The sequence below is a fragment of the Streptococcus sp. 3109 genome, assembly GCF_013276905.1.
In the GTDB taxonomy this organism is placed as follows: domain Bacteria; phylum Bacillota; class Bacilli; order Lactobacillales; family Streptococcaceae; genus Streptococcus.
In genome coordinates this window covers 1-57,671 of the sequence record NZ_VMLY01000003.1, presented here as the reverse complement: position 1 = coordinate 57,671, position 57,671 = coordinate 1, and the positions used below count along the sequence as shown (strand labels likewise).

Here is a 57,671-nt window from a genome sequence, read left to right as displayed (position 1 = left end):
CGCCTTGCAAGTTTTACCCCTAGCACAGGGGATTGATCGGATTGCTGTTATCGATCAAGTCATTGCTTATCTACAAGCTCAAGAAGTGACCATAGTGGTGACACCATTTGAAACGGTCTTGGAAGGGGAGTTTGATGAGCTCATGCGCATTCTCAAAGAAGCGCTGGAAGTGGCAGGGCAGGAGGCAGATAATGTCTTTGCCAATGTCAAAATAAATGTAGGAGAGATTTTAAGTATTGATGAGAAACTTGAAAAGTATACTGAGACGACACATTAGTCTATTGGGCTTTCTGGGGGTCTTGTCAATCTGGCAGTTAGCAGGTTTTCTTAAACTTCTCCCCAAGTTTATCCTGCCGACACCTTTTGAAATTCTTCAGGCCTTTGTTCGTGATAGAGAATTTCTCTGGTACCATAGCTGGGCGACCTTGAGAGTGGCTTTGCTAGGTCTAATTTTGGGAGTCTTGATTGCCTGTCTCATGGCTGTGCTCATGGACAGTTTGACTTGGCTCAATGACTTGATTTACCCTATGATGGTGGTCGTTCAGACCATTCCGACCATTGCTATAGCTCCTATCTTGGTCTTGTGGCTAGGTTATGGGATTCTGCCCAAGATTGTCTTGATTATTTTGACGACAACTTTTCCTATCATCGTTAGTATTTTGGACGGTTTTAGGCATTGTGACAAGGATATGTTGACCTTGTTTAGTCTGATGCGGGCCAAGCCTTGGCAAATCCTGTGGCATTTTAAAATTCCAGTCAGTCTGCCTTACTTTTATGCAGGTCTGAGGGTCAGTGTCTCCTATGCCTTTATCACAACCGTGGTATCTGAGTGGTTGGGAGGATTTGAAGGACTAGGTGTCTACATGATTCAGTCCAAGAAACTGTTTCAGTATGATACCATGTTTGCTATTATTATTCTGGTATCGATTATCAGTCTTCTGGGTATGAAGTTGGTCGATATTAGTGAAAAATATGTTATTAAATGGAAACGTTCGTAGAATAAGAATGTTTCTGAAAAAGAAAAGAGGAAATCAAAATGAAGAAAACATGGAAAGTGTTTTTAACGCTTGTAACAGCTCTTGTAGCTGTTGTGCTTGTGGCCTGTGGTCAAGGAACTGCTTCTAAGGACAACAAAGAAGCAGAACTTAAGAAGGTTGACTTTATCCTAGACTGGACACCAAATACCAACCACACAGGGCTTTATGTTGCCAAGGAAAAAGGTTATTTCAAAGAAGCTGGAGTGGATGTTGATTTGAAATTGCCACCAGAAGAAAGTTCTTCTGACTTGGTTATCAACGGAAAGGCACCATTTGCAGTTTATTTCCAAGACTACATGGCTAAAAAATTGGAAAAAGGGGCAGGAATTACTGCCGTTGCAGCTATCGTAGAACACAATACATCTGGAATTATCTCTCGAAAATCTGATAATGTAGCTAGTCCAAAGGACTTGGTTGGTAAGAAATACGGAACTTGGAATGACCCAACTGAACTTGCTATGTTGAAAACCTTGGTAGAATCACAAGGCGGAGATTTTGAGAAGGTCGAAAAAGTACCAAACAACGACTCAAACTCGATCACACCGATTGCCAATGGCGTCTTTGATGCTGCTTGGATCTACTATGGATGGGATGGTATCCTTGCCAAATCTCAAGGTGTAGATGCTAATTTCATGTACTTGAAAGACTACGTTAAAGAATTTGACTACTACTCACCAGTTATCATCGCAAACAACGACTATCTGAAAGATAATAAAGAAGAAGCTCGTAAAGTCATCCAAGCCATCAAAAAAGGCTACCAATACGCTATGGAGCATCCAGAAGAAGCTGCAGATATTCTCATCAAGAATGCTCCTGAGCTCAAAGAAAAACGTGACTTTGTCATCGAATCTCAAAAATACTTGTCAAAAGAATACGCAAGCGACAAGGAAAAATGGGGTCAATTTGATGCAGCTCGCTGGAATGCCTTCTACAAATGGGATAAAGAAAATGGTATCCTCAAAGAAGACTTGACAGACAAAGGCTTCACCAACGAATTTGTGAAATAATGACAGAAATAAGACTAGAACACGTCAGTTATGCCTATGGTCAGGAGAGGATTTTAGAGGATATCAACCTACAGGTAACTTCAGGTGAAGTGGTTTCCATTCTAGGTCCAAGTGGTGTAGGGAAGACCACCCTCTTTAACCTAATCGCTGGGATTTTAGAAGTTCAGTCAGGGAGAATTGTCCTTGATGGTGAAGAAAATCCCAAGGGGCGCGTGAGTTATATGTTGCAAAAGGATTTGCTCTTGGAGCATAAGACGGTGCTTGGTAATATTATTCTGCCCCTCTTGATTCAAAAGGTGGATAAGGCGGAAGCCATTGCCCGCGCAGATGAAATTCTTGCGACCTTCCAGTTGACAGCTGTAAGAGATAAATACCCTCATGAACTTAGTGGTGGGATGCGCCAGCGTGTAGCCTTACTCCGAACCTACCTTTTCGGGCACAAGCTCTTTCTCTTAGATGAGGCCTTTAGCGCCTTGGATGAGATGACCAAGATGGAACTCCACGCTTGGTACCTTGAGATTCACAAGCAGTTGCAGCTGACGACCCTGATTATCACGCATAGTATCGAGGAGGCCCTCAGTCTCAGCGACCGCATCTATATCTTGAAAAATCGCCCTGGGCAGATTGTTTCAGAAATTAAACTAGATTGGTCTGAAGATGAGGACAAGGAAGTCCAAAAGATTGCCTACAAACGTCAAATCTTGGCAGAATTAGGCTTAGATAAGTAGAAAAATAGGGAGTTGGTGAAGATTATCCTTTACCAACGCCCTTTTTCTTTTAAAAATAAGAAAATTTCGGTATAATAGTCAAAGATAGTCAAGGTTTAAAGAGAGAGGTGGGTTTGTAATGAGATTTAAAAATACATCGGATCATATTGAGGCCTACATCAAGGCGATTTTAGATCAATCTGGTATTGTGGAGTTGCAACGGAGTCAGTTGGCTGATACCTTTCAGGTTGTCCCTAGTCAGATTAACTATGTGATCAAGACACGCTTTACCGAAAGTAGAGGCTACTTGGTTGAAAGTAAGCGTGGTGGCGGAGGCTATATTCGTATAGGACGGATTGAGTTTTCTAGTCATCATGAAATGCTCAGGGAGCTGCTTTACTCAATTGGTGAGCAGGTCAGTCAAGAAATTTATGAGGATATTCTACAGCTTTTGGTTGAGCAGGAATTGATGACCAAGCAGGAGATGAATTTGCTAGTATCAGTAGCTTTGGATCGTGTTCTAGGAGAAGAAGCTCCAGTTGTTCGAGCAAACATGCTACGACAGGTCATACAAGAGGTAGATAGAAAAGGGAAGTAAGATGAACTATTCAAAAGCATTGAATGAATGTATCGAAAGTGCCTACATGGTTGCTGGCCATTTTGGAGCTCATTATCTAGAGTCTTGGCACTTGTTGATTGCCATGTCCAATCACAGTTATAGTGTGGCAGGGGCGACTTTAAATGATTATCCATATGAGATGGACCGTTTAGAAGAGGTCGCTTTGGAACTGACTGAAACGGACTATAGCCAGGATGAAACCTTTACGGAATTGCCGTTCTCCCATCGCTTGCAGGTCCTTTTTGATGAAGCAGAGTATGTAGCGTCAGTGGTCCATGCTAAGGTGCTAGGGACAGAGCACGTCCTCTATGCGATTTTGCATGATGGCAATGCCTTGGCGACTCGTATCTTGGAGAGGGCTGGTTTTTCTTATGAAGACAAGAAAGATCAGGTCAAGATTGCTGCCCTTCGTCGAAATTTAGAAGAACGTGCAGGCTGGACTCGTGAAGACCTCAAGGCTCTACGCCAACGCCATCGTACAGTAGCTGACAAGCAAAATTCTATGGCCAATATGATGGGCATGCCGCAGACTCCGAGTGGTGGTCTCGAGGACTATACGCATGATTTGACAGAGCAAGCGCGTTCTGGCAAGTTAGAACCAGTCATCGGTCGGGATAAGGAAATCTCGCGTATGATTCAAATCTTGAGTCGAAAGACCAAGAATAATCCTGTCTTGGTTGGGGATGCTGGTGTCGGGAAGACAGCTCTAGCGCTTGGTCTTGCCCAGCGTATTGCTAGTGGGGATGTGCCTGTGGAAATGGCTAAGATGAGCGTGTTAGAGCTGGATTTGATGAATGTCGTTGCAGGGACACGTTTCCGTGGTGACTTTGAAGAGCGCATGAACAATATCATCAAGGATATTGAAGAAGATGGGCAAGTAATCCTCTTTATCGACGAACTCCACACCATCATGGGTTCTGGGAGCGGGATTGATTCGACCCTGGATGCGGCTAATATCTTGAAGCCAGCCTTGGCGCGTGGAACTTTGAGAACTGTTGGTGCGACTACTCAGGAAGAATATCAAAAACATATCGAAAAAGATGCGGCCCTTTCTCGTCGTTTCGCTAAAGTAACGATTGAAGAGCCAAGTGTAGCAGACAGCATGACCATTTTGCAAGGCTTGAAGGCGACTTATGAGAAACATCACCGTGTGCAAATCACAGATGAAGCGGTTGAAACAGCGGTTAAGATGGCTCATCGTTACTTGACTAGTCGTCACTTGCCAGACTCTGCTATCGATCTCTTGGATGAGGCAGCAGCAACAGTGCAAAATAAGGCAAAGCATGTAAAAGCAGACGATTCAGGTTTGAGTCCAGCTGACAAGGCCTTGATGGATGGTAAGTGGAAACAGGCAGCTCAGCTAATTGCAAAAGAAGAGGAAGTGCTTGTTTACAAAGACTTGGTGACAGAGTCTGATATTTTGACCACCTTGAGTCGCTTGTCAGGTATTCCAGTCCAAAAACTGACTCAGACTGATGCTAAGAAATACCTGAATCTGGAAGCTGAACTACACAAACGTGTCATTGGTCAAGATCAAGCTGTTTCAAGCATTAGCCGTGCCATTCGCCGCAACCAGTCAGGGATTCGCAGTCACAAGCGTCCGATTGGCTCCTTTATGTTCCTAGGGCCTACGGGTGTCGGAAAAACTGAATTAGCCAAGGCTTTGGCAGAAGTTCTTTTTGACGACGAATCAGCCCTTATTCGATTTGATATGAGTGAATATATGGAGAAATTCGCAGCCAGCCGTCTCAACGGAGCTCCTCCGGGTTATGTGGGTTATGAAGAAGGTGGGGAGTTGACCGAGAAGGTTCGCAACAAACCCTATTCCGTTCTCCTTTTTGACGAGGTAGAGAAGGCCCACCCAGATATCTTTAATGTTCTCTTGCAGGTCTTGGATGACGGTGTCTTGACCGATAGCAAGGGCCGCAAGGTTGACTTTTCAAATACCATTATTATCATGACGTCAAACCTTGGTGCGACAGCCCTTCGTGATGACAAGACTGTCGGATTTGGGGCTAAGGACATTCGTTTTGACCAGGAGAATATGGAGAAACGCATGTTCGAAGAGCTGAAAAAGGCTTATAGACCGGAATTCATCAACCGCATTGATGAAAAGGTGGTCTTCCATAGCCTGTCTAGCGACCATATGCAGGAAGTGGTGAAGATTATGGTTAAACCTTTAGTGGCAAGTTTGGCTGAAAAAGGCATTGATTTGAAATTACAAGCTTCAGCACTGAAATTGTTGGCAAATCAAGGATATGACCCAGAGATGGGAGCTCGTCCACTTCGCAGAATCCTGCAAACAGAAGTGGAGGACAAGTTGGCAGAACTTCTTCTCAAGGGAGAATTAGAGGCAGGTAGCACACTTAAGATTGGTGTTAAAGCAGGCCGGTTAAAATTTGATATTGCATAAAAGAATAAAAGTATCAGCGACCATAACTCATAGTGGAGTGATACTTAATGAAAATCAAAGAGCAAATTAGGAAGCTAGCCGCAGGTTGCTCAAAACACTGTTTTGAGGTTGCAGATAGAGCTGACGTGGTTTGAAGAGATTTTCGAAGAGTATGAAACTAAAACCTATAGCTTCTAAAGGATCCGTGGTTTTCACTATTCAACCCAAAATTCATATGTTTATTACCCTCCATCGTATTTGTCTTAGAGCGTGTGTAGTAGAAAAAGAGCAGTCTTATCTGAAATTTTTATCCTTTCAAAAGAGACCTGTTTCTTTTTTGCCTGTCAAATCCGTTCTAGCTGGTATTTGAAAAATCAAACTAAGCTGCAAGATGAATGATTTTCTTGTATTGACGTTGTTGTTGACAACAAGTAGCGGATAAATGAAATCCATTCCATTATCATAGATGATAGGCTGGTAGGAAATTTTCAAATAACATACAGGGAATAGATGTGTGAAGTTCCGGTAGTAGAAAGGGAGAAAGATGAACATTTTAGTTGCAGATGACGAGGAAATGATTAGAGAAGGAATTGCAGCATTTCTGACAGAAGAGGGTTATCACGTCATTATGGCTAAGGATGGACAAGAGGCCTTGGAAAAATTTCAGGATCTCCCTATCCATCTCATGGTACTGGATTTAATGATGCCTAGGAAGAGTGGTTTTGAAGTGTTAAAAGAAATCAATCAAGAGCACGATATTCCTGTCATCGTCTTGAGTGCTCTAGGAGATGAAACTACTCAGTCACAGGTATTTGATCTCTATGCTGATGATCATGTGACAAAGCCTTTTTCTTTGGTACTGCTTGCCAAGCGTATTAAAGCGCTTATCAGACGTTACTACGTCATAGAGGATCTTTGGCAATATCAGGATGCAACAGTGGATTTTACCTCTTACAAAGCACATTATAAAAATGAAGAAATTGATCTCAAACCAAAGGAATTATTGGTACTAAAGTGTTTGATTCAACATAAAAATCAAGTTTTAAGTAGAGAGCAGATATTGGAAGAAATTTCAAAAGATGTAGCTGATTTACCTTGTGATAGGGTCGTTGATGTCTATATTCGTACTCTTCGCAAAAAATTAGCTTTAGATTGCATTGTGACTGTGAAAAATGTTGGGTATAAGATTAGCTTATGATAAAAAATCCTAAATTATTAACCAAGTCTTTTTTAAGAAGTTTTGCAATTCTAGGTGGTGTTGGTCTAGTCATTCATATAGCTATTTATTTGACCTTTCCTTTTTATTATATTCAATTGGAGGGGGAAAAGTTTAATGAGAGTGCAAGAGTGTTTACGGAGTATTTAAAGACTAAGACAGCTGATGAAATTCCAAGCTTACTCCAGTCTTATTCAAAGTCCTTGACTATATCTGCTCACCTTAAAAGAGATATCTTAGATAAGCGGCTCCCTCTTGTGCATGACTTAGATATTAAAGATGGAGAGCTATCAAATTATATCGTAATGTTAGATAAGCCTGTTAGTACAGCAGATGGTAAACAGGTAACGGTGCAGTTTGTGCAGGGAGTGGATATCTACAAAGAAGCAAAGAATATTTTGCTTTTGTATCTCCCCTATACATTTTTGGTTACAATTGCTTTTTCCTTTGTTTTTTCTTATTTTTATACGAAACGCTTGCTCAATCCTCTTTTTTACATTTCAGAAGTGACTAGTAAGATGCAAGATTTGGATGACAATATTCGTTTTGATGAAAGCAGAAAAGATGAAGTTGGTGAAGTTGGAAAACAGATTAATGGTGTGTATGAGCACTTGTTGAAGGTTATTCATGAGTTGGAAAATCGCAATGAGCAAATTGTAAAATTGCAAAATCAAAAGGTTTCCTTTGTCCGTGGAGCATCGCATGAATTAAAGACACCTCTAGCTACTCTCAGGATTATCTTAGAAAATATGCAATACAATGTGGGGGATTATAAGGATCATCCTAAGTATCTTGAAAAGAGTATTGATAAAATAGATCAGATGAGTTTCTTGCTAGAGGAAGTGTTGGAATCTTCTAAATTTCAAGAATGGACAGAGTGCAGTGAGATTTTAATGGTAAATACCGTTTTGACAGATGTTTTGTCTCGATACCAGGAATTGGCATTTTCTAAAAATCTTGTGATTGATAATCAGTTGACTACTGATACAAAAGTAAGGATGAGCTTGAAGGCTTTGGATAAAGTCTTGACAAATCTTATCAGTAATGCTATTAAGTACTCAGATCAATCTGGCATTGTGACTATTTCTGAGCAAGATGGTTATCTTTCTATTAGGAATACATGTGCTCCTTTGAATCAGGAAGAGTTAGAACATTTATTTGATATTTTTTACCATTCACAAATTGTAACAGACAGAGAAACAGGATCAGGATTGGGTCTTTATATTGTTAAGAATATCTTAGAAAGTCATCGTATGTCCTATAGTTTCTTGCCTTATGAACAAGGGATGGAATTTAAAATCTGCTTGTTACCAGATAGTTAGCTTTAGTAAGACTCTTTTCTTACTTGAGGATGATTTGAAGAAGTATAGTTTGAATGGTAGTGATAGAGTAAATCAAAGAACGGAATCAGTTTTCGTTCTTTTTCTTTTTCAATTCATATTGGGTTAACATAGAGATGTTACAGTAGTGGTAAAGAAAGGGGATTGTGATGATAGCAATAATCATTATCTGTGTATTTTTAATTCGCTTGTTGTTCCTAAAGAAATCAATTGAAAATGAAAAACGGCTTCGTAGGGATGGCGGGCGAGAATTTGGCATTAAAAATACCAAACGTCTTACCTTGTTTCATATTGTTTTTTATCTGGCTTGTTTTATGGAAGCCCTAGTCTATCGACCGTCTTTCAATATGATGAGTGTTGTGGGTTTGGTGCTCCTGATATTTTCTATGTTGATGTTGCTACTTGTTATTCATCTGCTTGGGGATATTTGGACAGTCAAGTTGATGTTAGCACCGAATCATAAGTTTGTGGATCATGTCTTATTTAGGACAGTAAAACATCCCAATTACTTTTTAAATATCCTTCCTGAGTTGATTGGCTTGACCTTGCTGAGTCATGCCTATATGACTTTTGTTTTAGTTTTTCCAGTTTATGCAGTTATTTTGTATCGACGAATAGCTGAAGAGGAAAAGTTATTACATGAAGTTATAATCCCAAATGGAAGTATAAAGAGATAAATACAAGATTCAATTCATATACAGTTCATATTGAAATGATATAGTAGTGTTAAGAAAAATATTGGAGGAAATAATTATGTTTGCATCAAAAAGTGAAAGAAAAGTACGTTATTCAATTCGTAAATTTAGTATTGGAGTAGCTAGTGTAGTGGTTGCTAGTCTGTTCTTAGGAGGAGTAGTCCATGCAGAAGGGGTTGGTGGTGGGAATACCCCCACGGTTACATCTAGTGGGCAAGATAGGTTGAAGGAATATAGACAGCAGTTGATAAAAGAGTTGGGAGAGACAGCTTTACCTGAAGATAAAAAAGCTGAGTACAGAAAGCGGATTGAACAGGAGATGGACTATTCAGTACTAGATGAGATAGCGAATAACTTTCATCAAGAAAGTTTGGAAATACGTAATAAAGAACATGATGAAGTAGTTGAAAAAGCTAAAACTGAGTTTCCTAAGTATTTAGATCAGATTTTAATAGGACTTGAAAAATTGGTTGATGAAAAAGATCCTCAGTTTGACAAGCTTATTCAAGAAGCTAAGGATATTGTAGAAGAATATAAACGAAGATTTGATGAAGGTATTGATAGCCAAGCTATAAAAAGGTTAGAACAAGAGGGTAAAAATAAGCTAGATAAGTTGGTAGAGGACTTTAAGAATAGTTTATCAAATCAACAAAGTAAACCATCAGGAAATTCTAATTCTTCTAATGGTAGAGGTGATACGACTAAGCCTGCGAATCAAGGATTAGATTCTGATTCACCTTCTGGAAAAGAACATAATAATCCAACTCCACCAAAAGTAGAAAATCAAGGAGGAAATATAGTTTCTACTGAAAAAACTACGGAGACAAATCTTAAAGAAGCTAAAGAAACAGCTAAAACAACTTTGGATAATTATAGAAAAAGTCGTTTAACAAAATTAAATCCAGCTGCTTTTTGGTTTGGAGACCTCTTGTTGGCGTCTCAAAAGACTTTATCCGAATATAGTACGCAATTTGAGAGTGCTTCGAGTAAAGAAGAATTGAAAGCTCTGATAGAAAAATCTAAACAGGCAATTGATGAACTGATAGCTACTCATCAAAATAGAGAAATCAGCTTAGAGCGAAATAAGGCAAAGGAAGCGGTCACTAAACATCTAACAGGTTTATTGGATGATATCAAGAAAAATTTAGAAAAAGAGCAACATATCAATACTGTAGAGCTAATTAAAAAGCTAAAAGATATTGAAAAAACGTATTTGCATAAATTAGATGAATCAACCCAAAAAGCCCAACTACAGAATCTGGTTACAGAAAGTCAATCAAAACTAGATGAAGCTTTGTCTAACTTTAAAAAGGGCTTATCTTCTTCGTCAAATTCAGGATCCTCCACTAAACCAGAAACTCCAGAAAAACCAGAAGAACCTGCTCCAAGCAAACCTGCTGAAAAAGAGCAGACCCCGTCAGGAAGCACTGCAGGAAGTCACTCCGGTTCCACCAGCTCTTCAGGAAGTTCTAGTGCTTCCACTAAACCAAAATCTCCAGAAAAACCAGAGGAACCTACTCCAAGCAAACCTGCGGAAAAGGAGCAGAATCCATCAGGAAGCACTGCAGGAAGTCACTCCGGTTCCACCAGCTCTTCAGGAAGTTCTAGTGCTTCCACTAAACCAAAATCTCCAGAAAAACCAGAGCGACCTGCTCCAAGCAAACCTGCTGAAAAAGAGCAGAACCCATCAGGTTCAACCACAGGAAGTCACTCCGGTTCCACTAGCTCTTCAGGAAGTTCTAGTGCTTCCACTAAACCAAAATCTCCAGAAAAAGAGCAAGAAGTAGAACCATCTACCCCAAGTAAACCATCAGGAAACGAGACAAATTCTTCATCTCCTACAAGATCTAACAGTCTTTCTCCTACTCTCTCATCTCAACCGACATCTACTGTTCAAAAGGTATTTACAACTCAAAATGGAAATACCAAGATTACTGTTATGTTTGAAACTGCTACAGAAGCAGACTCTGTCAATCTTAAAGAGGTAACAACAAAAGAAATGATTGATAATGTTATCCGTCAAACAGGGCAAGGAGCAGTGCGCATATTTGATATTTCCCTTTTAAAAGATGGAAAAGAAACCCATGTCAATGGAGAGAGAGTAGTTCGTCTTGCAATTGGTAATATTGAGTCTGAGATTCAAGTTTACCATGTGAAAGAAAATGGAGAGTTGGAGTTGCTCCCATCAACAGTTGAAAATGGGCAAGTCGTTTTCAAAACGAGTCATTTCAGCTTGTTTGCGATTAAAACACTTCCTAAAAAACAAATGGCTACTGAGCCAGAGGAAAATAGGGAAGGAAAAACTCAATCTGATGATAAGGAAATGGTTCTTCTTGCTGATAAAGCAAATCAAATGAGTGAAAATCGTTCAAATTCAGATAAAAAAGATAAGCAAGCACTCCCATCAACTGGAACAATGTCAACGTTGCTTATGGAATTCTTAGGTCTAATATCTCTAGTAGGTGTTTATCTATTAAAAGGAAAAAAGACGGAGAATGACTAATTTCATATAGACATTGATTGCTTATATAAATCCAAGAAAAACCCGTAAACTTTAAGAGAGTTACGGGTTTTGGTCTATTAAGCTTTATCCAATTGCAAAAGAGCCTCAATCTCTGCTAGAGTGCTAGCTTGTGAAATGGCTCCACGGAGTTTGGCAGCACCAGATGTTCCACGGAGGTAGTGAGGAGCGAGGCCGCGGAATTCACGAACTGCGACGTTTTCTCCTTTGAGGTTAATTAAGCGTTTCAAATGTTCGTAGGCGATTTTCATCTTGTCTTCAAAGGTCAAATCAGGGAGGATCTCTCCTGTTTCAAAGTAGTGGTTGATTTGGTTGAAGAGGTAAGGATTTCCCATAGCAGCTCGGCCAATCATGACTGCGTCAGCACCGACTTCTTCGATGCGTTGTTTGGCTTCTTGGACCGTACGAATGTCACCGTTGGCGATGAATGGAATCTTGGTCAAAGCTTGAGCAACTTTATGGAGAGTCTCAAGGTCTGCGTGACCTGTATACATTTGCTCACGGGTACGGCCATGCATAGCAAGGGCAGAAACACCTGCTGCTTCAGCAGCGAGGGCATTTTCTACTGCGAGAGATGGGTCAGCCCAGCCGGTACGCATTTTGACAGTAAGTGGAATATCAAGGACAGATTGGACCTTGTTGATGATAGAGTAAATCTTATCTGGATCCTTGAGCCACATAGCGCCAGCTTCGTTCTTCACGATTTTATTAACTGGGCAGCCCATGTTGATATCGACGATATCGGTTTTGGTGTTTTCTTGGATGAATTCTGCTGCGCGTGCTAGGCTGTCTTCATCACTACCAAAAAGTTGGATAGAAACAGGGTTTTCGCCTTCATCGATATGAAGCATGTGCAGGGTTTTTTCGTTGTTGTATTGGATTCCCTTGTCAGAGACCATTTCCATGACAACGAGTCCAGCTCCGAGCTCTTTTGCAATAGTACGAAAGGCTGAGTTTGTCACGCCAGCCATGGGTGCTAAAACGGTACGATTGGGAATCTCAACATTACCAATCATAAAAGGTGTATTAAGATTTGTCACGAATGAGTTCCTCCAGGTCGTTTTCATCAAAGTTGTAAGTAGTTTGGCAGAATTGACAAGTGATTTCTGCTCCGTGGTCTTCCTCTTTCATTTCCTGTAAGTCTGAGCTTGGAAGGCTAGCAAGAGCGTTCATAAAGCGTTCATGGCTACAGTCACATTGGAAACGAATTTCTTCTTCAGAAAGACGCTTGTAGGCCTCGTCACCGTAGATAGCCTTGAGGAGGGCTTCGATATGGTCTTCACTTTCGAGAAGGGTCGAGATAGCTGGCATTTCTTGGATGCGTTTTTCAAAGCGAGCAATCTCTTCTTCCTTGGCTCCCGGCAAGACTTGAACTAGGAAACCACCTGCAACCTTGACCTCATCTTCCTCGTCCAAAAGGACATTGAGACCGACTGCTGAAGGGGTTTGTTGGCTTTCAGTCAGGTAGAAAGCAAGGTCTTCTCCAATCTCTCCAGAGATGAGTGGGGTCAAGGAAGTATAAGGATTTCCAATGCCGTAGTCTGTGATAACGAGAAATTGACCATTTCCAACAAAAGGTCCGACTAGGACTTCACCAGTTGCAGTCTTTTTGATGTCAACACCAGGATTTTGAACGTAACCTTTGACGTTCCCCTTGGTATCAGCGACGGTGATAATAGCCCCTAGAGAGCTAGAACCCAGCACCTTAACTGTTAGTTTGGTATTTCCTTTTTCATTGGCTGCGAGAATCTGGCTAGCGATAAGAGTTCGACCAAGCGCTACAGTTGAGCTAGCTTGGGTTTTGTGTTTTTCTTGAGCAGTGCGGACGGTTTCTGTGCTATCAAGGACAAAAGCACGAAAGGCTCCGCTTTCTGATATAGTTTTAATAATTTTATCCATAGCTACTATTTTAGCATAAAAATGCCCAAAGGGGGAGCCGTGTGTTTACTGATTTTCAGGATAATGGACCAAGAAATCAGCATGAAAATAAAAAGAGAAACAGATTATTTCAGCATTTGTAAGATTTATGCTATGCTTAAGATAGAAAATGAAAGGGGTAACAAATGTATTTAGGAGATTTGATGGAAAAGGCCGAATCTGGCCAATTTTCAATCCTTTCCTTTCTATTACAAGAGTCTCAGACGACCGTCAAGGCTGTAATGGAGGAAACAGGATTTTCAAAAGCAACCCTAACCAAATATGTCACCCTGCTCAATGACAAGGCTTTGGACAGTGATTTAGAGCTGACAATCCACTTACAAGATGAAAATCTGCGTTTGTCGATTGGTGCAGCTACCAAGGGGAGAGATATTCGGAGTTTGTTTTTGGAGAATGCGGTTAAATACCAGATTCTTGTTTATCTTCTCTACCACCAACAGTTTTTAGCCCATCAGCTGGCTCAAGAATTGATGATTAGTGAGGCTACGCTTGGTCGCCACTTAGCTAGTCTAAATCAGATTTTGTCAGAATTTGACTTATCCATCCAAAATGGACGGTGGCGAGGTCCAGAACATCAAATTCGCTATTTCTATTTCTGTCTTTTCCGCAAGGTTTGGTCCAGTCAGGAGTGGGAAGGTCACATGCAGAAACCAGAGAGAAAGCAGGAGATTGCCACTTTAGAAGAAATCTGCGGTGCAAGTTTGTCTTCAGGGCAGAAATTGGACTTGGTTCTCTGGGCTCATATCAGTCAACAACGTCTTCGGGTTAATGCCTGTCAGTTTCAAGTGATAGAAGAGAAAATGCGAGGGTATTTTGACAATATTTTCTACCTTCGTTTGCTGAGAAAGACCTCGTCTTTTTTTGCTGGGCAACATATTCCTCTAGGGACTGAAGATGGTGAGATGATGATTTTCTTCTCTTTCCTCCTATCTCATCGCATTCTTCCTCTTCATACTATGGAGTATATCCTTGGTTTTGGAGGGCAGTTGGTAGATTTGCTGACGCAATTGATTCAAGAAATGAAGAAGGAGGAGTTGCTGGGCGGTTATACAGAGGACCATGTCACCTATGAACTCAGTCAGCTTTGTGCTCAAGTCTATCTATACAAGGGCTATATTTTACAGGATCGCTACAAGTACCAGTTAGAGAATCGTCATCCATATTTGCTGATGGAACATGATTTTAGGGGAACGGCAGAGGAGATTTTTCATGCTCTACCTGCTTTTCATCAGGGGACAGACTTAGATAAGAAGATTCTCTGGGAATGGCTCCAGTTAATCGAATATATGGCTGAAAATGGTGGCCAGCATATGCGGATTGGTCTTGATTTGACATCTGGTTTTCTTGTCTTTTCAAGGATGGCTGCTATTTTAAAACGGTATTTGGAATACAATCGTTTTATTACCATTGAAGCCTATGACCGAACTCGGCATTATGATTTGCTGGTTACCAATAACCCGATTCATAAGAAGGAACAAACACCAGTCTATTATTTAAAAAATGATTTGGATATGGAAGATTTGGCAGGGATTCGTCAGTTATTATTTACCTAAAAGGCTTGGTTAACCCAGGCCTTTTTTGTGAAATTCACACAATCTCCTCACATTTTTTAAAAAATTAAAAAAAGTTGATAAACAAGAAAGCGCTTTATTTTGTATACTAGTAAGTGTAAAGAGGAAACACCTCAAGATCTTTATGAGGAGGACAGCACATGTCACAAGAAAAATACATTATGGCTATTGACCAGGGAACTACAAGTTCTCGTGCCATCATTTTTAATAAAAAAGGAGAAAAGGTCAGCTCTAGCCAAAAAGAGTTTACTCAGATTTTCCCTCAGGCAGGTTGGGTTGAGCACAATGCCAATGAAATTTGGAACTCAGTCCAGTCAGTTATTGCGGGTGCTTTCATCGAAAGCGGTGTCAAGCCAAATCAAATCGAAGCAATCGGGATTACCAACCAACGTGAAACAACTGTCGTCTGGGATAAGAAAACAGGACTTCCTATCTACAATGCTATCGTTTGGCAGTCACGCCAGACAGCACCTTTGGCTGAACAACTAAAAAGCCAAGGTTATGTGGAAAAATTCCATGAAAAAACTGGTTTGATTATCGATGCTTACTTCTCAGCGACCAAGGTTCGTTGGATTTTGGACCATGTAGAAGGCGCTCAAGAGCGAGCAGAAAAAGGGGAATTGCTCTTTGGTACCATCGATACGTGGTTGGTTTGGAAATTGACTGACGGTGCGGCTCACGTGACGGACTACTCAAACGCAGCTCGTACCATGCTTTATAACATTAAAGAACTTAAATGGGATGATGAGATTTTGGAAATTCTCAACATTCCTAAGGCTATGCTTCCGGAAGTTCGTTCTAACTCTGAAATCTACGGTAAGACAGCCCCATTCCATTTCTACGGTGGAGAAGTCCCAATCTCAGGTATGGCTGGTGACCAACAGGCAGCCCTCTTTGGACAGTTGGCCTTTGAGCCTGGTATGGTCAAGAATACTTATGGAACAGGTTCTTTCATCATCATGAATACTGGTGAAGAGATGCAGTTGTCTGAGAACAACCTCTTGACAACCATTGGTTACGGTATCAATGGCAAGGTTTACTATGCCTTGGAAGGTTCTATCTTCATCGCAGGAAGTGCCATTCAGTGGCTTCGTGACGGTCTTCGCATGGTAGAGAACTCACCAGAATCTGAAAAATACGCTCGTGATTCTCACAATGATGATGAAGTTTATGTAGTTCCAGCCTTTACAGGACTAGGAGCACCATACTGGAACCAAAATGCTCGCGGCTCTGTCTTTGGTTTGACTCGTGGAACAAGTAAGGAAGACTTTATCAAGGCAACTCTTCAATCTATCGCTTATCAAGTGCGTGACATCATCGACACCATGCAAGTGGATGCTCAGACAGCTATCCAAGTCTTGAAGGTGGATGGTGGTGCAGCTATGAACAACTTCCTCATGCAGTTCCAAGCTGACATTTTGGGAATCGATATCGCACGTGCCAAAAACTTGGAAACAACAGCTCTAGGTGCGGCCTTCCTAGCAGGTTTGTCAGTAGGTTACTGGAAAGACTTGGATGAGTTGAAACTCTTGAACGAGACAGGAGAACTTTTTGAGCCATCGATGAACGAATCGCGCAAGGAACAACTCTACAAGGGCTGGAAGAAGGCTGTGAAAGCAACGCAAGTCTTTGCGGAAGTAGACGACTAATACTGGCAGAATAAAGCGACTCAGTTAGAAAGTGTGTAAATATGGAATTTTCAAAGAAAACACGTGAATTATCAATTAAAAAAATGCAGGAACGCACCCTGGACCTCTTGATTATTGGGGGAGGAATCACAGGGGCTGGTGTAGCCTTGCAGGCGGCAGCCAGTGGTCTTGAGACTGGTTTGATTGAAATGCAGGACTTCGCAGAAGGGACATCTAGCCGTTCAACTAAATTGGTTCACGGAGGACTTCGTTACCTTAAGCAATTTGACGTAGAAGTGGTCTCAGATACAGTTTCTGAACGTGCAGTGGTTCAACAAATTGCCCCACACATTCCAAAACCGGACCCAATGCTCTTACCAGTTTACGATGAAGATGGAGCAACCTTCAGCCTCTTCCGTCTTAAAGTAGCCATGGACTTGTACGACCTCTTGGCAGGAGTTAACAACACGCCAGCTGCAAACAAGGTTTTGAGCAAGGATCAAGTCTTGGAACGCCAGCCAAACTTGAAGAAAGAAGGCTTGGTAGGAGGTGGAGTTTATCTTGACTTCCGTAACAACGATGCGCGTCTCGTGATTGAAAATATCAAACGTGCTAACCAAGACGGTGCCCTCATTGCTAACCACGTGAAGGCAGAAGGTTTCCTCTTTGACGAAAGTGGCAAGATTACAGGTGTTGTAGCTCGTGATCTCTTGACAGACCAAGTCTTTGAAATCAAGGCGCGTCTGGTGATTAACACAACAGGTCCTTGGAGCGACAAGGTGCGTAATTTGTCTAATAAGGGAACACAATTCTCACAAATGCGCCCAACTAAGGGGGTTCACCTAGTCGTGGATTCAAGCAAGATCAAGGTTTCACAGCCAGTTTACTTTGACACAGGTTTGGGTGATGGTCGTATGGTCTTTGTTCTCCCACGTGAAAACAAGACTTACTTTGGTACAACGGATACAGATTACACAGGTGATTTGGAACATCCAAAAGTGACTCAGGAAGATGTAGATTATCTACTTGGTATTGTCAACAACCGCTTCCCAGAAGCTAACATTACCATTGATGATATCGAAAGTAGCTGGGCAGGTCTTCGCCCATTGATCGCAGGCAATAGCGCTTCTGACTACAATGGAGGAAATAACGGAACCATCAGTGATGAAAGCTTTAACAACTTGATTGCGACTGTTGAATCTTATCTCTCTAAAGAAAAAACGCGTGAAGATGTTGAATCTGCTGTCAGCAAGCTTGAAAGCAGCACATCTGAGAAACATTTGGACCCATCTGCAGTTTCTCGTGGTTCTAGCTTGGACCGAGATGATAATGGTCTCTTGACCCTTGCTGGTGGTAAAATCACAGACTACCGTAAGATGGCTGAAGGAGCTATGGAGCGCGTGGTTGACATCCTCAAAGCAGAATTTGATCGTAGCTTTAAACTGATCAACTCTAAGACTTACCCTGTTTCAGGTGGAGAATTGAACCCAGCAAATGTGGACTCAGAAATCGAAGCCTTTGCGCAACTTGGAGTGTCACGTGGTTTGGATAGCAAGGAAGCTCACTATCTCGCAAATCTCTACGGTTCAAATGCACCGAAAGTCTTTGCTCTTGCTCATAGTTTAGAACAAGCACCAGGACTCAGCTTGGCAGATACCTTGTCCCTTCACTATGCAATGCGCAATGAGTTGACTCTGAGCCCAGTTGATTTCCTTCTTCGTCGTACCAACCATATGCTTTTTATGCGTGATAGCTTGGATAGCATCGTTGAACCAGTTTTGGATGAAATGGGACGATTCTATGATTGGTCAGAAGAAGAAAAAGCAGGATACCGTGCGGATGTCGAAGCGGCTCTCGCTCAAAATGACTTAGCAGAATTAAAAAATTAAGAAAAAATAAAAGAGGTGGAGGGTAGGACTCCTTGTCGCCCGCCCCTTCTTTTTAATGGAGACAGAAAAATGATGAGTGAATTATTTGGAGAATTTTTAGGGACTTTAATCCTGATTCTTCTAGGAAATGGTGTTGTTGCAGGTGTGGTTCTTCCAAAAACCAAGAGCAACAGCTCAGGTTGGATTGTGATTACTATGGGTTGGGGGATTGCAGTTGCCGTTGCGGTCTTTGTATCTGGCAAGCTCAGTCCAGCTCATTTAAACCCAGCTGTGACCATCGGTGTGGCCTTGAAAGGTGGTTTGCCTTGGGCTTCCGTTTTCCCTTACATCCTAGCTCAGTTCGCAGGAGCTATGCTCGGTCAGATTTTGGTTTGGTTGCAATTCAAACCGCATTATGAGGCAGAAGAAAATGCAGGAAACATTTTGGCTACTTTCAGCACAGGACCAGCTATCAAAGATACTGTATCAAACTTGATTAGTGAAATCCTAGGAACTTTTGTATTGGTATTAACAATCTTTGCTTTGGGACTTTATGACCTTCAAGCAGGAATCGGAACCTTCGCAGTGGGGACTTTGATTGTTGGTATCGGTCTATCACTAGGTGGGACAACAGGTTATGCCTTGAACCCTGCACGTGACCTTGGACCTCGTATCATGCATAGCATCTTGCCAATTTCAAACAAGGGAGACGGAGACTGGTCTTACGCTTGGATTCCTGTTGTGGGACCTGTTATCGGTGCAGCATTGGCTGTTCTTGTATTTTCCCTTTTCTAGTTTAGAAAATAACTATTATTGCTAGAGCTTGGGCGAAAACTCAATTTCAGGAAAAAATGAAGTAAATCTTCTCACAATAAAACGCATAGTATCAAGTTTTCAATACCTGATATTATGCGTTTTTCTGATTTTTAAGACTTTTTCTCCAGTCTCTTTTTTCGATTGAAGATGTAAGTATTTTAGTAACTAATTTCTTAGTACTAGCCAACAACGATAATAATAATTCCTTCAAAAAGTAGGAAGAATAAAGACAATAGTTTTTGCTTTTTCATGTGAAATACCTCACTTTTATTTTCTTCTATTTTATGCTAAAATATTAAAAATCAAAAACTGTTCCCATATATGCTTGTTGGAGAGATATTATGAAAAAATTTGGAGAAATTTTTAAAAAGTTTCGAGAATCTAGAGGGTTTCGCTTAAAAGATGTCGAAAAAGCTGGTATATCAACATCACAGCTCTCACGTTTTGAAAAGGGAGAGACTGATTTAACCATTTCAAAATTTATGGCTATTTTGGATGAAATTAACATGCCTATTGATGAATTTATGTATGCTGTTCATGATTTTCATCGTGATGAACTGAATGAACTCTTATCAAAGATTAGGCATTTTGTATCAAATCATGATGTTGATGGGTTGAAAAAACTACTTTATTCTCAGATGGAGTCAGATTCTAAACAAGAGAAATTTCATAAGCTTAACATTATTTTATTAAAAATTCGTTTACAAGATTTATCTGGAGAAGCTTATTATTCTGGTGATGATTTATCTTATCTAACTGACTATCTCTTTAGTGTTGAATACTGGGGATACTATGAATTATTGATTTTTTCAAATACTTTAGATGTCCTAAAACACGATGTCTTTATGGTTTTGGCTAGAGAGATGTCCAGACGTTCTGATTTTTATAAAGAAATTCCTAATAATAGACGATTGATTTCATCTATGCTATTGAACGGATATATCACATGTATTGAAAGAGGAAAATTTCTTGATGCTTTGTATTTTGAAAAACGACTAAACCAATGCTTTTTCACTGAAACTGAAATTTATGAACGGTTGGTATTCCAGTATGCCCAATATCTATATCGCTATAAAAAAGAGACGGATTGTAAAGCAATTATTGAAATGAGGAAGTGTATTGGAGCAATGAAATTAGCGGGAAGTAACCATTTGGCAAAGAATTATGAGGGACATTTAGAAAAAATTTTAGCAGATAAAGGGTAGTGTGCAGATATGGGAAAGGAAGTATCTCGAAATAATATTTTGGTAGAATTGTCTTTAGAAATTTCAATTACGGTTGTTTTATCAGTTCATTGTATTTGAGCGATAGGATTTTTCGAAGTTGTCACCATAATTATGAATTTTGAGGTATTTAATATGCAAGTTCTATCTCCATATATTTTAAGAAAGAAAAGTGAAACAGGAGAATTATTTTTCAATAGTAAAAATAATCACTCTTAATAAACAGCATCATATATAGGTTAATTAAATTATTGTATAGTCTCAGTTGGAGTTAATTTGTTTATAACTTTTAGACTGAGGCTTTTATATCTATTCGCTTTCTTTTAGATAGGCTTATTTATGAAATTTCTAAAATACATTAAAACTAATATTTTTATCTATTTTTTAATAGGAGTGCTTTTGAATAGCGGAATGGCTCTAATAAAGCCATTGTTATTGGATAAGCTATTGAATATTCGTGAAGAGCAACTTACAATTGGTACAATTTCATACTTTGTTTTATATGGCCTGTGTTTACACCTGTTTTTTTATAGCACGATGTTGCTAGCAAATTTTGTCAGTAATAATCTGCAGCGTCATCTGCAAATTCGTTTAAAAGATCAGCTTATCAAGAAACTATTTTTGAAAGAAAATGTTGTAGATGATGAAAAAGTTTCAATTGTTACACAAGATATGGAACTGCTCTATAATCGCTTCTTTTTACCCCTGGATATGATAGTTGGAAGAGTTTTTATACTTTGTACAACGATTGTTTTTATTTTGGTGCAAAATTTTTGGCTTGGTCTTGTTTTTATCGTGTTCTCTTTTCTTCGACCATTACCTCAATGGGTAATGAATAATCGTTTAATGAAAAGTGGTGCAAATTTTTCGGAAATGCAAAAAGCTTTTCATCTATCTGTAGGAGATTTTTTTAAGGGAGCAGATACGATATATTTTTATGGCGCTAGTAAAGAAAACTTTGCTAAGATGAGAAAAAACAACGAGTGTTACGAGAATGCTCGTTGGAAAAATGAATGGACTAGCAATGTCGTTTATTTTTTCAATGGTCCTTTAGAATTCCTTAGTCAGGTACTACCTCTTGCACTTGGTCTTTTATTACAAAAGAGTGGTATAGAGTTAACAACAGCTAGTTTGGTCTCTATGTATATAGCTACAATGAATCTTAGCGGACCTATTCAAAGAATTATGTATAGCATATCTGATATACAGCGATCGCAAACAGTGAAAGAAAAAATATTTTCATTATTGGAAGAATCTTGTTTAGAAACATCATATCTGACAGTCGAATCTTTAGCTGAGCTAGTTTTGGAGGGCGTTTCAAAACAGGTTGGAGAGCAAGTGCTCTTTTATGATTTGTCACTTAGATTAACTAAGCCGAGTAAAGTTTTAATAAAGGGAGCTAGTGGTACCGGAAAGTCAACTCTCCTACAGTTGGTAGCAGGAAAGATAAGTCCGAATAGTGGTAGAATTATCGTCCGTGATAAATCAGGTCGAGAATTTACTCATTATCAAGGGAATGTCGCTTATATCTCTCAGAATCCATTTTTCAGACATGGGACAATCCGAGAAAATTTAACATTAGGACAGGAGATTTCAGATAAAGAATTACTCTGTTGCCTAGAACAAGTTGGCTTAACGAATGAAATCACCAATATCTTGGATTATCAACTGATAAACAATGGAGAAAACATTTCAGGTGGACAACGTTTACGACTTGAATTAGTTCGCTGTCTGCTTCGACAAAAAGACATTGTGTTGGCGGATGAGGTTACATCATCCTTAGACAAGGACAATGCATATCAAGTGCGCCAGTTACTTTTGCAGTTGCCTATCATTTTGATTGAAGTTGCTCATCATATTGATTCAGAAACGGTTTATAATCAAGTAATTGATTTGGGAAAATATAGAATAAAATAAATAGACTTGTTTGGCATCTTGCCAGATATAATATATATGCTATATTATGGATTGTTTTAGCTGATTTAAAGATGTGAAACCTAAAAACGATGGCTAAGTTGGAATGTTAAAAATTCAATTTCTGACCACCTAATCTTGTGTCAAATAGTTATCAAACAAAGTCTACTATACCATTTATCAGTTAAATATTTTTATGTTATAGGAGAGCTACATGTCTAATTCATTTGTCAAGTTGTTAGTCTCTCAATTGTTTGCAAATTTAGCAGATATTTTCTTTAGAGTAACAATCATTGCTAACATATACATTATTTCAAAATCAGTAATTGCCACATCACTAGTTCCCATTTTAATAGGGATATCCTCTTTTGTTGCGAGTCTTTTAGTTCCTTTGGTTACTAAAAGGTTAGCGCTAAATAGGGTTTTATCTTTATCCCAATTTGGAAAGACTATATTATTATCAATACTGGTAGGGATGTTTATACTAATGCAATCAGTAGCGCCTTTGGTGACCTATCTGTTTGTTGTTGTAATTTCCATATTAGATGGTTTTGCAGCACCTGTTTCCTATGCTATTGTGGCCACGCTATGCGACCGATTTGGGTAAGGCTAATTCAGCCTTATCAATGAGTGGTGAAGCTGTTCAATTGGTGGGTTGGGGATTAGGTGGACTCTTATTTGCAACAATTGGTCTCTTACCTACCACGTTTATCATTTTAATCTTGTATATCATTTCTAGCTTTCTGATGTTATTTCTTCCTAAGGCTGAAGTGGAGGTGTTAGAGTCAGAAACTAATCTTGAAATTTTGTTCAAAGGTTGGAATTTAGTTACTAGAGATCCTAGATTAAGACTTTTTGTATCAGCAAATTTATTGGAAATTTTTTCAAATACGATTTGGGTTTCTTCCATTATGCTTGTTTTTGTAACTGAGTTATTAAATAAAACGGAAAGTTACTGGGGATATTCTAATACAGCATACTCTATTGGTATTATAATTAGTGGCTTAATTGCTTTTAGGCTATCTGAAAAGTTCCTTGCTGCTAAATGGGAAAGTATTCTTTTTCCTCTTGTAGCTATGGCAATAGTGACACTGACTATTCTATATTTTCCAAACGCACAGATGTTTTTATTATTGTCAGCTTTAGTTGGTATGTTATCGCAACTAAAAGAAGTTCCTGAAACTGTATTTCTTCAGGAAACAGTAGAGGAAAATCATTTGGTTAATGTCTATTCCGTTCTTGAAGTGATTTCGACACTAGCATTTTCAGTGTTTGTTTTGCTAATGAGCTATATTACTGAGAGTTTTGGTATTAGCATCAGTTTTTGGCTATCAGCCATTTGTCTGATGATAGAAGCTATTTTAATTTATATCAGACGAGATTATTTTAAATAAGAGACTGGTTAAAAAGTCTTGAAAAATTAGAAAAGCGCATAGTATCAGGTGTTGAAAAACTTGATATTGTGCGTTTTATTATGGAAAGATTCCCTTCATTGTCTCCTGAAATGGAGTTTTTGCCCAGGATCACTCTATTTGAAATATACATAGAAAAACCGCATAATTCTTAAAATAAACTGAAATCTAGTGAAAATGTACGGTAAACAATTGAAAAACTAGTCTATAAAGTGGTACAATAGTAGAAAAATACTATAGTAAGAGTCTATCTTATTTAGCAAAAATTACAGAAATGAATGGTTTTTCTTGATGAAACAGAGAAAAGAATTGTACCTCTTTCTTGGTCGGACAGCCTTGTATTTTCTTATCTTTCTAGGGCTGCTTTACTTCTTTAGCTATCTTGGTCAGGGTCAAGGAAGCTTTATCTATAATGAATTTTAACTTGAAGGAGAATCCCTATTGTGTCAAATAAACCAATAGCAGATATGATTGAAACCATTGAGCATTTTGCTCAGACCCAGCCTAGCTATCCTGTTTATAATGTTTTGGGGCAGGAACACACTTATGGCGATTTAAAGGCTGATTCGGATAGTTTGGCTGCAGTTATTGACCAGTTGAATTTGCCAGAGAAGTCTCCTGTGGTCGTTTTTGGTGGTCAAGAATATGAAATGTTGGCAACTTTTGTAGCCTTGACTAAGTCAGGTCACGCCTACATTCCAATTGATAGCCATTCGGCCTTGGAGCGAGTTTCAGCTATTTTAGAAGTAGCGGAGCCAAGTTTGATTATTGCCATTTCAGACTTTCCATTAGAGCAGGTTTCTACACCGATGATGAATCTAGCTCAGGTTCAAGAAGCCTTTGCTCAAGGGAATAACTATGAAATCACGCATCCAGTCAAGGGCGATGATAATTACTATATCATCTTTACTTCTGGTACGACTGGTAAGCCAAAGGGAGTGCAGATTTCCCATGATAACCTCCTCAGCTTTACCAACTGGATGATTACGGATAAGGAATTTGCGACGCCAAGTCGTCCGCAAATGCTGGCTCAGCCACCTTATTCTTTTGACCTGTCTGTCATGTACTGGGCGCCGACCTTGGCACTGGGTGGTACGCTCTTCGCTCTTCCTTCAGCTATTACTCAGGACTTTAAGCAACTCTTTGCTACCATCTTTTCATTGCCAATCGCTATCTGGACATCAACCCCTTCTTTTGCGGATATGGCCATGCTGTCAGAAGACTTCAATAGTGAGAAAATGCCTGGCATCACGCATTTCTACTTTGATGGTGAAGAATTGACGGTTAAAACGGCTCAAAAACTACGTGAGCGTTTCCCAAATGCCCGTATCATCAATGCCTACGGTCCAACAGAAGCTACAGTGGCTCTGTCAGCCGTTGCTGTGACAGGCGAGATGTTAGCGACTCTCAAACGTCTACCAATCGGCTATACCAAGGCTGATTCTCCAACCTTTATCATTGACGAGGAAGGAAATAAATTGCCAAATGGTGAACAGGGAGAAATCATTGTTTCTGGACCAGCTGTTTCAAAAGGTTATATGAACAATCCTGAAAAAACAGCAGAAGCCTTCTTTGAGTTTGAAGGTCTGCCAGCCTATCATACAGGCGATGTGGGAACTATGACAGATGAAGGCTTGCTTCTCTACGGCGGACGCATGGACTTCCAGATTAAGTTTAACGGTTACCGCATTGAGTTAGAAGATGTCTCTCAAAACCTCAATAAGTCTCGCTTTATCGAGTCTGCTGTCGCAGTACCGCGCTATAATAAGGACCACAAGGTGCAAAATCTATTGGCTTATGTCATCTTGAAAGACGGTGTTCGTGAGCAGTTTGAGCGAGATATTGATATTACCAAGGCTATCAAGGAAGATTTAACAGACATCATGATGTCCTACATGATGCCGTCTAAATTCCTTTATCGAGACAGTTTGCCACTGACTCCAAATGGAAAAATTGACATCAAAGGATTGATTAACGAGGTGAATAAGAGATGATGGAGTTCTTTCAACAGCTTCCTCATTTAGAGCCATACGGCAATCCTCAGTATTTTGTCTATGTGATTGCTGCAACCTTGCCCATCTTTATCGGTCTCTTTTTCAAGAAACGCTTTGCCTGGTATGAAGTGCTGGTTAGTCTCTTCTTTATCGTCACCATGTTGGTGGGTGGAAAGACCAATCAACTAGCTGCCTTGGGTATTTACCTTTGCTGGGAAATATTGCTCCTGCTTTTCTACAAGCATTATCGAAAAAGCAAGGATGGCAAGTGGGTCTTCTACCTAGTTAGCTTTCTATCCCTACTTCCGATTATCTTTGTCAAGGTGCAGCCGGCTATCAATGGAACGCAGTCTTTGCTTGGATTTTTGGGAATTTCTTATCTGACCTTTCGTTCGGTTGGGATTATCATCGAGCTGAGAGATGGAGTGATTAAGGATTTTACCCTCTGGGAATTCCTCCGTTTCCTTCTCTTCATGCCGACCTTTTCAAGTGGTCCAATTGATCGCTTTAAACGTTTCAATGAAAATTATCAGACCATTCCTGAGCGAGATGAGTTGATGGATATGCTGGATGAATCTGTTCGCTATATCATGTGGGGCTTTTTGTATAAGTTTATCCTGGCTCATGTTTTAGGAGAGACCTTACTCCCTCCTCTGAAGAATCTAGCCCTACAGTCAGGTGGCTTCTTTAACCTCTATGCCTTGGCAGTTATGTATACCTTTGGTCTGGAGCTCTTCTTTGACTTTGCAGGTTATTCTATGTTTGCTTTAGCCATTTCAAATTTGATGGGAATTCGTAGCCCTATCAACTTTAACAAACCTTTTTTATCAAGGGATTTAAAGGAGTTTTGGAATCGTTGGCACATGAGTCTATCTTTCTGGTTCCGTGACTTTGTCTTTATGCGGATGGTGATGGTATTGACCAGAAAGAAGGTCTTTAAAAATCGCAATGTAACCTCAAGTGTGGCCTACATTGTAAATATGCTGATTATGGGATTTTGGCATGGAGTGACTTGGTACTATATCGCCTATGGACTCTTTCATGGATTAGGCTTGGTCATCAATGACGCTTGGGTTCGCAAGAAAAAAACGCTCAATAAGGAGCGGAAAAAAGCAGGGAAGCCTGCTCTACCTGAGAATCGCTGGATTCAGTTGCTTGGCATGGTTGTCACCTTCCATGTCGTCATGCTGTCATTCTTAATCTTTTCTGGATTCTTGAATGATTTATGGTTTAAAAAATAAAAGGAAATAAAATATGGATATCAAATCAGAAGTTATCGAAATTATTGATGAGTTGTTTATGGAAGATGTTTCTGACATGATGGATGAAGATCTTTTTGATGCAGGTGTCTTGGATAGTATGGGAACGGTTGAGTTGATTGTAGAGATTGAAAACCGTTTTGACATTCGAGTCCCTGTAACAGAGTTTGGTCGCGACGACTGGAATACAGCTAATAAAATCATAGCTGGTATTGTGGAGCTACAAAATGCTTAAACGCTTATGGATGATCTTCGGACCGGTCTTGATAGCTGGTTTGTTGGTTTTTCTGCTCATTTTCTTTTATCCTACTGAGATGCGTCATAATCTAGGAGCTGAAAAGCGTTCAGCGGTGGCTACTACTATCGATAGTTTTAAGGAGCGAAGTCAAAAAGTCAGAGCACTATCTGATCCAAATATGCGTTTTGTTCCCTTCTTTGGCTCTAGTGAATGGCTTCGTTTTGACGGTGCTCATCCTGCGGTATTAGCTGAGAAATACAATCGCTCCTACCGTCCTTATCTTTTAGGACAGAGGGGAGCTGCATCGCTTAACCAGTATTTTGGAATGCAACAGATGTTGCCACAGCTAGAGAATAAACAAGTTGTGTATGTTATCTCACCTCAGTGGTTCAGTAAAAATGGCTATGAGCCAGCAGCCTTCCAGCAGTATTTTAATGGAGACCAGTTGACCAGTTTTCTGGAACATCAATCTGGAGATCAGGCTAGCCAATATGCGGCGACTCGCTTACTACAGCAGTTTCCCAACGTAGCTATGAAGGATTTGGTTCAGAAGTTGGCAAGTAAAGAAGAATTGTCGACAGCAGACAATGAAATGATTGAATTATTGGCTCGGTTTAATGAACGCCAAGCTTCCTTTTTTGGTCAGTTTTCAGTTAGAGGCTATGTCAATTATGATAAGCATGTAGTTAAGTATTTAAAGACCTTGCCAGACCAGTTTTCTTATCAAGTCATAGGAGATATTGTTAAAGCAGATGCTGAAAAGAATACTTCTAATAATGATCTGGGAATGGAAAATTATTTCTATAATACGCAGATCAAGAAGGATTTGAAGAAATTAAAGGATTCTCAGAAAAACTTTACCTACCTCAAATCGCCAGAGTATAATGACTTGCAGTTGGTGTTAACACAGTTTTCTAAATCCAAGGTAAACCCGATTTTTATCATTCCACCTGTTAACAAAAAATGGATGGATTATGCTGGTCTACGAGAGGATATGTACCAACAAACGGTGCAGAAGATTCGCTACCAGTTAGAGAGTCAAGGGTTTACCAATATAGCAGATTTTTCTAATGACGGCGGGGAGCCTTTCTTTATGAAGGATACCATTCACCTTGGTTGGTTGGGTTGGTTGGCTTTTGACAAGGCAGTTGATCCTTTCCTATCTAATCCCACACCAGCTCCGACTTACCACTTGAATGAGCGCTTTTTCAGCAAAGATTGGGCGACATACGATGGAGATATCAAGGACTTTCAATAGATCATAATATAGAAGAGTTCAAGAATGAAGCCTATTTTCACGTTTTTTCTTGACTCTTTTTTTGCTTGTGATATAATTAACTGGTAAATAAAATGTCAAAGAATAGTATTTTTCTCTTAAAAAAGAGAAGTCTAAAAGGAAAGGAGTCAGATATGAGACAGCTAGCGAAGGATATCGATGGCTTTTTGAATGAGGTGATTTTACAGGCGGAAAACCAACATGAAATCCTAATAGGTCATTGCACTAGTGAGGTGGCCCTGACCAATACCCAGGAGCACATTCTCATGCTTTTGTCGGAGGAATCTTTAACCAATTCAGAATTGGCTCGTCGTCTCAATGTCAGTCAGGCGGCAGTTACCAAGGCCATTAAATCTTTGGTCAAGGAAGGAATGTTGGAAACGTCTAAAGATCCTAAGGATGCGCGTGTGATTTTTTATCAGTTGACTGATTTGGCTCGTCCAATTGCTGAGGAGCACCATCATCACCATGAGCATACACTTTTAACCTATGAAGAAGTGGCGACTCAGTTTACTCCAAATGAACAAAAAGTGATCCAGCGGTTTTTGACTGCTTTAGTAGGAGAAATCAAATAATGAGATATATTACGGTAGAGGATTTATCCTTCTATTATGATAAGGAGCCCGTTCTTGAACATATCAATTATAGTGTTGATAGTGGGGAATTTGTTACCTTGACAGGGGAAAATGGGGCAGCTAAGACGACACTAATCAAGGCAAGTCTTGGAATCCTTCAGCCACGCATTGGCAAGGTGACCATTTCAAAGACAAATACGCAGGGTAAGAAATTGAGAATAGCTTACCTTCCTCAACAGATTGCCAGTTTTAATGCAGGTTTTCCAAGTACGGTTTATGAATTTGTCAAATCAGGTCGCTATCCGCGAAAAGGCTGGTTCCGTCGCTTGAATGCTCATGATGAGGAGCATATCAAGGCTAGTCTGGACTCAGTTGGCATGTGGGAACACAGAGACAAACGCTTGGGTTCTCTATCTGGAGGACAAAAGCAGCGAGCGGTAATCGCGCGTATGTTTGCTTCTGATCCAGATGTGTTTATCCTAGATGAGCCGACAACGGGGATGGATGCAGGAAGTAAAAACGAATTTTACGAACTCATGCATCACAGCGCCCATCATCATGGCAAGGCTGTTTTGATGATTACTCATGATCCTGAAGAAGTTAAGGACTATGCGGATCGCAATATTCATCTAGTTCGTAACCAAGACTCGCCATGGCGTTGTTTCAACGTTCATGAGAATGATCAGGAGGTGGGCCATGCTTAGTTTGTTATCTTATGACTTTATGCAACGTGCCTTTCTGGCGGTTATTGCCATGAGTCTTTTCTCGCCAGTTCTTGGAACCTTCCTCATCTTGCGCCGTCAGAGTTTGATGAGTGATACTCTTAGCCACGTCTCGCTTTCAGGTGTAGCCTTTGGTCTGGTACTAGGGATTTCTCCGACTATTTCAACTATTGCTATTGTCTTGATTGCGGCGGTTTTTTTGGAGTATCTCCGTACGGTTTACAAGAGCTTTATGGAAATCGGGACAGCTATTCTCATGTCAACAGGTCTGGCTGTTTCTCTGATTGTCATGAGCAAGGGAAAAAGCTCTAGTTCTATGAGTTTGGACCAGTATCTTTTTGGTTCAATCGTGACTATCAGCGAAGAACAGGTTATTTCCCTCTTTGTCATTGCGGCGGTTGTTTTGATTTTGACCTTCCTCTTCCTTCGTCCAATGTATATCTTGACCTTTGATGAGGATACGGCCTTTGTGGATGGCTTGCCAGTTCGTACCATGTCTATTCTTTTTAACATGGTAACAGGGGTGGCCATTGCCCTTATGATTCCTGCTGCAGGAGCTCTTTTGGTATCGACCATCATGGTCTTGCCAGCTAGTATTGCCCTGCGTCTGGGGAAAAACTTTAAATCGGTTATGCTGCTTGCCAGTGCTATTGGATTTTTGGGAATGGTAGCAGGACTTTACATTTCCTACTATGCAGAAACACCTGCCAGTGCAAGTATTACCATTATTTTTGTAACTGTTTTCTTGCTCATTAGTTTAGTAAGACGTTTTATCAAATAGGAGACTAAGATGAAAAAAATTAGCTTATTACTAGCCAGTCTATGTGCCTTGTTTTTAGTGGCTTGTTCCCATCAAAAACAGGCAGATGGCAAACTCAATATCGTGACAACCTTTTACCCTGTCTATGAATTTACCAAGCAAGTCGCAGGAGATACTGCTAATGTGGAACTCCTCATCGGTGCTGGGACAGAACCCCATGAATATGAACCCTCTGCCAAGGCAGTTGCCAAAATCCAAGACGCAGATACCTTCGTTTATGAAAATGAAAATATGGAAACATGGGTTCCTAAATTGCTAGATACTTTGGATAAGAAAAAAGTGAAAACCATCAAGGCGACAGGCGATATGTTGCTCTTGCCAGGTGGTGAGGAAGAAGAGGGAGACCATGACCATGGAGAAGAAGGCCATCACCATGAGTTTGACCCCCATGTTTGGTTATCACCAGTCCGTGCCATTAAACTTGTAGAGCACATCCGTGATAGCTTGTCAGCAGATTATCCTGATAAAAAAGAGACCTTTGAAAAGAACGCAGCTGCCTATATCGAAAAATTGCAAGCCTTGGATAAGGCTTATGCAGAAGGCTTGTCTCAAGCCAAACAAAAGAGCTTTGTGACTCAGCACGCTGCCTTTAACTATCTTGCTTTGGACTATGGACTCAAACAAGTCGCAATCTCAGGTCTTTCTCCAGATGCAGAACCATCAGCTGCTCGTTTGGCAGAGTTGACAGAGTACGTCAAGAAAAATAAAATTGCCTATATCTACTTTGAAGAAAATGCTTCACAAGCTCTTGCTAACACACTTTCAAAAGAAGCAGGTGTCAAAACAGATGTCCTCAATCCTTTAGAAAGTCTGACAGAAGAGGACACCAAGGCGGGAGAAAATTATATCTCTATCATGGAGAAAAACCTCAAAGCTTTGAAACAAACAACAGACCAAGAAGGCCCAGCAATCGAGCCTGAAAAGGCAGAGGATACCAAAACAGTTCAAAATGGTTACTTCGAGGATGCAGCTGTCAAGGATCGCACCTTGAGTGACTATGCAGGTAACTGGCAATCAGTTTATCCTTTCCTTGAAGATGGTACGTTTGACCAAGTCTTTGACTACAAGGCTAAGTTGACTGGTAAGATGACTCAGGCTGAATACAAGGCTTACTATACAAAAGGCTATCAGACAGATGTCACTAAGATCAACATTACTGATAATACTATGGAATTTGTTCAAGGTGGACAAAGTAAGAAATACACTTACAAGTATGTCGGCAAGAAAATCTTGACTTATAAGAAAGGCAATCGTGGTGTGCGCTTCCTCTTTGAAGCCACGGATGCGGATGCTGGACAGTTCAAGTATGTTCAGTTTAGTGACCACAATATCGCCCCAGTTAAGGCAGAACATTTCCATATTTTCTTTGGAGGCACAAGCCAAGAAGCCCTCTTTGAAGAAATGGATAACTGGCCAACCTATTACCCAGATAACCTATCTGGACAAGAAATCGCCCAAGAAATGTTGGCGCATTGATGAGAAACCGATTAGTTCATAGGAGCTAGTCGGTTTTTTGATACTAGATGGCTAACTTCATTATAGACCTTTCAGAATTTTAAACAATAAATAAAGCTCTTGAAATATCTGGGCTTATATGTTAGAATGATTTTATCGGATAAGGTTCATTAGAATACTACCCCCTAACTACTGCCATAGTTAAGGGGTGTTTTGGTATATTCTACAGGAATAGAAAAAGACCCTCTAAACTTTGTAGAGAGCCTTAAAAAATCAAAATAAAAAGATAACCCCAGGCACATAGGAATGCTCAACCTTTCAGTCTACCCCATTCTGGGACCCAGCGTTTATCCTTCACAAGTTATCTTATTGAGTCCATTATATCACACTTATGGAAAATGTAAAGAAATTTGTATAGTATTTTTAAATGAATTGATGAAAAATCAAATACCTTTCAGAACTAAGGAACTTTAAATAATAAATAAAACTCTTGAAATATCTGGGCTTATATGCTAGAATGTAGTTAGTGTATAAGGTTCATTAGAACACCAAAGCCCCTAACTACTGCCATAGTTAAGGGCTTTTTTGACGTATCTTAGCGATTTAACGGGTGTTGATAGGCTAGTCAGTCGGTCTACTTCTTACCATCTAGCCATTTGCAGACGAAATACAAGATAATTCCAGCTATAACATCCGCTATAATAGTAAGAGCAAGCTCAGGCATAAGGCTCATTAGTTTCACCTCCTCTCACGACCCCATAGGAACGTAATCGGTAACCGATGACCAAAATAGTATACCACACTAAATTTAGATCATCAAGGTCACTTAATGCTTGAACTATTGTAGATTATATGCTAGAATATAGTTAATTGATAAGGTTCATTAGAACACCAAAGCCCCTAACTAGTGCGATAGTTAAGGGCTTTTTTGACGTATCTTAGCGATTTAACGGGTGTTTATAGGCTAGTCACTCGGTTTACTCTTTACTATCTAGCCATCTGCAGACGAAATACAAGATAATTCCAGCTATAACATCCGCTATAATAGTAAGAGCGAGCTCTATGATAAGGCTCATTAGTTTCACCTCCTCTCACGAACCCATAGGAACGTAATCGGTAACCGATGACAAAAGTATTATACCACACTAAATTTAGATCATCAACCTCACTTAATGCTTGAACTATTGTAGATTATATGCTAGAATATAGTTAATTGATAAGGTTCATTAGAACACCAAAGCCCTTAACTATTGCCGTAGTTAAGGGCTTTTTTGACGTATCTTAGCGATTTAACGGGTGTTGATAGGCTAGTCAGTCGGTCTACTCCTTACTATCTAGCCATCTGCAGACGAAATACAAGATAATTCCAGCTATAACATCCGCTATAATAGTAAGAGCGAGCTCTATGATAAGGCTCATTAGTTTCACCTCCTCTCACGAACCCATAGGAACGTAATCGGTAACCGATGACAAAAATAGTATACCACAATAAATTTAGATCATCAACATTGCTTAATGCTTGAACTATTGGAGTGCGGTTCACTGTAATGATGTTTTTGTTATCCTATTAAAGGGTTAGCTGTTATTTGTTTTGTTTAGTTAGCCATAGCTTGAAAAGTTCAGATAGTACTTGGATAAATAACGGAGCTAGAAATATTCTGAGCAAGGTTTCTAATATATGTAACTTAAATTGATAGAAATTAGACGACAATAGGACAATTCATCTCTAATTATTGACATTTCAGGAAAAATCGCAGTAAAAACGGTACAGCCTTCTTTAAATGTGCTATAATACTAGAAAAATACTTGTGGAGGTTCCATTATGGCAATATTTTTCATGATTTTTCTGATTGTTTGTGTGCTCCTATTGGTGATAGTCACACTGAGTACGGTTTATGTGGTTCGTCAGCAGTCGGTGGCGATTATTGAACGCTTTGGGAAATACCAAAAGGTTGCCAATAGCGGTATTCATATTCGCTTGCCTTTTGGGATTGACTCGATTGCAGCGCGGATTCAGTTGCGTTTGCTGCAAAGTGATATTGTGGTTGAGACCAAGACCAAGGACAATGTGTTCGTTATGATGAATGTAGCGACTCAGTACCGTGTCAATGAACAGAGCGTGACAGATGCCTACTATAAACTTATGCGTCCAGAATCTCAGATTAAATCTTATATCGAAGACGCTCTTCGCTCTTCTGTTCCAAAATTAACCTTGGATGAATTGTTTGAGAAAAAAGATGAGATTGCCCTTGAAGTCCAACACCAAGTAGCAGAAGAAATGACTACTTACGGTTATATTATTGTGAAAACCTTGATTACCAAGGTCGAACCAGATGCAGAAGTCAAGCAATCTATGAATGAAATCAATGCGGCGCAACGTAAGCGGGTCGCAGCGCAAGAATTGGCGGAAGCTGATAAGATTAAAATCGTCACTGCAGCTGAAGCCGAAGCAGAAAAAGACCGTCTTCATGGTGTGGGGATTGCCCAACAACGTAAGGCGATTGTGGATGGATTGGCAGAGTCTATCACTGAACTCAAGGAAGCCAATGTTGGCATGACAGAAGAACAAATCATGTCCATCCTCTTGACTAACCAGTACTTGGATACCTTGAATACCTTTGCCTCTAAAGGAAATCAAACCATCTTTCTACCAAATACGCCAAATGGTGTGGATGATATCCGTACACAAATCTTGTCAGCCCTCCGTGCTGAGAAGAAATAATAGATTAAAGAGCTTGGCAACAGGCTCTTTTTGTATTGCGTTTGTTAAGAAAAGCAAAGAACATTGATATACATTTAACTAAAAATTATTGTATGTTGTTGCCCTTAACTTGGAATGATAAGGGAATAACTAGAAAGATTTGTGAATACAAACGATTTCTGATATACTAAATATACAGTAATAATGAATGATGGGAGATGGGATGAAAGAATTTCAATTTGAGAGAAAGCAGCGTTTTTCTTTGAGGAAATATGCAATAGGAGCTTGTTCAGTCTTGCTAGGAACGAGTTTATTTTTTGCTGGTATGGGTGCTCAACCTGTACAGGCTACAGAAACGAATTCAACACTAATTTCAAGTCATTATTTGGATGAGCAGGATTTATCTGAAAAGCTGAAATCTGAGTTGCAATGGTTTGAAGAAAATAAGATTGAGGTAAAAGAGGGAAAAGAATACTACTTTATCTATCGAAAATTAGCTACAAGATTACCAGAAACAGGTCTTTTTTCTAATGATGGGATGTTTATCTTGGGAGCAGGATTATTATTGCTTTCCTTCACTTTAATCAAGAGAAAAAAGGGAGCGTCTTACTTCCTTGTGACAGTCTTTGCTGTTGGTGGTTGGGGAGCATCCATCTCTGCTTTAGAAAATCTGGTAGAATTGCAACCAGCCCTTGTTAAGAGAGTAGAAGGTCAGTTTTTACCAAGTCCTGAAACAGTCCAAGGATATGAATTTACGGGATATTATTTGGTAAGAGATAGTGGTAGCAAGGAACTTTCTGTTGATAAAGTAGAGTCGCCAGCATTATCTCAAAAGGAGGACAGTTCAGAACCTCAATCTAAGAAGATTGTACCACAGACTGCATCTCATTTTAGCTCGACTGAAGATCTTGTGCAATCTCCTCAACCATCCTACGCAGTTGAGAAAATTGTTGAAGCTCCTGCAAGCAAACAAGCTCCTGCTGAAATTGGATCTATAGGTACTAAGGAAGAAGTTGCAGGAAATCCCCAAGTAGAACAACCGAAAGCAGAAGATAATAGTGATTATAAAACAAGTCCTGAGGAAGGTGTGTTAAATGCCACAGTAGAGAAACCAGAATTGCTAGTCACTACAGAGGAGGTTGCTTTCCAAACGATAGAACAAGAAGATGCAACCTTAGCTAAAGGGCAAACTAAAGTTGTTCAAGAAGGTGTTGTTGGTGAACGCACCATCTATACGGAAGTCACTATCGTTAATGGGGAAAAATCTAGTAAAGTTATAGAAAATATAATTACAAAAGAGCCGGTGGACAAGGTGATTGCAGTTGGGACTAAGGAAGAAGTTGCACCAAAATCTGAGGAAGGTAGACCAGTTCAACCTGAAAAAACTCCAATAGTAGAGAATGAAACAGAGACAAAACCAGCTGATGGAATAGGACAACCAAGACCAGGAGCAGAAGAAACGCCGGGTACAGAAGCAACACCAGGCGAGAAACAAACACCTGACAAACCCGAAGCCGAGCCGAAGCAACCAGATCCAGCAACCCCAGCCGTGGAATCAGGGGGTGAGGAAAATCAAACTCTTGCCCAACAAGGTACTGAGTCTAAGCAACCCTCTAAAGAAACTGCTGAGACCAAAGATTCTGATCCAGCAAGCCCAGTCGTGGAATCAGGACGCGAAGAAGATCAATCTCCTGCGGAACAAAAGGGTGAGGAGAACCAGCTGGAGAATTCAGTTGAGGGGGTAAAAGATGTTGGTGAGTCTGCCCCACAAGAACCCCAAAAACAACCAGAACAAACGCCTCCATCTCCAGAGGTCAACCCAAGTCAAGGAAACGAACCAGGACCAACTGCTCAGCCTGACCCCTTAGCTCCTCAAGATCAGTCAGATTCTCAGAAGAAACCAACTGTCCCAAGTCCAGTAACTAAAGAAAAAGTATTGGAATATAAAACAACATATAAAGCTTCACCAGCCTTAAATTACAAAGAGCAACGAGTAGAAGTAGTAGGCGAAAATGGTAAGGAAGTGACAACTACTTCTTACAGTTTTGATGAAAGTACTGGGAAAATAGTAGAAAACACTTCAACAAAGATAGAAAAACATCCAGTAGATAGAGTTGTTAAGGTTGGGAATGTAGAAGAAACAAGATCAACAGTCAAAAGAGGTGAACAGTTTGTTGCGGATGAGTCACTTGATAAAGGTGTCAAAGAAGTCAGAAATCAGGGTCAGGACGAAGAAACGACAACAATAAAAGTTTACAAAGTAAATGAACAAACAGGAGACTTAACTGAGCCGACTGTAACGACAAAAGTCGCTAAGTCAATGCAGGCGAAAATAACGGCAGTAGGAACTAAGTCTAAGGTTGAAATAAAGGATACTCCGTTTGAAACACGATATGTAGCAGATGAGACGCTAAGTTATAAGGAAAAAGTAGAAACACCGGGTGAAAAAGGGCGTACAGTATCAACTACAAAATACACAGTAAATCAAGAAACAGGAGCTATTTCAGAAGAAACTACAACAGAAAACACTCCAGCTAAAGACAAAATAGTAAAAGTTGGAAATGTAGAAAAGATAGTATCACCTATAGAAATTACAGAGGTGAAAAAAGACGTTCCTGAACTTCCGAAAGGAAAAGAAGTAGTTGAAGATGCAGGTGAGCAAGGGGAAACAACCGTCACTAAAACTTATGAAGTTAATCCGGAGACAGGAGAGTTATCAAATCCAGTAGAGAAGACTGAAACAACTAAAGCTATGCGACAAAAAGTAATCTTGGTTGGTACTAAAGAAGACAAACCACATCTATTGCCAGAAAATAGCGAGTTAGAAAATGCAGTGGATGTGACGGAAGCTAGTAGAGAAATGAAGTCTGTAGACTTCTTAACAGATGAAAACTTTAAAGCACAACTAACTCCGCCGGCTTTAGAAATAGACCGCGATTTTTATAAAAAACGCAGTGAGTTGAAAAAAACGCAGCCGCAGATAAGGGATGATGAAGTAAGAGAAATTCTACGAAAAGAATATCTTGAAAAATTATCGATTAAAGAAATACTCGATGCGACTAAAACCGATTTAGAAGCTAGTTTGAAAAAAGTTGCGGCGCATACCTTGAGTATTTTAGGTGACAATCAACAAAATAGAGAAAAAGTAAAAGGTGATATTGAAGCTAATAAAGAGAAAATATTACTAGGATTATCCTATATCAATCGTTTTTATAATATTGATTTTGGAGATACCAATATCCGTGATATTCTAGCTTATAATCCAAGCTCATTTGGTAAGAAAGAGGTTACTGCTTTAGATTGGTTAACACACCTTGGGTCTATGAGTTATGATGAATTAAGATTAACCAATAGTCCAAAAACATTTGAGAAATACTTTGGTAAAATTACAGATAAACCAACATTATTAGATTTCCTAGATTACAACAGAACTACATTCACTAATATGGATGGTGATACGTGGTTGAAGAAAGCGACTAAAGCTATCGTAGTTGAAAAAGCTTCGAAAGAAAAAACTGATGAAAAAGTAGACTTATATACAAAATTAACTACTCCTCCTGAGAAATATGGAGCTGAAAATCTTCAAATTGAAAGTAGAAGACAACAAAATGTAGCTACATTATTAGGTTTGGTAAATATTAAAGAACCAAGCGTGTATGCTATAACTAACATAGCGACGGTAACCTACGGAAACATCGGAACGTATATGGATACTTCTTTAAAGAAAACAAATAAAGCTAAGTATACCGAAGAGCTTAATAAGGTTAAAGAATTGATAGAATTAACTGCGACAAGACAGGCTAATTATGTTGACACTTTATACAGAATAACAAAAGAAGAAAATCGTTCTAAATTAGTTACAAGTAGAGTGATTGTAGATACGATGAAAAAATATACGCCTAATGAGTTTGCTGGAATAGCGACAACATGGTCTAAAGAGTCAGGTCCTACAGCAGATAAAGGGGTTAAGGACTTTATGACGCCATTAGGGCTATATTCACCATCGCAAAATGTAGGTGCAGAAGCGAATGGAGTGGGTGTCCGTTACTTCATAGATAGAGTTCTGGATGATAGAGGTTCAGCGACTTACTCTCACGAAATGACGCATTTATTAGACAGAACAGTACTGTTTAATAATCATGGTCGTCGAGATGGTACAGCGGCAGAGTTTTATGCTAGAGGAATCTTCGAGAATTCATACACACCAGAGACAGATACATATTTCAACTTAAACTTCGTTTACGATGAAAGTAAGAAAAATGGCTTTTACAACAAAACACCAGATAGATTCAAAACAGCTGCAGATTTGAAATCTTATATGCATGGAAGTTTTGATGTGTTATATAGTTTAGATTATTTAGAAGCGGAAGCAACAAAACAACTTACAGCAGAAGATAAAACTAAATATTTCAAAAAAATAACACCAATTGCGTCGACAGGAACTAGAGCGACAGTAACATATAAAAATCCAGCGGTTAAAGCTACGCATAACAGTGAAAAAATCTCAGAAATTACACTAGATGAAGCGAGAGATCTATCGGATATCAATAGTCTGATTGACAATAATATTTTAGTTAATCGTTATATCATAAATGGATTTTATGCAACAGGTGATGTAAAAGCTAATGGGTATTATTTAGTGGATATGTTTGATACCATTTATGGTGTTAGTCAAAATGACTCTGGTATGAGTGGGGATATCACCTTTAGAAAACAAGCTTTTGAACTTATGGGAGCTTTGGGCTATTATGAAGGATTTGTTCCTTATGTGTCAAATCAATACAAAAACCAAGCTGAAGAAGAAGGCAAACCGCTATCTGATAAATATATTTTCGATAACATTTTAGGAAAATCTTACGCAGCTTTCAAAAAAGAGCAAATAACTGAGCGTGTTGAGAAATTAGGTAAGTTAAAACCAATTACTATAAATTACAACGGAAAAGAAGAAGTGATTGATAGTAAAGAAAAATTACAAGAGCTTATGAATAAAGCTGTTTTAGCTGAACTAGCCCAGATAAAAGCAGGAAACACAACGGCTAAAAAGTTTAAATTTATCGAAACACCCGTTCAAAAACTGAAAAAAGCGATTTATAAAGCTTATCTCAAAGATTCAGATGACTTTAGACAATCGATTTACAATAGTTAAGACAAAAGGGACATCTCTCTGGAATGAACATTCAGAGAGGTGTTTTTTTGCGCTCTTGTAAGGTTTGACTTTATTAGTTTGCTTGAATATGGAGTGATTTTCAGACTTTTCCACAAATTATAGAATCTTTTCTGAGTATTTAGGGAGTGATAGAGGAAGTCTTGAAAGCGCTTTTGTTTTGTGCTATAGTCAAGTAAATCGAGTCGTTTAAAGAGGAATGCTTGTATGAGAAGAGAAGAAGTTTTACGAAATCACTGGTTTTTTAGCCAAGAGATGGGGAAGGAAGAGGCCTTGGCACCGGATTTTCAGAGGGGAAATTGGCAGGCCATTCAAGTGCCACATGACTGGAGTATTTACAATGATTTTGACCATTATTCGCCAGCGCAAAATGAGGGTGGTCAGTTAAATGGGGGTCAGGCTTGGTACCGGACGCAGTTTTACTTGGAAGAAGATGCCAGTCTTGTATCGGTGCGTTTGTTGTTTGACGGGGTTTACATGAATGCCCAAGTCTATATTAACGGGCAAGTGCTGGGCTATTATCCCAATGGCTATACACCCTTTTCTTATGATATCACCTCTTATCTAAGAAACGATGGGACAGCCAACCAGCTTGCGGTTTTTGTGGAAAATAAGCAACCTAGCAGTCGTTGGTATTCGGGCAGTGGTGTTTACCGAGAAGTAAAATTATTGATTAGAGATTTGGTGCATCTGGATTTATATGGGATTAAGATAGAAAGTCCCAAGCTCAAGGAGCAAAGAGATGGATGGGTGGAAACTCAGCTTGAAAGTAAAGTTTCAAATGATGGGCCTCAGTCTGTGTCGGTATATTTAGAACAGAGTATCTGGTATGATGGACAACAGCTGTCAGACTGGCAGGCGACAGACTCTCTAGTGATTGAGTCTGGGGACAAATATTCTTTCCAACAAGCCATATCAATTTTCCAACCTTTGCTTTGGGATATTGACCATCCTCATCTCTATCAGTTGAAGACTCGCCTTTATAAAAATGGCATTTTGGTTGATGAAGAAGAGGAGAGCTTTGGTTACCGCTATATAGATTGGCAAGCGGATAAGGGCTTCTTTCTAAATGGTCGCTGGTTGAAGATTCATGGAGTTTGTCTGCACCATGACTATGGATCTCTGGGAGCTGTGGAAAACAGGTCAGCTGCCGAGAGACGATTGCGCCAGATGAAGGAAATGGGCGTCAATGCGATTCGAATCACCCATAATCCAGCTAGTAGTATCTTGCTAGATGTGGCTGCTAAAATGGGGCTACTTATTCAAGAAGAAGCATTTGATACCTGGTATGGAGGCAAGAAAGAATATGACTATGGTCGCTTTTTTGAGGAAGAAGCGACTCATCCAGAAGCGAAAGCAGGCGATTTCTGGTCAGATTACGACTTGCGCACTATGATTGAGCGTGGCAAGAACAATCCAGCGATTTTTATGTGGTCCTTGGGAAATGAAGTCAGCGAAGCAAATGGCGATGCCCATTCATTGAAAACTATTAAACGCTTGCTGGAAAGGGTCAATGAGATTGATGATAGCCGTTTTGTGACCATGGGAATGGACCAGTTCCGCTTTGGAGATGGTTCTGGAGGTCATGAAAAGATTGCTGATTTGCTGGATGTGGTAGGCTTGAATTACTCGGAAGATAATATTGATAGGATTCGTAAAAGACATCCCAAGTGGCGACTTTACGGGTCTGAAACCTCATCGGCTACCCGAACGCGTGATAGCTATTTTCGCCCAGCTAAGGAATGGGTTGGGGATAATCGCCACGTGCGGAATTTTGAACAGTCAGACTATGGCAATGATCGGGTTCCTTGGGGGAAGACGGCGACGGCTTCTTGGATAGCAGATAGAAATCGGCTAGACTATGCGGGTCAGTTTATCTGGACAGGAGTGGACTATATAGGTGAGCCGACTCCTTGGCACAATCAAAATGACACGCCTGTAAAGAGTTCCTATTTTGGGATCGTGGATACGGCAGGGATTCCTAAAAATGACTATTATCTTTACCAAAGTCAGTGGGTGGACCTAGATCAGCAGCCTATGGTTCATATCTTACCTCACTGGAATTGGGAAATCCACAAGAGTTATCAACAAGTTGTGGGTAAGTATGGGGATATCCCTGTTCGAGTCTATTCAAATGCTGGTTCAGTAGAGCTATTTCTCAATGGGAAATCCCAAGGCAGAAAGACTTTTCAGGAAAAATGGACTTCAGGCGGTAGAAAATACCAAGAGGGAGAAGGTTCTGGCCAACTCTATCTTGAATGGCGTTTGGCTTATCAACCGGGAGAATTGCGTGCTGTAGCTTATGACCGTCAAGGTCAGCTTGTGGCAGAAGATAGGGTGGTGACTGCAGGTAAGCCTGCTAAGATTGGGTTACATGCCGAGAAATCACAACTGGAGCCAGATGGGCAAGACCTCCTCTATCTCTATTTTGATGTATTGGACAAGAATGGAAATTGGGTTCCGACTGCTTCCAATCAGCTTCATTTTGAAATTGAAGGCCCTGCTCGCATTGTAGGTGTGGATAATGGCAGGCAGGCCAGTCATGAACGTTACAAGGCTCAGAAAAATGGTCGGTTTAAGCGGAAAGCCTTTCATGGCAGAGGTGTCCTCTTAGTTCAGAGCTTGGAGCAGGCAGGTCTAGTCAGAGTAAAGGCCAGTGCCAGAGGGCTAGAGCCAGCAAGTTTTGATCTCTTAGTGGGAGAGGCTTTGGCTACCCAACCAGTGAAAAATAAGCGCTTGTTTGAGATTCGAGTGAACAAGCAGGCAGAATTACAAGAAGGGGATTCCCCAGCCATTGGACTTTATCCACAAACTGTGGATAACCCTGTGAACAAGGTGGGGAATAGTGAAGTGATTTGGGAGATGAGTGGCAGTGCCCACGCCATTATCAAGCAGGGAGTGCTTCATTGCTTGTCTGCAGGGGACTTGGCTATTCGCGCCATTTATCAAGGAAAGACCTATCAAACTCATTTGCAGGTCTCAGAAAATAGCTCACTAGGGCAGGCAGTTTCTGTACGACCACTTCGCTTGTATACAGCTAAGGGGACTTATCCACAGCTTCCGTCCTCGGTCTTGGTGGACTATGAGTCAGGCGATGCAAAACGAGTCAAGGTTGTCTGGGAGGAAATTCCTAAAGAAGATTTGGAAAAATTTCATGAATTTATGGTATCTGGTCAGCTAGAGGGTTTGGATTTAAAGGCTTCTGCTCAGGTTTGTGTTCAAGGGATTTGTGCTATTGAGCCTGAAAGGGTCTGGACGCTTGTCAAGGAAGCTCCACACTTACCAGACCGAGTTAAACTAGTCTTATCAGATGGCAGAAGAGATACGGCCAAGGTGACTTGGGATGAACTCAATCCTCAAATCTATGATCAGGTAGGAGAATGTGTGCTCACAGGACAAGTAGCGGGCTGTGAGTGGCCGGCAACAGTCACTATTCATGTGACAGATGCCAGTGTAGATGGGGAAGTCATTTCCAATCAATGGACAGGGTCCAATCTGCCTCTGGTCTTTGCTTCCCACTCAGAGCTGAATCACCCAGTCTCTTACCTCAATGACAAGGTCATTTCTCGGAAGAAATCGACAGCCAATACTTGGATTGCTAAGTCAGATCAAGCTAGCGTGGGCATTCTTTTTGGAGATGCAGGGATTTTAAAACCGCGATTTGTGGATAATGTGACCTTGTATTATGTTGAGAATCAAGAATACGTGGCGATGGAGCCTACTTTTATTGATTATTATGTAGGGAATGAGCCTAGCTTGCCTCGGACTCCCAATCATTTGGATAAGGATTCCCTGCTCAAACAAGAGGAGAATTGGCGACCTGTATCAGCTATCCGAAAAGTTTCAAGCGACAAGGCTGAAGAGCTTCGTTTTGAATTTGACAAGGTAGAAACCTATGCCCTTCGTCTTCGATTTGAAAACTTGGTAAATCCACTAGCGTTAACAGAATTGCAAGTGCATGCCAAAAAAGTTAAGAAAAATGTAGATAGGAAGTAGTATGGTAAGAGAAATAAAACCGCATGGGCCCTTGCCTAGTTCGACCCAGCTAGCTTATTTAGAGGATGAACTAGCAGCCTTTATCCATTTTGGTCCCAATACCTTTTATGACCAGGAATGGGGGACAGGTCAGGAGAATCCTGCACGCTTTAACCCGACAAGGTTAGACGCACGTGAGTGGGTTCGCGTGCTCAAGGAAACGGGCTTCAAAAAGTTGATTTTGGTGGTCAAGCACCATGATGGCTTTGTCCTTTATCCGACAGCTCACACAGATTATTCGGTCAAGGCCAGCCCTTGGAGGAATGGAGAGGGGGACTTGCTCCTTGAAGTATCCCAAGCTGCCACAGAGTTTGATATGGATATGGGGGTCTACCTATCGCCGTGGGATGCTCATAGTCCCCTCTATCATGTGGACCGAGAAGCAGACTATAATGCCTATTATCTGGCTCAGCTGCAGGAAATCTTATCAAATCCTGCTTATGGTAATGCAGGAAAATTTGCTGAGGTCTGGATGGATGGAGCTAGAGGAGAGGGCGCTCAAAAGGTCAATTATGAATTTGAAAAATGGTTTGAAACCATTCGTGAACTGCAGGGAGATTGCTTAATTTTTTCAACAGAAGATACCAGTATACGCTGGATTGGCAATGAACGAGGGTATGCAGGTGATCCCCTGTGGCAAAAGGTGAATCCTAATAAACTAGGAACAGAAGCAGAGCTGGACTATCTTCAGCACGGAGATCCCTCGGGCACGATTTTTTCAATTGGTGAGGCAGATGTTTCCATTCGACCGGGCTGGTTTTACCATGAAGAGCAGGATCCTAAGTCACTTGAGGAGTTGGTCGAAATCTACTTTCACTCGGTGGGTCGGGGAACTCCACTCTTGCTTAATATTCCGCCGAATCAAGATGGGCTCTTTGATGCAAAGGATATTGAACGTCTCTATGAATTTGCGGCCTATCGCAATGAGCTCTATAAAGAAGATTTGGCTCTGGGATCTGAGGTATCTGGTCCAGCTCTTTCCACAGACTTTGCCTGTCACCATTTGACAGATGGCCTTAGGACCAGCTCTTGGGCAAGCGACGTAGGCTTGCCAATCCAGTTAGAACTTGAGTTAGGGTCACCTAAAACTTTTGATGTAATTGAGTTAAGAGAAGATTTGAAGTTAGGGCAACGAATCGCTGCTTTTCATGTGCAAGTAGAGGTGGACGGCGTCTGGCAAGAGTTTGCCAGGGGCTTCACAGTTGGTCATAAGCGCCTCTTGCGAGGTCCACTAGTAGAGGCACAGAAGGTGCGCGTGATGATTACAGAGTCACAGGATTTACCTGTATTGACCAAGATTTCCCTCTATAAAACTCCTGGATTATCAAAAAAAGAAGTTGTTCAGGAACTAGCATTTGCAGAAAAAAGTTTAACTGTGACAAAGGGAGAGGCTCTTCATTTTAGGATTGAACGTAGCGAAAGTGGCTCCTCTTTAGAGGCTAAGATTTCGATTCAACCGGGGACAGGTGTGCATGGTGTCGCCTATCAGGATGAGATTCAAGTCCTTCAATTCCAAGCAGGGGAAAGAAAAAAAGATTTGTGCCTACCAACCCTGTATTTTGCTGCCGATAAGACTTTAGATTTCTATCTAAATCTGACTGTTGATGGACAACTGATTGATCAAGCTCATATTTTAGTTGAAACGAGATAAAATATCTTCACAATTCATTTCCTTTTCGAATAAATAGATAGAACCATCGAATCTAGCAAAATTAGATTTAAAAATATGGTATAATAGAAGGAGGAAATGGATGACTTTAAGACATCCGGGCATTAGCCCGACCAATGATTTGGTTGCTAAGAAAATCTTTAGCAACCCAGAAATCACTTGTCAGTTTATCCGCGATATGTTGGACTTGCCTGCCAAAAATGTAACCATTTTGGAGGGGAGCAATATTCATGTACTACCTTCCCTGCCTTATTCAGCCCAAGATTTCTACACTAGCATAGATGTCTTGGCGGAGTTGGATAATGGTACGCAAGTTATTATTGAGATTCAGGTTCATCATCAGAATTTTTTCATCAATCGCCTATGGGCTTACCTATGTAGTCAGGTTAATCAAAACCTAGAAAAAATTCGCCAACGAGAAGATGATACCCACCAGAGTTACAAACATATCGCACCAGTATACGCTATCGCAATCGTGGACAGCAATTACTTTTCAGATGATTTGGCCTTCCACAGTTTCAGCATGCGAGAGGACACGACAGGTGAGGTCTTAACCATCACAAACAATGGACAAGAAAACCATCTAGTCAAGATGGCATTCTTGGAACTAAAAAAATACAGAGAAACCAGCAAAGACAAGGTTCGTAAACCATGGTTGGAGTTTTTCGGGAATAAGCCCTTTACCCAGCAACCCGAGCGAGCCATCAGCCAAGCAGACCAACTGCTAGACTACAAGAGCTGGTCCGAGGAGGACAGGAAGATGTTTAGCCAACTACGTATGCGAGAAGAACAGGCCTTGTTAGCGCAGGACTATGCCTTGGAAACAGCTAGAGCGGAAGGCATTGAAGAGGGATTAAAAGTAGGTCTAGTAAATCTCGTTCGCCAAGGTCTGCTGCTATCTGAGGTTGCCAGTCAGCAGTTGGGTATGACTGTGGCTGAGTTTGAGGCGCTATTGAAAGACCATCACAAATAAGGACTAAAAAAACTCTAAGCAGGCAGAGCCTGCTAACTCATGACAGAAAAAGAAGTTTAGCTTATAATGAAGATAAACAATACAAATCCGTGGTGTCTAATAGGGCTTTTCCTAGCCTGTTAAAAAAACTGGATGAACAAGAGTCATGAGATAACTCGAATATGCCTTGAGCATAAAAATATCTTACTAGTAGCCTCTTGTTCTATTGTTCAAATAGTTAACAGGAGGTTTTTATAATGGAAGTCATGATTGAAACGTGTTGTGGTATTGATGTCCACCAAAAATCCATTGTTTGTTGTATTCTAGATGATCCACTAGATACTAATAAGCCAAAGAAAATTCAGAAGAAATTTGGGACAACTACTGTAGCTCTTCACAATGCCTTAGATTGGTTGGTGGAAAACCATGTCACACATGTCTTTTTTGAAAGTACTGGGCAATATTGGCTCCCTCTCTTTAATATCTTTTCAGATTCTAATCTCGTCTTGGTACTTGCTAATCCTCAACATATCAAGAATGTGCCTGGTCGAAAAACAGACATGAAAGATGCCGAATGGATTGCTCAACTCGGCCGTTGCGGACTAATTGAACCTTCCTATATCCCTGCTCCTGAAGTAGTACAGCTTCGTTTACTGACACGTCGCATGCGTTCTTACAAGCAGCGTCAAACTCAAGTCAAAAATGAAATTCACAATCTCTTACAACGGGCTAATATCAAGCTAACAAGTTATCTTTCTGATATTTTTTCTAAGACAGGGCGATCACTTTTAAAATTATTTATTAACGGAGAAAGCATTACTGTAGAATCTGTTATCCCTTGTATCCAAAAGCGAGTGAAAGCAAGTCCAGAAGAACTTGTTGAAGCGATGGAAGGAAAGTTGTCACTAGAAGATCGCTTCCTCTTAGACCAGAGCTTAGAGGAATATCAGATGTATCAGGAACTCATTGAAAAATTGACCGATGAGATTCAACACTACATCGAAAAGGAGTTTCCCTGAGGAAAATAGGATACTTCAAACCATTCCTGGTGTGAATGAAAACTGTGCTGCCACTATTCTAGCTGAGATTGGACTAACTGTTACAGCCTTTCCATCCGATGCACACTTAGCATCCTGGGCTGGACTATGCCCAGGATCTTATGAGAGTGCTGGCATTAAAAAATCCTCACACATTACGCAAGGAAATCGATATATCAAACAGGCTCTGACCATGTCGGGATTAATTGTAGCACATTCTAAGGATCCAGCTTTTTCTTCTTTTTACAATCGAATTTCCCAAAGAGGAAGCAAGATGAAGGCGATTATTGCTTGTGCTCATAAGATTCTCAGAATCATTTACAAACTACTCTCCACCAAACAGACTTATCAAAAAGAAAAGGCGATAGGACTGAGGAAACAGTTCTAACGCTAAAACTAAAAAAATTCAATTACAGTATAGCACAGGAAGTGATTTTTTACTGTCTTTTTTCAAATAAAAATTTAGCGTTTTGCTGTTCAAATTTGCGAAAATAGTATATAATAATACTGTCTCAAAACTTGTCTTTTGACAAGCCTGGGAACAAAAAGAAAAAAACATATCCTTTCCTTAAATACTAAAATATTTAAGGGGGGGGGGGTATTTTTTAGTACCTCCAGAAAGGAAAAAACGAGAGGTAATTCAATCATGAAAAAATCATATCGTGATGATAACGGGGAAAAGGTCTTCCGTTATTCCATTCGTAAGTACCACTTTGGTGCTGCCAGTGTTGCGGTAGCGGCTCTGATGTTTTTTGCCAACGGAGCTGTGGCAGCGAGTGAGACAATTACTCCAGTTACGGCAAGTGATGTCGTTACGGCAGGTTCTGATGGCAATGCAGATGGGGTTCCAGGAACCTCGGATGAGGAAGACTCCAAGCAAGCTCTGACTGACCAGCCAGCTGAACTTAAACCAGCTGATGAGCTAAAAGCACAAGAGGCGCCGGCTGAAGAAGCTGAACAAGGGAAAGCTGTGTCTAAGCCTGCTGAGGTAGACTCTAACTCTAGCCAGCCAGAGTCTGCTCAAGAGAAGCCTCAAGCAGAGGGAGAAAAAGAGCAAGAACAGCCAGCTGCTGTTGCTAATACAGAGGCAGCCAAATCGACTCAAGGGAATCTGCAAGCTTTGTTGGCAAACCTAACCCTAGACTCTATGAAGGCTCTCCACGATGAAGTGGAAGCGGGTCTAGCAGCAGCTAATGCAGTTTTGAGCGACCCTAAAGCGACACAAGCGCAAGTTGACGAGCAAACAAGGGCTATGGAAGCCCTAATCAGCCGTGTCAACCAAGCCTTGACGCCTGCCCTAGAAAATCCAACAATCTTGGAAAAAGCAGGTCTAGCATCTACAGACCTCACATCTACAGGTATAACTTCTACCGGACTCGCTACTCCAGACGGAGCTGTGACCGAGCAACCAACCGGAGGGAAGCGTCGTAGAGGAGGAGGCTTGAGCGCGACAGCACCAGCTGCAACCCAAGACGCTTCATCTGCTGGAGGGAACGCAACTACTCCTGGAGCTAGCTCTAGCTCTCAAGCTACTCCACAGGCACTCCCAACCTACACCAACACAGAAGGTAAAAATGGTGTTTATGACCTAAAAAAAGAGTTAGAGTTTATCACTAATCAACTCCGAGCTAACAATGCGTCGGAAGATAAAATCCAAGCAGCCAAGGCAGCCGTTGATAAGTTCAATGAAGCCTTCTCTAAAGGAGACACTATCAGTCAATCAGATTTTGATGCGGCCTTAGCAGATCTGAAAAAATCACGTGAACTTATCGAAGGAGTTCTTGCTGAAAAAGAGGCTAATGGAGCGGTTGTTTCAAATCCCCTTGAACCACGGGTTTCTAAGAGGAATGAGTCTGGTTATTCACTTGATGATGATGAAGATGACATCGAACATGAGCAATCTTCAGATACAGAACCAACAACCATCCAACCGCGTTCGAACAGGACACCTCGCTCAGTTGATAGTGTTGGAATATATAATAATAAAAATAGGTACTACTTTGATAGAGGACAAGACCCCGCTAGTCCATATAGCCGATACACTTATGCGTTTTTTAATGAGCGTGCTGTCAGAGGTTCTGGAAATCCAGATAGAATTAGTAGACTACAAGGATATTTGAAAGAAACAGTAACCCCAACAACAGAAGGTTTTAGATGGAATATTGAGATTAACCCTGGAAGAAATGATTTAGATGGTATTAGCTTCATGTTTACGGTGCCTAACGGCCAAAATATTAAACAAGATACAGTAACAGTAACTAAAACCGATAACGCTGGAACAACTTCGAATTCAACCCAGGGTAGAGGTAATAATCAAGATATGGTTACTGGATCATTGAGTGCGGCTGGAGCAAACAGTGTAGTGAAGGGAACTCCCGAGAATACGAATGCTGCTGGAGTAGGAACTCCAGGAAGCCCTAATTACTATTTAGTAGGAAATGTAGATGAGTTTTATAGAAGCGGATTAGCAATCCGAAATACACAACCAGATGCATTCCACAGTAGAGGGGATAGCGAAACTGTACCAGCTAACTCAGAATTACAATCAAGAGCAGAAAGAGAGTTAGGAAATCAGAAACTACAGAGAATTAAAGATTCTAGAGGAGTAACTTATTACGGTAGAATAGCAGGGAATACGAGTTATACAATTACTTTCAAAACGCAAGGTAATAACGATTTAAATAAATTAGATTATTTATCTGTATTAAAAGGTATTAAAAATGGAGAAAAAACTTATTTAGGAAGTATAGTGCACGTTAGAACAGATAGTGAGAAGGGATTTGCTGATAAAAACATATATCGTCTTCAAGGTAATGGCTATTATGAAGTTGAACAAAATACGGCATATTATACGTCTAGATACCTAGGAGAAGGAATAAAAGTTAAAGAGAAAAATGGTAGCGCTGCTTATGCTTATGAAAGATATGAAGATAAGCCGTTAGATCCAAACGTTAAAGGAGTTTTAACGAACGGTGGTAACGCAGGTACTGACAATGCTTTCGATATAGATGCTCAGTCTTATGGAGACTATTATAACGAAGGTGATCAAAAGATAGATAAAGAGACTGCTAAAAATGATGCATTGAATAATGGACAAACCATCAGATGGTATAAAGGAGATAGTGAACTTACTAAAGAACAAGTAACTTTAGATGCTATATCTAGAGCAGGGGTTCACACTTATAAGTATAAAGTTTCGTATAATGATGGTTCCTCTAATGAAGGAGAAATCCATTTTGTAACAAAACCTAAAAAACCTGAAATAACAACAGATATAGAAACAAAACTAGGGCAAACACATGATGTTACAGTGAGAAATATCGAACCAAATAGCGTAGTGAGCTTATATAGAAAAGGTGTAAATAATCAAGCTGATTCACTTATAGGTACAGTTGCAGCTAACGGTCAAGGAAATCAAGTTACGTTTTCAAGAGTCAATCTTCAAGCTGGGACTTACTATGTGAAACAAAAAGTGGGAGGAAGTTGGTTAAATCGCCAAAATAGGATGACTGAAGGAGTTTATTCTGATCCTTCTTCTGATAAAAAAGTAGATGGACTAAGGCTAGGGACTACTGGTTTCTTTAGTGGCAGTGATAGAATCGATAGAAAACCAATAGGAGAACGTTTAGTAAAAGACAACCCAAGAGATGCGGAGTTACTCCACGCCTTTATAGCTGAGTCTCCAGATGGAATTAAAAATGTAGACGTGAAAAATCCAGACAACTTACCTGGATTCACTAAAAATCAACCGTCTAATGCATCTAGTACCACAAGAAAAGGGATAAATGTACGTGTGCCGGCAGGAAATATTCAGGGTTCTTATAGACTTATATTTGAAGCAACTTCTAATAGTGGTGTAACGAAAACATTTACCACGGTTATTAACTATCCGCCAGCAGCCCCATCTTTTGAAACAACATCAGAAAACTTGAAAGGGAAAGCTCAAGAGAATCTAAAAACAACCCAGTCGCCTATCATTATAAATGCAAAAGGTGTGAGTGTTAGTAATGGTAAGGTGCAAGATGGTAAAAAATGGAGAGTCTTTTTGGTTAGAGGTGGAAACAATAGTAATGATTATCCTTCTAAAGCACAAGGTTATGAAATTATCGCTGAAACAAATCCAAGAGATGGAGATAAAAGAGCCGTATTCACACCTGATAAATTTAGGGTGGATAAATTAGGAACTCAACCACTTCGACTTATAACTGCATTGACAGATGAAAAAACAGGAAAAATAGATGAAAACTTAGTTTCTACCTTGAGTACCGATAGTATACAAGCAACTGACCCAATAACAAAACACCAAATAAAGCCGGAAGTAAGTCAAGATCCAGATACTTTAGAGGTTACTGCCAAAGTTGGACAAGGTGGGGCTAATAAGGCGAAGATTACTTTTTTCCCTCCGGGAGTCTTTGGTGCTAATGAAACATTCACTAAAGTAGGAAATTCATGGGTCAAAGAATCACAAAACTATGACTATATAACTATTTCGAATAATCCAGATGGAACAGGGACAATCCATATTCCATACGGGAGGACTGCAAAGAACTATCCAGTTGGAGCTAGTCAATATGAAGAAGGACAAAGTCTAGAATCAGATAATAATAGGGTATTCGTAAAAGGAGATGAAACGGCACCGAAGGTGAGTTTAGGTGATCATGTTCTTCCGACTACTGAAAATACTGCTACAACTCCAATATACAAAGTTGTCCAAGGAAGTGCATTTGCACCGAAACTTAAGGTTTGGGATAATATAGGTAGTGTCAAGGAGTTGGATATAACAGATACCCCTGCTGGAATTACTAAACAGAATTTTGGAGATCAGTTCCAAAGTCAAACAAACGCCAAAGAAAATAGTAAATATAGTGATTCAACATTTAGTGGGAATGTTGCAGATACGCAAGAGGTAGGACAACATACAGCTCAAATTACCGTAAAAGATGCATCAAATAATACAGCTACTTACTACTTGCGTTATGAGGTTCTTCCAAAAGTAGAAGCTAAGCAAACTAAGTTTCCACAAGTTAAAGATAAAGCGTTGCAAGAGGGAAACAATCCTGAAACGTATGTTCAATTCAAAAATGGTACTCAAAATGTTACTAAGCCAGCAGCGGATGTAGCTTGGGAAAGCCGACCAAATACAGCAGTTGAAGGTCTGGATAAAACAGGAGTAGTAAAAGTTACCTACCATGTAACAGATGAGAACGGTCAACCTAGAGATGAAGTTAAAAATGTAACAATCAATACGCCAGTCTATCACGCAACTGTGAATGGTAACGGTATTTATGAAACAACAGTAGGAACTAACTTCTCAGCTTCTACTAGTGCAACAGGGAAGTATTTAACTTCTAACTTTAACACTAATGTTAAATATTATTGGCAATCAAACAGAGAGAATGGATATTCTGAATATGGAGGAGATACACGTAGCCAAACTGCAGATTATCTAGGAAAACGTACGGATACAATTCGAGTTTTCTATCCAAACTCTCAAAATACCCAGGATTTTCGAGATAATCGTTCTGAAGACCATGTGATTACGTTTGTGTCTAAACCTAAAGTACCATCTGTTGATGTTGCCTCACTAGCTGGAAAAGCGAATAAGACAAATCAAACAGTAACAGTTAATAACGTTACACCAGGAACAACAGTTAAATTATACAATGGCGATACTGAGATTGGTTCAGTAAATGTACCGAAAGGTGATAATGAATCTTATACAACTGTCAAAAATAATGTTACGGTAACGGTAAATGGTACATTACCACTTTCTGACAATATTCGTGCAAAAACGATATACACACCTGATAATGTAGACTCGGGATATAGCACGAGTGTAAACAGTACGACGCAGGCACCATCGAAACCAAGTATCTCTCAAAGTCCAGAAGATTTAGTAGTGAAAGCGAAAGTAGGGCAAGATGGAGCTACAAAAGTGACGCTTACCTATGTTAATGCAAATGGAGCTACTAAAACAGTAGGATTTACGAAAAACAATGGAAACTGGGATAAAGATAATGCGAATGCTGATGCTACAGTATCGATTACAAATGAGACTGATGGTCTAGGTGAAATTCAACTTCAACGAGATACAGCACTAGCAGGTTCTGAAGTGACTGTTAAACAAAAAACGAAAACATCAGATTACAGTGCTTCAACAACAATAAAAGCTCTAAGTAGATTAGATGGTCTAACAAATGTTGCTCAAGCAGATGGGGCTGTGGATATCCATGTTCCGGAAGATGCGACTCGTATGAGTTTAACTTATACACCGACAGGGCAAACTACGTCAACAACATTAGAATACACGAAAAACGGTAGAACATGGACATCTCATAATGGAATAAATACTTATTCTGATGCACGAAAAATTTCTATTCCAAAAGGTGCTGTAGAGGATGGTACTACTGTTTCGGTTATTGCATCAAACGATAGTAAAACAACTGCTAATGAAAAAAGTAAAGCGAAGTTTGAACAACCTAGTGAAATAGCTGATGCTATTATACATCAAAACGGAGATGTAGAAGTTGCATTACCAACAAACGCTGAAGAAGTTACATTAAGCTATAAAAATAAAAATAATGTAATGTCGACAGTAACTGTATCTAAGCGCCAAGGTAATACTTGGACAGCAGGAAGCTTACCAGATGGAGTAAGCTTCAGGGATGGTAAGGTTACATTTGATTATAGAAAAGTAAATAGAGACACTCCTATTACAACATCCGCTACTAGAGGAACAGGAGAGGAGAAATCACAACAGCGTACGAAGACAATCTCTATACCAGAGCATGTAGCTCCTAAAGCGACGAATGTTGTTATTTCAGCTAACGGAACACCAACTAATGAACAATTATCTGCAGGTGTGGAAGCTAATAATAAACGAACAGTTGTTGCTAAGGAACAACAAACCGCTGTTGCGGCTGGAACTAAAAAGGTGGTTAAAACTACATTAACTTATCAAGACAATTCAACAGAAGAAGTTGATGTAACGGTAATTTCACGACCACTAGCTCCGAGTGTTGATAATTTAGAAACTCGTTCTTCAGTTTCTGGACTTCTATCAACTGCTCGTACTATTTCAGGTCAAGCTATGGCAGGAGCCGAAAAAGTAAAATTAACTTTACAAGATGGTAACGAGAAAGAAATTAATGTTTCTAGAGATGGTAGCTGGAATTACACATTAACATCAACTGAATTACTTACACAAACAGCCTCTAGATTTAATGCGAAATACAGTGATAGAGAAATTAGTGTTGTACAAGTTAAAAATGGTGTAGATTCAGAACCAACTAGAGTTGGTGTTCTAATGGGTAGAGCTACTGTAGATACTCCACTTCAAGCTGGTCGTACTATAACTGTACACATACCACATGATGCAACTGGTGGATATATCCGCATAGGAGGTTCAGTAAGCAATAGTGGAGTAGACATCGGCTTGAAGAAAGTGGGAGATAATTGGACTTTAGCAACAGACACAGCTACGACTAATAAACTTGAATTAACAGCAGAAGTAGATCCAGATAATCAAGCTATGACTAAAGTTACACTAAAAGTTAAAGATAATAGTGTATATAATTCACCGTTTACAATCGGTTCAGAGCGAGGGGCTGTAAAATTCAGAGCACACTTATATAATGGAGGAGCGATTAATCAACCAATTGATGTCAATCGTCAGGCTGAATTAAATTGGATTCTTTCAGAAACTCCTACAAATACAAGACCGACAGTCGAACTAACTAAAGAAGTTGGAACGGATACACCTAAACTTAAGGATAATCATGTATTTGCCGCACCAACTGTTGATGAACTTAAAGGATATTTTGAGGGAAGCGACGTTGAGGATGATAATGGTTTAACAGTAGGTTATGCTGCTTCAAACGTAGGAAAATTACGAGTTCGTGTATTTAGAGATAGAGATATGTCTGCTGATAGGCCAGGTACATCAGTATCTGCTGTGAACAACAGAATACCAGCTGGAAATTATACACTTGTATTATCTACAATTGATGCTGCAGGTGAAGAGTCTAATGTTATTGAGAAGAACATTGTTGTTAAAACTATGGCAGACTTCTACAAAGATTCGCTAAAATATCCAACAGAAGCAGAAAAAGCGATTTTTGGTAATGATGATCTTGAAGGTGATAATTTCAAACAAGAAGCAAAAACACGTTTTGCAGACAAAGTTCGAGAAGTAAACCAAGGAAATGCTAAACTTCCTGCAAATGTGACTTACACAGCAGGAACTGATACTGAAAAAACCAGAACAGTTGTTGCTAACTTCCCGGATGGTTCTACTATTGATATTTCTCATGCATTAGTAGCAAAACCAACGAAACCTACAATTAACCCAACAGAAGGTCAAGGAGAAAGTGCTAAATTAAGTGATACGGATCGTACAATTTCTGGTACAGCGCTTCTAAGTGCAACGAAAGTAACTATTCATTTCCAAGATGGTCGTGGTGCTAAAGGAAGTCAAGACGTAATTCCGACTAATGGAAGATGGAGCTATAATTTACCATCAGATCGTTATCTTCGCCAGACTGATGACACAACAGTTATAGGTTCGTCGTCAGTTCCATTATCAGTAACACAGACAGTCTTTGATGCTGTTAGTGATAAAGAAAATATCTATGTAGCAAAAAATAGAAACTTCGAAGGTAGAACAATTACGCAACCAAAAGGAAGTGAAGAATTAAAAGCTTTAAAAAATGATGCTAAAAAAGGGATTAAGTATACTGAGAAAAGTATGGAAAAAGACTTCCCAAGTGATTTTGATGCAACATGGCTACAAACACCGGATATTGATACAGTAGGAAAAAGAACATATACAGTAAAAGTAACAGAAAAAGAACAATCTGATACAAGTAGACCTGGCGAGTACGAGGTAACAATTACAGTAACAAATCCAAAACCTGCAGAGTTAACTTATGAGAATAAGGACAACGGTACAACTCGTATTAAGTTACCAACAGATGCGGATAAAGTAAGGTTAACAATTCCAAAAGGAATTAGAACTGAGGAATATACTCTTACTTCAGAAAACAACTGGGAGCTACCGTCTAACTCTAGAATAACAAGAGAAGGAGATTACTTAGTCCTAAGCTCTGATTCTGTCGATGGAAATCGTCAAGTAACAGCAATAGCTACTAAAGGAGAAGGAGAACTTAAGAGTGGAGAGACACCAACTTCTATTCCGATTCCTACGCATGAAGTTGAAGTGACGAAAATTACGAAAAAAGTTGGAGAATCAACGACAGATAAAGAATTACTTGCTGCGGTAGATGTAGCTAACAAACGATCAGCTGCACTAAAAGAAGGAACGAAATATCCAACAACTGTAGGAACTCATACTCTTGAAGTTATGGTAACTTATGCAGACAACAGTACTGAGATAGTTAGGGTGTCTTATGAAGTAACGGCAGAAGACAAATCAGGCTTAACAACAGCTAAAAATGAATTAGCAGATGCGATAGCAGTAAATGCAGATACAGCGGATAAACCACAAAGCAAAGTACAAGCATACGAAACAGCTAAGCAAGCAGCAGAAACAGCTAAGAGCGACGCAGAAGATGTGATTGGAAATGAGAATGCGACAGCGGATCAAGTAAGAGAAGCACTAAGAAAAGTAGGCGACGCTAAAACGAACTTAGAAAAAGCAACAACAGCATTGAACAATGCAGGAACAACGCCAGCTAAGGAAAAATTATCAAGAGAAGCAGCAGCATTAAGCAATAGAGCAGATACAGCAAACAAAACACCAGACAGTGTTACAGCGTACAATAATAAAGTAGCTGAAGCGCAAAATGATATAACACAAGCGCAAGCAGTAGCGCAAGCAGTAGCAAATAAAGGAGATGATGCGACAGCAAC

The 57,671-nt window shown here is 40.0% G+C and carries 34 protein-coding genes and 1 pseudogene (1 of these 35 running past the window's edge); 33 read left to right on the top strand and 2 right to left on the bottom strand.

Features of this window, described 5'->3' with window-relative positions; translation table 11 throughout:
* The 10 genes from HT698_RS02035 to HT698_RS01990 form a co-directional block, all read left to right on the top strand.
* Positions 1 to 277 carry the 3' portion of a thiamine-binding protein gene (locus tag HT698_RS02035; protein ID WP_049513323.1) on the top strand. Its footprint begins 14 nt before the window's first position, so the window shows 277 of its 291 coding nt (coding positions 15-291); its start codon lies off the left edge, out of view; its stop codon occupies positions 275 to 277.
* A complete protein-coding gene (locus tag HT698_RS02030) occupies positions 240 to 998 on the top strand; it encodes an ABC transporter permease (RefSeq protein ID WP_166736901.1) in 759 nt (252 codons plus the stop codon). Before HT698_RS02035 ends, HT698_RS02030 begins: the two co-directional genes overlap by 38 nt.
* Positions 999 to 1,036: 38 nt before the next feature.
* Positions 1,037 to 2,044: an ABC transporter substrate-binding protein gene (locus HT698_RS02025; RefSeq protein WP_112444682.1), complete on the top strand. Its 1,008-nt coding sequence runs from the start codon at positions 1,037 to 1,039 to the stop codon at positions 2,042 to 2,044.
* Positions 2,044 to 2,772 (top strand): ABC transporter ATP-binding protein, encoded by a 729-nt coding sequence (locus HT698_RS02020; RefSeq protein ID WP_000136220.1) that lies wholly within the window; start codon positions 2,044 to 2,046, stop codon positions 2,770 to 2,772. The genes HT698_RS02025 and HT698_RS02020 overlap by 1 nt, the downstream gene beginning before the upstream one ends.
* 118 nt (positions 2,773 to 2,890) lie before the next feature.
* Positions 2,891 to 3,349, top strand: a complete 459-nt coding sequence (locus tag HT698_RS02015) for a CtsR family transcriptional regulator (protein ID WP_112444684.1) — start codon at positions 2,891 to 2,893, stop codon at positions 3,347 to 3,349.
* A gap of 1 nt (position 3,350) precedes the next feature.
* The gene (locus tag HT698_RS02010; RefSeq protein WP_173218772.1) at positions 3,351 to 5,783 is read left to right on the top strand and encodes an ATP-dependent Clp protease ATP-binding subunit; all 2,433 of its coding nucleotides are present in this window, start codon (positions 3,351 to 3,353) and stop codon (positions 5,781 to 5,783) included.
* 523 nt (positions 5,784 to 6,306) lie between these two features.
* Complete coding sequence (rr06, locus tag HT698_RS02005) at positions 6,307 to 6,960, top strand: two-component system response regulator RR06 (RefSeq protein ID WP_050112022.1); 654 nt, start codon at positions 6,307 to 6,309, stop codon at positions 6,958 to 6,960.
* Complete coding sequence (locus HT698_RS02000; protein WP_061438579.1) at positions 6,957 to 8,300, top strand: HAMP domain-containing sensor histidine kinase; 1,344 nt, start codon at positions 6,957 to 6,959, stop codon at positions 8,298 to 8,300. Before rr06 ends, HT698_RS02000 begins: the two co-directional genes overlap by 4 nt.
* A 167-nt stretch (positions 8,301 to 8,467) precedes the next feature.
* A complete protein-coding gene (locus tag HT698_RS01995) occupies positions 8,468 to 8,995 on the top strand; it encodes an isoprenylcysteine carboxyl methyltransferase family protein (protein WP_173218774.1) in 528 nt (175 codons plus the stop codon).
* 76 nt (positions 8,996 to 9,071) lie between these two features.
* Positions 9,072 to 11,516: an RICH domain-containing protein gene (locus HT698_RS01990; protein ID WP_112444696.1), complete on the top strand. Its 2,445-nt coding sequence runs from the start codon at positions 9,072 to 9,074 to the stop codon at positions 11,514 to 11,516.
* Between the two features lie 77 nt (positions 11,517 to 11,593).
* Here the strand turns inward: HT698_RS01990 and dusB are convergent, their stop codons facing one another.
* Positions 11,594 to 12,574, bottom strand: coding sequence for a tRNA dihydrouridine synthase DusB (gene dusB / locus HT698_RS01985; RefSeq protein WP_000183308.1), 981 nt, complete (start codon positions 12,572 to 12,574; stop codon positions 11,594 to 11,596).
* Complete coding sequence (hslO, locus tag HT698_RS01980) at positions 12,561 to 13,433, bottom strand: Hsp33 family molecular chaperone HslO (protein ID WP_112444698.1); 873 nt, start codon at positions 13,431 to 13,433, stop codon at positions 12,561 to 12,563. Before hslO ends, dusB begins: the two co-directional genes overlap by 14 nt.
* Positions 13,434 to 13,597: 164 nt before the next feature.
* On the opposite strand from hslO, the gene HT698_RS01975 reads away from it, so the two are divergent.
* From HT698_RS01975 to HT698_RS01860, 23 genes and pseudogenes are all read left to right on the top strand, one after another.
* Positions 13,598 to 15,025, top strand: a complete 1,428-nt coding sequence (locus HT698_RS01975; RefSeq protein ID WP_173218776.1) for a helix-turn-helix domain-containing protein — start codon at positions 13,598 to 13,600, stop codon at positions 15,023 to 15,025.
* A gap of 158 nt (positions 15,026 to 15,183) precedes the next feature.
* Entirely contained in the window at positions 15,184 to 16,692 is a 1,509-nt protein-coding gene (gene glpK / locus HT698_RS01970) for a glycerol kinase GlpK (protein WP_049511829.1), read from the top strand.
* Between the two features lie 41 nt (positions 16,693 to 16,733).
* Positions 16,734 to 18,560: a type 1 glycerol-3-phosphate oxidase gene (glpO, locus tag HT698_RS01965; RefSeq protein WP_164226146.1), complete on the top strand. Its 1,827-nt coding sequence runs from the start codon at positions 16,734 to 16,736 to the stop codon at positions 18,558 to 18,560.
* 69 nt (positions 18,561 to 18,629) lie between these two features.
* Positions 18,630 to 19,334: an MIP/aquaporin family protein gene (locus HT698_RS01960; RefSeq protein WP_164226147.1), complete on the top strand. Its 705-nt coding sequence runs from the start codon at positions 18,630 to 18,632 to the stop codon at positions 19,332 to 19,334.
* Positions 19,335 to 19,696: 362 nt separating this feature from the next.
* Positions 19,697 to 20,560 (top strand): Rgg/GadR/MutR family transcriptional regulator, encoded by an 864-nt coding sequence (locus tag HT698_RS01955; RefSeq protein ID WP_061438586.1) that lies wholly within the window; start codon positions 19,697 to 19,699, stop codon positions 20,558 to 20,560.
* Between the two features lie 357 nt (positions 20,561 to 20,917).
* On the top strand, positions 20,918 to 22,495 hold the full coding sequence (locus tag HT698_RS01950; protein WP_173218778.1) for an ABC transporter ATP-binding protein: 1,578 nt from the start codon (positions 20,918 to 20,920) through the stop codon (positions 22,493 to 22,495).
* Between the two features lie 211 nt (positions 22,496 to 22,706).
* Positions 22,707 to 23,886 (top strand): annotated as a pseudogene (locus tag HT698_RS01945) (ryptide export MFS transporter).
* Positions 23,887 to 24,195: 309 nt separating this feature from the next.
* Positions 24,196 to 24,327: a teichoic acid D-Ala incorporation-associated protein DltX gene (locus tag HT698_RS01940; protein WP_000813667.1), complete on the top strand. Its 132-nt coding sequence runs from the start codon at positions 24,196 to 24,198 to the stop codon at positions 24,325 to 24,327.
* A gap of 20 nt (positions 24,328 to 24,347) precedes the next feature.
* Positions 24,348 to 25,898: a D-alanine--poly(phosphoribitol) ligase subunit DltA gene (gene dltA, locus HT698_RS01935; protein WP_173218779.1), complete on the top strand. Its 1,551-nt coding sequence runs from the start codon at positions 24,348 to 24,350 to the stop codon at positions 25,896 to 25,898.
* A complete protein-coding gene (gene dltB, locus HT698_RS01930) occupies positions 25,895 to 27,139 on the top strand; it encodes a D-alanyl-lipoteichoic acid biosynthesis protein DltB (protein WP_050256793.1) in 1,245 nt (414 codons plus the stop codon). The genes dltA and dltB overlap by 4 nt, the downstream gene beginning before the upstream one ends.
* Positions 27,140 to 27,152: 13 nt before the next feature.
* Complete coding sequence (gene dltC / locus HT698_RS01925) at positions 27,153 to 27,392, top strand: D-alanine--poly(phosphoribitol) ligase subunit DltC (protein WP_000351967.1); 240 nt, start codon at positions 27,153 to 27,155, stop codon at positions 27,390 to 27,392.
* Complete coding sequence (dltD, locus tag HT698_RS01920; RefSeq protein WP_173218781.1) at positions 27,385 to 28,653, top strand: D-alanyl-lipoteichoic acid biosynthesis protein DltD; 1,269 nt, start codon at positions 27,385 to 27,387, stop codon at positions 28,651 to 28,653. The genes dltC and dltD overlap by 8 nt, the downstream gene beginning before the upstream one ends.
* Before the next feature lie 152 nt (positions 28,654 to 28,805).
* Entirely contained in the window at positions 28,806 to 29,246 is a 441-nt protein-coding gene (gene adcR, locus HT698_RS01915) for a zinc-dependent transcriptional regulator AdcR (RefSeq protein WP_173218783.1), read from the top strand.
* Positions 29,246 to 29,950, top strand: a complete 705-nt coding sequence (locus HT698_RS01910) for a metal ABC transporter ATP-binding protein (protein ID WP_001269496.1) — start codon at positions 29,246 to 29,248, stop codon at positions 29,948 to 29,950. The genes adcR and HT698_RS01910 overlap by 1 nt, the downstream gene beginning before the upstream one ends.
* The gene (locus HT698_RS01905) at positions 29,943 to 30,749 is read left to right on the top strand and encodes a metal ABC transporter permease (RefSeq protein WP_000950030.1); all 807 of its coding nucleotides are present in this window, start codon (positions 29,943 to 29,945) and stop codon (positions 30,747 to 30,749) included. The genes HT698_RS01910 and HT698_RS01905 overlap by 8 nt, the downstream gene beginning before the upstream one ends.
* 9 nt (positions 30,750 to 30,758) lie before the next feature.
* Entirely contained in the window at positions 30,759 to 32,264 is a 1,506-nt protein-coding gene (gene adcA, locus HT698_RS01900) for a zinc ABC transporter substrate-binding lipoprotein AdcA (protein ID WP_109588237.1), read from the top strand.
* Between the two features lie 1,816 nt (positions 32,265 to 34,080).
* On the top strand, positions 34,081 to 34,965 hold the full coding sequence (locus tag HT698_RS01895) for an SPFH domain-containing protein (protein WP_025168872.1): 885 nt from the start codon (positions 34,081 to 34,083) through the stop codon (positions 34,963 to 34,965).
* A 202-nt stretch (positions 34,966 to 35,167) separates the two neighbouring features.
* A complete protein-coding gene (locus tag HT698_RS01890; protein ID WP_173218785.1) occupies positions 35,168 to 40,090 on the top strand; it encodes a ZmpA/ZmpB/ZmpC family metallo-endopeptidase in 4,923 nt (1,640 codons plus the stop codon).
* 225 nt (positions 40,091 to 40,315) lie between these two features.
* A complete protein-coding gene (locus HT698_RS01885) occupies positions 40,316 to 44,104 on the top strand; it encodes a sugar-binding domain-containing protein (RefSeq protein ID WP_173218787.1) in 3,789 nt (1,262 codons plus the stop codon).
* A 1-nt stretch (position 44,105) separates the two neighbouring features.
* Positions 44,106 to 45,794, top strand: a complete 1,689-nt coding sequence (locus HT698_RS01880) for an alpha-L-fucosidase (RefSeq protein WP_138703866.1) — start codon at positions 44,106 to 44,108, stop codon at positions 45,792 to 45,794.
* Between the two features lie 100 nt (positions 45,795 to 45,894).
* Positions 45,895 to 46,785, top strand: coding sequence for an Rpn family recombination-promoting nuclease/putative transposase (locus tag HT698_RS01875; protein ID WP_138703865.1), 891 nt, complete (start codon positions 45,895 to 45,897; stop codon positions 46,783 to 46,785).
* Between the two features lie 236 nt (positions 46,786 to 47,021).
* Positions 47,022 to 47,783: an IS110 family transposase gene (locus HT698_RS01870; protein WP_173218789.1), complete on the top strand. Its 762-nt coding sequence runs from the start codon at positions 47,022 to 47,024 to the stop codon at positions 47,781 to 47,783.
* A gap of 664 nt (positions 47,784 to 48,447) precedes the next feature.
* Positions 48,448 to 57,671 (top strand): YSIRK-type signal peptide-containing protein (locus tag HT698_RS01860; protein ID WP_173264367.1); only part of this gene is annotated, 9,224 nt, incomplete at its 3' end.

Bases quoted from the DNA above. Each gene is read 5' to 3' on its own strand.
- adcA (WP_109588237.1), top strand. From the start codon at position 30,759: ATGAAAAAAATTAGCTTATTACTAGCCAGTCTATGTGCCTTGTTTTTA.
- HT698_RS01870 (WP_173218789.1), top strand. From the start codon at position 47,022: ATGGAAGTCATGATTGAAACGTGTTGTGGTATTGATGTCCACCAAAAA.
- HT698_RS01875 (WP_138703865.1), top strand. From the start codon at position 45,895: ATGACTTTAAGACATCCGGGCATTAGCCCGACCAATGATTTGGTTGCT.
- HT698_RS01890 (WP_173218785.1), top strand. From the start codon at position 35,168: ATGAAAGAATTTCAATTTGAGAGAAAGCAGCGTTTTTCTTTGAGGAAA.
- HT698_RS02015 (WP_112444684.1), top strand. From the start codon at position 2,891: ATGAGATTTAAAAATACATCGGATCATATTGAGGCCTACATCAAGGCG.
- HT698_RS01960 (WP_164226147.1), top strand. From the start codon at position 18,630: ATGATGAGTGAATTATTTGGAGAATTTTTAGGGACTTTAATCCTGATT.
- adcR (WP_173218783.1), top strand. From the start codon at position 28,806: ATGAGACAGCTAGCGAAGGATATCGATGGCTTTTTGAATGAGGTGATT.
- HT698_RS01995 (WP_173218774.1), top strand. From the start codon at position 8,468: ATGATAGCAATAATCATTATCTGTGTATTTTTAATTCGCTTGTTGTTC.
- glpO (WP_164226146.1), top strand. From the start codon at position 16,734: ATGGAATTTTCAAAGAAAACACGTGAATTATCAATTAAAAAAATGCAG.
- HT698_RS01940 (WP_000813667.1), top strand. From the start codon at position 24,196: ATGAAACAGAGAAAAGAATTGTACCTCTTTCTTGGTCGGACAGCCTTG.
- dltD (WP_173218781.1), top strand. From the start codon at position 27,385: ATGCTTAAACGCTTATGGATGATCTTCGGACCGGTCTTGATAGCTGGT.
- HT698_RS01895 (WP_025168872.1), top strand. From the start codon at position 34,081: ATGATTTTTCTGATTGTTTGTGTGCTCCTATTGGTGATAGTCACACTG.
- rr06 (WP_050112022.1), top strand. From the start codon at position 6,307: ATGAACATTTTAGTTGCAGATGACGAGGAAATGATTAGAGAAGGAATT.
- HT698_RS01905 (WP_000950030.1), top strand. From the start codon at position 29,943: ATGCTTAGTTTGTTATCTTATGACTTTATGCAACGTGCCTTTCTGGCG.
- HT698_RS02010 (WP_173218772.1), top strand. From the start codon at position 3,351: ATGAACTATTCAAAAGCATTGAATGAATGTATCGAAAGTGCCTACATG.
- HT698_RS01975 (WP_173218776.1), top strand. From the start codon at position 13,598: ATGTATTTAGGAGATTTGATGGAAAAGGCCGAATCTGGCCAATTTTCA.
- HT698_RS01885 (WP_173218787.1), top strand. From the start codon at position 40,316: ATGAGAAGAGAAGAAGTTTTACGAAATCACTGGTTTTTTAGCCAAGAG.
- HT698_RS01910 (WP_001269496.1), top strand. From the start codon at position 29,246: ATGAGATATATTACGGTAGAGGATTTATCCTTCTATTATGATAAGGAG.
- HT698_RS01990 (WP_112444696.1), top strand. From the start codon at position 9,072: ATGTTTGCATCAAAAAGTGAAAGAAAAGTACGTTATTCAATTCGTAAA.
- dltB (WP_050256793.1), top strand. From the start codon at position 25,895: ATGATGGAGTTCTTTCAACAGCTTCCTCATTTAGAGCCATACGGCAAT.
- HT698_RS02020 (WP_000136220.1), top strand. From the start codon at position 2,044: ATGACAGAAATAAGACTAGAACACGTCAGTTATGCCTATGGTCAGGAG.
- dltC (WP_000351967.1), top strand. From the start codon at position 27,153: ATGGATATCAAATCAGAAGTTATCGAAATTATTGATGAGTTGTTTATG.
- HT698_RS02000 (WP_061438579.1), top strand. From the start codon at position 6,957: ATGATAAAAAATCCTAAATTATTAACCAAGTCTTTTTTAAGAAGTTTT.
- HT698_RS01880 (WP_138703866.1), top strand. From the start codon at position 44,106: ATGGTAAGAGAAATAAAACCGCATGGGCCCTTGCCTAGTTCGACCCAG.
- HT698_RS02030 (WP_166736901.1), top strand. From the start codon at position 240: ATGAGAAACTTGAAAAGTATACTGAGACGACACATTAGTCTATTGGGC.
- glpK (WP_049511829.1), top strand. From the start codon at position 15,184: ATGTCACAAGAAAAATACATTATGGCTATTGACCAGGGAACTACAAGT.
- HT698_RS02025 (WP_112444682.1), top strand. From the start codon at position 1,037: ATGAAGAAAACATGGAAAGTGTTTTTAACGCTTGTAACAGCTCTTGTA.
- HT698_RS01955 (WP_061438586.1), top strand. From the start codon at position 19,697: ATGAAAAAATTTGGAGAAATTTTTAAAAAGTTTCGAGAATCTAGAGGG.
- hslO (WP_112444698.1), bottom strand. From the start codon at position 13,433: ATGGATAAAATTATTAAAACTATATCAGAAAGCGGAGCCTTTCGTGCT.
- HT698_RS01950 (WP_173218778.1), top strand. From the start codon at position 20,918: ATGAAATTTCTAAAATACATTAAAACTAATATTTTTATCTATTTTTTA.